Below are 57,671 nucleotides of genomic sequence, written 5' to 3' on the forward strand. Positions count from 1 at the left end.
AGACGCTGCTCATCCAATCGGGCAAGCCGGTAGGCGTCTTCCGCACGCATGAAGATGCGCCGCGGGTGTTGATCGCCAATTCCAATCTCGTGCCGGCCTTTGCCAATTGGGAGCACTTCAACAAGCTCGATCGGGCCGGGCTGATGATGTACGGCCAGATGACGGCCGGTTCGTGGATCTATATCGGCACGCAGGGCATCGTTCAGGGCACCTACGAGACCTTTGCCGAGATGGGCCGCCAGCATTACGGCGGCGACCTCTCCGGCCGCTGGATTCTGACCGGCGGGCTCGGCGGCATGGGCGGCGCGCAGCCGCTCGCCGCCACCATGGCAGGCGCCTCCATGCTGGCCGTCGAATGCCAGCAAAGCCGCATCGAGTTCCGCAAGCGCACCGGCTATGTCGACGAGATGACGCAGGATCTCGACGAGGCGCTCGCCATGATCGACCGTGCCTCCAAAGAGAAGAAGGCGATCTCCGTCGGGCTGCTCGGCAATGCCGCGGAAGTTTATCCCGAGCTCCTGCGCCGTGGCGTTCGCCCGGATGCCGTGACCGATCAGACCTCGGCGCATGATCCCCTGAACGGTTATCTGCCGGCGGGCTGGACGCTCGGCGAATGGGAAGAGCGACGCGAGAGCGATCCCGAGGGCGTCGAACAGGCGGCGAAGGAATCCATGCGGGCACAGGTGGAAGCCATGCTCGGCTGGTGGGATCAGGGCGTGCCGGTCGTCGATTACGGCAACAACATCCGCCAGCGCGCCAAGGAAGTTGGGCTTGAGCGCGCCTTCGACTTCCCGGGCTTCGTGCCGGCCTATATCCGCCCGCTCTTCTGCCGCGGCGTCGGGCCGTTCCGCTGGGCCGCACTTTCCGGCAATCCGGAGGACATCTTCAAGACCGACGCGAAGGTGAAGGAGCTCCTGCCGGACGACACGCATCTGCACAACTGGCTCGACATGGCGAAGGAGCGCATCCACTTCCAGGGCCTTCCGTCTCGCATCTGCTGGGTCGGCCTCGGCGACCGCGACCGGCTCGGCCTTGCCTTCAACGAAATGGTGGCGAAGGGCGAGCTCGAAGCGCCGGTCGTCATCGGCCGCGATCATCTGGATTCCGGCTCGGTCGCCTCGCCGAACCGCGAGACGGAATCGATGCGGGACGGCTCGGACGCCGTCTCCGACTGGCCGCTCCTCAATGCGCTTCTCAACTGTGCTTCTGGGGCGACCTGGGTGTCGATCCACCATGGCGGCGGGGTCGGCATGGGCTGGTCGCAGCATTCCGGCCAGGTGATCGTCTGCGACGGCAGCGAGGCTGCGGCGCGGCGGATTGCGCGGGTTCTGTGGAACGATCCGGCGACCGGCGTCATGCGCCATGCCGATGCGGGCTATGAGGAAGCGCTCGCATGCGCCCGCGAGAAGGGCCTGAAGCTGCCGGGGATTTTGGGAAGCTAGGCTCTCCGGTCACGAGATGTCGAGAAGGCGGGCCGCGGCCCGCCTTTTCTTTGCGTGCTGTTTTGTGGGCCCCAGCCGATTGTCATTCGACCCAGAGGCCGCGGCTCTTGTGCCAGCCTTCGAGCGATTCCTCGGGGTATGCGTCGAATGTCTGGTCGTTCGGGCCGATATCGGGCACCACCCAGTTCGCCTTCGAGCCGAGCATGAGATGCACGCGCTCCGGCGGGATCGGGAGCTCGCTGTCGATCGCCGAGGCGAAGGGATGGATGAGCTCCGGCCAGGTCGGATCGAAGAGCCAGAGCGCGGTGGCGCAATGGCGGCAGAAATTGCGTTCTCCCGTCGAGATTTCGCAATGTCCGCCGCGATCGATTTCGGCGCGGAAGACGGCGATCGCATCGCGGCCTTCCACCTTCAGCGTGGCGGCAATGCCGCCGAGATTGATGGCGTAACCGCCGCCGCCGGCCGTCTTGCGGCAGATGGAGCAATAGCAGAGCTGATAAGGCTGGGGCGTGTGGCTTTCGACGGAAAAGTGCACCGCGCCGCAGCGGCACGAGCCTTTCAGGGTCATTGGCATGGCTGTCTCCTCGTAAAGGGCCTTGTTTCACTCCGGCATCTAGGACGGCGCGGCGCCGTCGCGAGGGGAGGGCATGGCGCCGCCGCCTTTGAGCGCCCTGCGCCCCCGCCACGCCTCGTGCCTGCAGGCCCGGCCGCTGCGGCTTGATGCGTCGCGTTGGGGGCTCCGGTTCGGAAGCCGGCAAAGTCAATGATTTCGCGGCGTTTGGCGCCTTGCCTCCTTGCAAGTCTTGCCACAATCATTTCATAACGACGCGTTGCAGCACCCGGAGGACGGACCTCAGGCAACCTTTGCCGGTGACGCTTTGATTGTCCGAAACCTCTTTATTCCATTCAGGATGATGACATGTCGCTAGTCGCCAACACCGCGCCCCACCTACCTTATCTGCGTCGCTTCGCCCGCGCGTTGACGGGCGGCCAGAAGAGCGGAGACGCTTATGTGGTTTCCGTGCTGGAGGCGCTCGTCGAGGATCCCGATTCCTTCAATTCCGATAACGACCCGCGGGTTGAGCTCTTCAAGGCCTTCTGCCGCTACTGGAATTCGGTCGATATCAATCTGAAGGAAGACACGGTCGATCCGAGTGGCGACCCGTCCGTGCGGCGGCTGGAGGCGATCACGCCGCTGCCGCGCCAGGCGTTTCTGTTGATGTCTGTGGAAGATTTCTCCGCCGGAGAGACGGCCGAAATCCTCGGCAAGTCGGAAGAGGAAGTCTCCCGCCTCGTCGACCAGGCCGGCCGCGAAATCGCCGAACAGGTGGCGACCGACGTCCTCATCATCGAGGACGAGCCGCTGATCGCCATGGATATCGAGACACTTGTGAAGACGCTCGGCCACAGCGTGACCGGTGTCGCCCGCACGCATTCGGAGGCCATCAAGGCGGTGGAAGATCATCGCCCGGGGCTGGTCCTTGCCGATATTCAGCTCGCCGACGGCAGCTCCGGTCTCGATGCCGTCAACGAAATGCTGCAGTCGTTTTCCGTGCCTGTCGTTTTCATCACCGCCTATCCGGAGCGGCTTTTGACCGGCGAGCGGCCGGAGCCGGCCTTCCTCATCACCAAGCCGTTCCAGCCGGACACGGTGAAAGCGGTGATCAGCCAGGCTTTGTTCTTCGAGCGCCGCGCCGGCTAAGGCAGAGGCGGCCGGAGGGGGCTCAGAACCCCGTCCGGCGCGAGGGCGCGCGCGCTGCAGGCGGCCTTCGCAAAAAAAATCGCAGCCCGTCGTTTTTTTTCCGGAACCTTCCTTCGGGACCCTCGTTGTGGGTCCATAAGTAAGAGTTACGGAAACGGCGGGCGCGCCTCCTCTTCCCCCCTTTGCCCCAGCGTCCGCTGTTTCCGTCAACTTTCACAGCAGCAAAAAACCGGCCTCCGCAGGGAGGCCATTTTTTTTATTCCGTCTCGCACCGCTCGTGCCGCCTTGGCTTTTCAGTCTCCATCGGGAGAGGTGAGAGAAGGGCTTGCCCCTCGCGGCCGCTTTGCGGTCTGTTGTGGCGAATTATCACTGTCATGGAGGGGAACCCGTTGAGCCGCGTATCGTTGTGCCGAGGACTGACCTCCGGTATGACCTGTCTCATGTATTTTCGGTGTTTTGGGCCGTGACAGCTTCACCGCCGCGCGACAAGGAAGGACGCCCTCTCGGGGCGACGCACGTCGCCAAAGCGGCGCTATGGGAGCGGTGTGCCAAGCTCCTGCGCGGCTCGCAGATCTCATTGTTTTCTCAAGATGCGGAAGGCCATTTCAACTGGGTCTTCAATTCGCCTGCGGGCTTGAGCCCCTCAACGGTCCTTGGACGCACCGACGAGGAGGTGCTGCCGCTTGCCGCGGCCGAGCAGCTTGGAGCCGCCAAGGAAGCGGCGATCCAGGAGGGCGAGATGCAGCAGGTGGAGCTGTGTCTGCCTTACGGTGACGACCCGCGCTGGTACGACGTGATGCTGGTGCCCGAAGAAGACGAGGACGGCTCGCAGACCGCGATCATCGGCGCGGCGATCGACATCACCGAGCGCAAGATCCAGGAAGAGCATCTGCGCATCGTCATGCGCGAGCTGGCGCACCGCTCCAAAAACCTTCTCGCCGTCATTCAAGGTATCGCCCGGCAGACGGCGGAAAATGCCTCCTCGACAGAGCAATTCGTCAGCCGCTTCAACGGCCGCATCTTTTCCCTGTCGCGCGCACACGACGTGTTGACGGAGGCCGACTGGCGCGGGGCGCGCATCTTCGATCTCGTTCGCTCGCAGATCTCGCTTTATGCCGAACCGCGGCTGAGCCAGGTCGACATCACTGGGATCAACGGCTTTCTGCGCCCGAATGCGGCGCAATATCTCGGGCTCGCTTTGCATGAGCTCACCACCAATGCCATCAAATACGGTGCGCTCGGAACCGATGAGGGGCGCGTCGAAGTGGGCTTCGAGCGCGTGCCGGAAGATGCCGGCCGCTACCGTTTCACCTGGTGCGAGCGCAATGGGCCGCCGGTGAAGGAGCCGAAATCGAGAAGCTTCGGCGTCGTCATGCTGTGCAATGTCGTGCCGACGACGGTCGGCGGCGAGGCCGAGCTCGTCTTCGATGGCGACGGGCTATGCTACGAGCTGACGCTCGCAAAATCGCAGCTCATCCCCTGACCGATGAGATCGGGCCGGATCTCGGGCCGGTCCAGTTCGAAGGCAGACCCATCGTCGGCTCACGGCAGGCGCGGCGCTTCATCGGCCGGCGCGTCACGAGAGGCTTCCCGACACACGTGACATTGCGACATGGCTGCTCGCGCGACCGGCATTTGTGGGATCGCGAGCGACCCTATATGCAGGGTCGATAAGAAAACCCCAGGCGTTCAGGACGATTTCATGGACCAGACGGCGGCGTCCGCCATCGACCCAAAGCTTTTCCGCAATGTCATGTCGCGTTTTGCAAGCGGCGTCACCGTGGTTGCCGTCAAGACGGAGAGCGGTGTGCGGGCCATGACGGCGAACGCATTTCTGTCGGGTTCGCTCAACCCGCCGCTCACCGTCGTCTCCGTCGCCAAACGCGCGCACATGCATCCGGTGCTGTCAGAGGCCGAGGTCTATTCGATCAGCTTTCTCGCCCGCGAGCAGGAGGATCTGAGCAACCTTTTTGCGGGACGCAAGGTTGAGGGCGCGAAGGCGGAGTTTTTCGATTTTCATGGCGCGCCCGCGCTCGAGGGCGCTCTCGCCCATATCGCGCTGACGCCTCATGACGTGCACGAATGCGGCGACCATTCGCTCTTCCTCGGCGAGGTCCGCGGCATGCAGGCAAAGGGCGGCACGCCGCTTCTCTATTACGCCTCAGCCTATCACCACCTTGCGACCGAGCCGGAGAGCACGACGCACAAGGTGGCGAATTTCTGGTGAGAGCTGTTACGAGCGATCGTCTTCGTGGCGCTCCTCTAGGATAGTTCTGGCGATGGCGAGGTTGCGCTCGGCGGTTTCGATGAAGAAGGTCGTTCGCGCCTCTCGGAACACTTCGAGTGCTCTTTCATAGCAGCAAATCGCCTCCTCCAGCCTTGCTGTGCCACTCTCGCGCTCGCCGAGGGTTGAAAGCGCGATGCCGAGATTGTTTTGCGTCGTCGCCCAGTGGAGCGGGACGCGCTCGCGGGTGCGTTCTTGCAGTGCCGCGCAGTAGGCTTCCACCGCCTCCTCCAGCCTCGCTGTGTCGCTTTCGCGCTCGCCGAGGGTTGAAAGCGCGTTGCCGAGATTGTCTTGCGTCATCGCCCAGTCGAGCGGGACGCGCTCGCGGGTCAGTTCTTGCAGTGCGGCGCGGGAGGCTTTGATCGCCTCCTCCAGCCGCGCTGTGCCACTCTCGCGCTCGCCGAGGGCTCGAAGCGCGTTGCCGAGATTGTTTTGCGTCATCGCCCAGTCGAGCGGGACGCGCTCGCGGGTGCGTTCTTGCAGTGCGGCGCGGTAGGCTTTAACCGTCTCCTCCAGCCTCGCTGTGCCACTCTCGCGCTCGCCGAGGGCTTGAAGCGCGTTGGCGAGATTGTTTTGCGTCATCGCCCACTCGAGCGGGACGCGCTCGCGGGTGCGTTCTTGCAGTGCGGCGCGGTAGGCTCTGACCGCCTCCTCCAGCCTCGCTGTGTCGCTTTCGCGCCGGCCAAGCCTAGAAAGCGCGTTGCCGAGATTGTTTTGCGCCATCGCCCAGTCGAGCGGGACGCGCTCGCGGGTGCGTTCTTGCAGTGCGGCGCGGTAGGCTTTGATCGCCTTCTCCAGCCGCGCTGTGCCACTCTCGCGCTCGCCGAGGGCTTGAAGCGCGTTGCCGAGATTGTTTTGCGTCATCGCCCAGTCGAGCGGGACGCGCTCGCGGGTGCGTTCTTGCAGTGCCGTGCGGTAGGCTTTGACCGCCTCCTCCAGCCTCGCTGTGCCGCTCTCGCGCTCGCCGAGGGTTGAAAGCGCGTTGCCGAGATTGTTTTGCGTCGTCGCCCAGTGGAGCGGGACGCGCTCGCGGGTCAGTTCTTGCAGTGCCGCGCGGTAGGCTTTGATCGCCTTCTCCAGCCGCGCTGTGCCACTCTCGCGCTCGCCGAGGGCTTGAAGCGCGTTGCCGAGGGCTTGAAGCGCGTTGCCGAGATTGTTTTGCGTCATCGCCCAGTGGAGCGGGACGCGCTCGCGGGTGAGATCTTGCAGTGCCGTGCGGTAGGCTTTGACGGTCTCTTGCAGCCATATTTTTTCGTCAGCTTGCTCTCCGAGAACCAAAGCCCCAAAACCGTACGCGTGCCAGAGGCTGCCGCGCTGATCGGCACTCAAACGCTCAGGCATGTGCTCGCAAAACTTCCGCAGCTTGCCGGCGATGGGTCGAAGGATGTCGACCAGATAGGTCCCAGCTTCTTGTTTCGTCGCGGGCGCGACCTGTGCGAGTGTGAGCGCCACGAGCACGGCGTTGAAGTCCTCGCTGAAGTCGAGGGGAAGCTCCGCTGTCTGAAGTTCGTATGAGCGTGATGTCGGCTCAAGGCCGGCGTGGGCGCCGAGGAAGTTGAGCCGGAGGCGTTCGTCGGCTTTGGCGACCTCTCCGAAGATCAAGATCTCGCCTTGCTGCTTCTCCAGAAGCTCGCGTGCCTGCACTTCGAGCGCCGAGCGAGCTCCGAAATCCCATTCGGGTCCAGGGCCGATTTTGTGCACGTCGATGCCGCGGTACGGGGCGAGGGCCGCGGCAACGTGGGCCGTCTGGCTGCCGTCATTGTCGCGGGTCAGATCGGCGATGAGGATTTTGAAGTATTTGCTCTCTGCTGGAGGAAGCCCGTCCTTCTTAAGATGGCGAGCAAGGCGCCTCGGATGAGGAAGAAGCTCTTTCAACGTCTCGCGGAGATAGTCAGCGCCCAAACTGGTGATGCGGACAGCGCTGACTGCTCCCCATAAGATCTTATATTCCACAGTATCGCCCCTATCCAACTGCGGCGGTCGTGCAGACAGCCTGACTGGGTTGCATGAGGAGATCAAGCGCACTGCGCCGTGAGGTTGTATCCGCTGCGGCGCCTTTTCTCTTCTGCCGCCTTGCCCTTTGCGCCGCTTTCCTCCAATCGGAAGCCGGCATGAGCCCGAAGGAGATGTTGATGAGCGACTGGCCCGTCCACGGCAAGATTACCGGCCCCATCGTGATGATCGGCTTCGGCTCGATCGGACGCGGGACGCTGCCTCTGATCGAGCGGCATTTCGAGTTCGACAAGGACCGCTTCGTCGTCATCGACCCGGTCGACACGGACCGCAAGCTTCTCGACGAGCGCGGAATCACTTTCATCCAGAAGGCAGTGACGGCGGAAAACTATCGCGAGCTTCTGACGCCGCTTCTGACCAAGGGCGAGGGCCAGGGCTTTTGCGTCAACCTTTCGGTCGATACGTCTTCGCTCGACATCATGAAGCTCTGCCGCGAGATCGGCGTGCTTTATATCGACACCGTGGTGGAGCCCTGGCTGGGTTTCTATTTCGACCGCGGCATGGACCAGGCGCAACGGACCAACCATGCGCTGCGCCAGACGGTGCGCGACGAGAAGGCCCGCGCGCCGGGCGGTACGACGGCCGTCTCCTGCTGCGGTGCCAATCCTGGCATGGTGTCGTGGTTCGTGAAGCAGGCGCTCGTCGATCTCGCCGAGGCACTTCAGCTTTCCTATGAGGAGCCCTCGCAGGACGATCGCGCCGGCTGGGCCAAGTTGATGCGCGATGTCGGCGTCAAGGGCATCCATATCGCCGAGCGCGACACGCAGCGTGCCAAGCATCCGAAGCCGATGAACGTCTTCTGGAACACCTGGTCGGTCGAAGGCTTCATTTCGGAGGGTCTGCAACCCTCCGAGCTCGGCTGGGGCACGCATGAAAAATGGATGCCCGAGAATATGCGGGCGCAGCAGACGGGCTGCCAATCGGCCCGCTTCATGCTGCAGCCGGGCGCCAATACGCGCGTGCGCACCTGGTGCCCGACGCCGGGCGCGCAGTACGGCTTTCTCGTCACCCACAATGAATCGGTGTCGATCTCGGATTATTTTACGATCGGCGAGGGGCTCGAGCCGGAATACCGGCCGACGGTGCATTACGCCTATCACCCGGCGAACGATGCGGTTCTGTCGCTGCATGAAATGTTCGGTCAGGCCGGTAAGGCGCAGCCGAAACTCCACATTCTCGACGAGGACGAGATCGAGGACGGCATCGACGAGCTCGGCGTGCTGCTCTACGGCCACAAGAAGAACGCCTATTGGTACGGCTCGCGGCTTTCCATCGAGGAGACGCGCGATATCGCTCCCTATCAGAACGCGACCGGCCTGCAGGTGACCTCGGCCGTGCTCGCCGGCATGGTGTGGGCGCTGGAACATCCTGAAGCCGGCATCGTGGAAGCCGACGAGATGGATTTCCGCCGCTGCCTCGAGGTGCAGCTTCCCTATCTCGGGCCCGTCGAAGGCCATTACACCGACTGGACGCCGTTGACGGACCGGCCCGGGCTCTTCCCGGAAGACATCGACGACAGCGATCCCTGGCAGTTCCGCAACGTGCTCGTGCACGGATAAGCGGCACGCACTCTTCGGCAAGAAACAAGGCGGTCGCTCTGGCGGCCGCCTTTTTGTTTGGTCGGATGCGGCTGCTCGGGGCGCGGAAGCCTATTGCAGGAAGACGCGGACGGAGGCGGCTTTGCCGGTTCGGTCGAGTACCGTGACATCGGCAAAACCCGGACCGTCCGGCTCAAAGAAGAGCTCGCGACGAAAGGCGGTGCGGCCGACCGGGCGACCGTTGACGAACCAGGTGAAGGGCGGCGCGCCGTCGCGGAGTTTCACGGCGAGCGCTTCGCCATGGCCTTCTCCATGTTGGTCGGCGAGGCCGAGATCGATGCGGGCACCGTCGGGCGGGAAGGCGATTTCGGGGCCCGGCGTGCCCGGCTGCGAGGTGCGGGCGACATGGCGGAGCGGCGGCGGCAGATCCGCCGTCGCCACATCGAGAAGGTTCGGCGGGGCGGCGCGCAGGCGCTTTGTGGGCCCGAGGCGGGCGAAGGCCTCCAGCATGATCGGGGCGGCGGCCTCGATGCCGACGAGGCCCGGAACGGGGGTCGCATCGGCGCGGCCCGCCCAGACGCCGATGACGTGACTTCCGTCGAAGCCGACCGCCCAGGCATCGCGGTAGCCATAAGAGGTGCCGGTCTTGAAGGCGATGTTGTCGGCCTTGGCGCCGAGTGGCGTCGGCGCGCCGGCGAGGATGTCTGAGACCTGCCAGGCGGCGGCTTCGGAGAGGACACGGCCGAGCGGCTTGCCCGTCTCACCCTTTTCTTCCGTCAAGGACATGGCGCGCCCGCCGCGGGCGATCGCCGCCGACAAAGTGACGAGATCGCGCAGCGTGACGCCGAGCCCGCCAAGGCCGATGGCAAGGCCCGGCGGTGAGACGTCGGACAAAGCGGGGCGCACGCCGGCGCGGCGCATGCGGGCGAGAAGCCGCGCGGGGCCGACCTCTTCCAGAAGCGTGATCGCCGGCACGTTCAAGGACAATTGCAGGGCACGGCGCACGGTGACGGTGCCGCGATATTCGCCGTCGAAGCTCGACGGCGTGTAGCCGGAAAAGGCGCTCGGACGGTCGTCGATCAGGCTTTCGGGATGGGCGAGACCGAGTTCGAAGGAGAGGCCGTAGATCAAGGGCTTCAAGGTGGAGCCCGGCGAGCGCTCGCGCTCCGTCATGTCGATGAAGCCGGCGCGGGCAAAATCGAGCGGATCGGCGGAGCCGACAGAGGCCAAAATCTCGCCGGTGCGGTGATCGGCGACGAGGATGGCAACGCTGGTCTTCGGACCGAGCGTCTTCGCCGCCTTGTGTGCCAGAGCCTCCAAGCGCGCCTGCGTATCCGCATCGATCGAAAGCGTGATCACGGGCGGCGCGTCGGGTCGATGGGCGAGGCGGTTCGCGAGATGGGCCGCGAGCATCGGGAAGGGATGGCGCGTGTTCGGCGAGGCTTCGGTGCGCGCCTGGCGGGCGATTTCGGGGCGAAGGGCACCCGCCCTTGCTGCGCGGGCGAGCACACGGTCGCGCGCCTCTTTTGCCCGCTTCGGAAAACGATCCGGCCGACGGGCTTCCGGCGATTGCGGGATGGCGACGAGAAGGGCGGCCTCGGCCGGTGTCAGGCGGCGCGGCTCCTTGCCGAAATAGGCAAGTGACGCTGCACGTACGCCCTCGATATTGCCGCCATAGGGGGCAACAAGAAGATAGAGGTTGAGGATCTCGTCTTTCGACAGGCGCTCTTCGAGGGCGCGTGCCAGAAGGATCTGATGCGCCTTGCCGAGGAGACTGCGCGTGTCGTCGTCGCTAAGAAGCCGCGCCACCTGCATGGTGAGCGTCGAGCCGCCGGAGACGATGCGCCCGTGGCGCAGCATCTGCCAGAAGGCACGGCCCATCGCCGCCATATCGACGCCGTGATGGGCGAAGAAGCGCCTGTCCTCATAGGCGAGAAGGAGACGCGTGAAGAGCGGGTCGACGTCGTCTTTCGCCGCGTCCAGGCGCCAGATGCCGTTGGCCACCGGGAAGGGGCGCAGAAGCGTGCCGTTGCGGTCGACGACGAGCTGCGAGGTCGGCGGGTGAAGGTCGGGCAGAGGTGTGAGATTGACCGCGAGCCGCAGGCCCGCGGGCGCTGCGAGCGCGAGGACGCAGGCAAGCGCGAGGCCGATGCCGAGGCGGCGTCGTCCCCGGTGACGGCCGCGCATATGGGGGCCGTTCTCGCTCAGCGCAGCGGCCCCTCCACATGCACGCGTCCGGCCTCGGTGCGGGCGCGAAGCTCCGGCTCGTACATGTCTTCGATGGTGGCGGCCGGCTGCACGAAATCGCCCGGCGAGACGGCGCGAACCATGTAGGCGAGGCTGAAGCGGGTCTGGTCGTCGGGTTGGCGATCGAGGGCCGCCACGAAGCGGTCGGCGCGGAATTCCACATGCGCCGGCTCTGTCGAGAGATCGAGCCAGTCGAGAGTGCCGACATCGCCGGAACGCAGGATGTTCGGATTGTCGATTTCAAAACCCGCCGGCAGGGGATCATCGAGAATGAGATGGCCGGAGCCGGTCTGTTCTGCCGTGACGGTCAAAACGACGACGAGGCGGTCGCCCTGCGCCACATGGCTCGGATCGAGAGGATCGCCTTCGAGCGTGAAGGTTTCGCGCGCGATCAGATAGCCATTGCCGGAGGCGGGTTCCGGCGAGGCGGGCCTGCCGGTCGCGCTGATCGCCACATCGACGGGGGAGGCGGCGAGATTGGCGATCTGCGGTCCTCCGCCTTGCAGTGCGTCTTCCTCGATCACCGTCGACATTGGCCCGTCATAGCGTTCGCCCGCGACCTCGAGCTCCGGTCGCGCGGCACTCTGCATAAGGGCATGGGCGGCCATCAGCGACCAGGCGTCTTCCTGCGTGCTGGTGCGCTTTTCCTCGGCGCGCTGGTCGGCGACGAAATTGGCCAGAAGCGGCAGATCGACGGAATCGGCGCTCGTCTCGGAGGCGAGCGTCAGGATCGCCGCGCCGTCGCGGAGCTTGGAGCCGTAATCGGTGCGCCGCTCGTTGGATGATGCGTCCTGAAGTTCGGACACTGCGCGCCGGAAGACCGTCTGCGACAGGCTGCGATCGCCATAAAGGGCAAGGCCCGCGCCGATCTGCGCCTTGGCGAGCGGGGTGGCGAAATCACCGAGCTTCGTCTCGGCGTAATAGCGCAGGTCGCCGATCGCGGCGCGGCCGTTTTGCGCGAGTACATAAAGCGCATAGGCGATGTCCTCGCCGCCATCGGAGAAGTCGGAGGCATAGGCGATGCGGTTCTTCAGATTGTCGAGCGCGATCGTGAAGGCCGTGTCGGGAACCTCGTGGCCGGCGCGGCGGGCGCGGGTCAGGAAGTCGCTCACATAGGCATCGAGCCAGAGATCGTCGGCACCCGGCCCCCAAAGGCCGAAGCCGCCGCCGGCGCTTTGATAGGCGAGGACCGATTCGATCGCCTTATCGATGCGCTTGTCGGTTTCCGCATCGCTGCCGAGGCCGGCGGCGACGGCAACATCGTTCAGATAGACGAGCGGCAGAGCGCGGCTCGTCAGCTGTTCGGCGCAGCCATAGGGGTAGCGATCGAGTTTTCTCAAGATCTGCGGCACGTCGATGCGGCCGGCACCGGAGGCGGAGATGCGCACCTTTCCCGAACCCGGGACGAGCCCGTCGAGAAGGTCGGACGAGAGATCGACCGACCCGCCCGGCGCGAGCGTGACGAAAGAGGTGCGGACGACTTCCGGCGTCGCATCGCGAACGGTGAGCGCCAGATCTTTTTCCAGAACATCGCCCGACGGTGTTGTGAGGCGGACGGAAAGGGTCGCGTCGCCTTCCTTGCCGGCCGTCACCGGCAAGAGGAGCTGGCTGCGGGCGCCATCGGCGAGGTCCGTCTCGACGGGCGAGCCTGCAACGTCCACGATGTCGTCGTCGCTGCTTGCGACCTCGACCGAGACGGGCCCGGCTGGGCCTTCCACATGGGTGAGATCGAGCGCGAGGCGGGACTGGTCGCCCGGCGCCATGAATTGCGGCAGGGCTGTCGAGACCACCACCGGGTCGCGGACAAGGACGTCTTCTTCGGCATGGCCGACGCCCGTTTCGCTCCAGGCGAGCGCCATCAGGCGCACGGTGCCGTTGAAATCGCCGATCGGCACGGAGACCGTCACTTTGCCGTCCGGCCCGGCTTTCACGATGCCTGAATGCCAGGCGACGAGGTTCTCGGTCGGTGCGGGGCCCTCGAAGCGGGCAAGCGCCGCATCGCCACCGGTGCGGACACGGCCCGGCGCGCCCTGGAAACGGTCGATCAGGGACGAATAGATGTCGCGGATTTCAACGCCAAGGCGCCGCTGGCCGAGATAATAGCTTTCCGGATCCGGTGTTTCGAAGCCCGTCAGGTTGAGGATGCCGAGATCGACGGCGGCGAGCGTCACATAGGCTTCTTCGCCCTCGGCGAGATCGGCGATCTCCACGCTCGCCTCGAAAGCCTGGCGGGGCTTTGCGCTTTCCGGCGCGTCGATGGTGAGGGCGAGCCGCTGTTCGGGGTTTTCCACTCCTGCCCAGGAAAGGCCGAGGGCGCGCGCCGGCATGCGCTTCGCTTCGAGATCCATCGGGCGGTAGAGCGCGGCCGTCACATAGGCGCCCGCACCCCAGTCTTCCGTCACGGGAAGTTCGATTTCGGTTGAGCCTTCCGACACCTCGACGGATTTCGTCGCCACGATGCGGTCGTCGATCACCATCACCTGGGCGATGCCGGCAAAGCGCGGCTCCAGATGCACCGTCGCGGTGTCGCCGATCCGGTAGCGTTCCTTGTCGAGCGAGAGCTTCAGGAATTCCGGCGTCTCAAGCGTCTTTGGCGCGGAGTACCAGCCGGCCTCGAAGGTCATGCTGGCGGGGAGGAAGGAGCCGTCCGCCTTAGCGACTTCAAGCTCGTATTTGCCCCATTCGACATCGACCGCAATCTTGGCCGGGTCCTCGGCGGAGACGGAGACATCGCCGCTTGCCACGCGCTGGCGGGTTTCGATCGTCTCGTAGTTCCAGCGTCCGTCGGAACGGTACCATTGGTAATTCGTGTCGATCTTGGAGAGCGTCCAGGTGAGGCCGTCAGCGGCGATCCGCGATCCGTCCTCAGACAAGGCGATGACGCTGAAATCCGCTGTCGAGTTCTCGCCGACCTCGTCCTCGAAGGCCGGCTTGATGCCGAGCCTGGGCGTGTTGCCGGCCAAAGGCAGAGTGAGGCTGCGCTCGACCGGGCGGCCGCTCGTATCGATGACACGGACATTCACCGTCGCCTTGAGGGGATGCGAAGAGACAGCCGCCTCCGGGAGCTGTGGCCGGAAGGCGAGATGGCCGTTCTCGTCGGTTGCAAGGCCCGACTGGGGCACGGTCTGCGTGTCGAAGGTCTCGTCGGAGAGGCCGAAGCGGTAGCCCGCCCAGCCGTCAAGCTCGTCGCCGGTGGAGACGATGGTTTCCGCCTCCACGTCGAGATCCGCGGCCGGTGCGCCATAGAGGAAGCGGGCATCGGCGGTGATCTCGGGCGGGTTCGCCGGCTCAAACTGCGTCGCTTCGGTCGTGAGCGTGAAGTCGAGGCGTTCCGGCTGGAAATCCTCGACCAGGAAGGTCGTCTCGGCGATCGCCGGCTTCTTCGGATCTGTGTGTATGGAGACACGCCACTGGCCGCGCATGGCATTGTCGGAGAGCGCGATCTCGGCGAGCGCGCCACCCAGCCCCTCATCCTTGAGAAGCTCCTGGCGGTCTTCCTTGCCGTCCGGGCGGGTGATCTTTGCCGTCAGCGGCAGATCGGTGAGCGCCGTTGAGCGGGAATCGCGGGCGAGCGCCGTCAGATAGACGGTCTCGCCGACGCGGTAGATGCCGCGCTCCGTCGTCAGGAAGACGTCGACGGGGCCAGGCGCCGCACGCCCTTCGACGCCGCGATCGGTGAGGTCGAAGGAAGGTTTTGTGAGATCGAGGAAATTGTAGTCGCCGTCTTTCGTCTCGGCGGCGAGAAGCGCCGGCGCCATGCCGCCGGTGCCGCGGATGAGGCCGGGGGCGAAATTCGCCTTGCCGTCGGCATCCGTGTCGGCTTCGCCCAGAACCTCATTGCCGGTGGCGATGAGGCGGAGATGCACGCCTTCGACGGGCTCAGCACTCGCCAGCGAGCGCAGGCTGATATTGAGCCCGTCATTGCCGGCGAAGGTCGCTAGCCCGAGATCGCTCGCCAGGAACCATTGTGTCGCCTTCGCGCCCCAATCCTGGGCGTCGTTTTCCGCGCTCGCGACGAGGACGTAGATTCCGGGCTCAAGGTCATCGACGAGTTCGCCGATCGGAATGGCGCTCACCACCTCGCGGTTGAGGCGGCTTTCCACCTCCACGCTGCCTTCCCAGACCTTGCGGCCTCTCTCGTTTTCGATCTCGTCCGCCTGCCATTGCGAGAGCTGGTCGAGGAAATTGCCGTTGCGCAAGGTATCGGCGATGCCGCGATCGGCGATCCAGTAGAGCGCAGCCTTGACGGTCGAGGTGTTGACCGTGGTGACGGGCAGGGAGGCGCTGCCGCCGGCCGGCACGACATAGGCGTTGCCGGAAAAGCGCACGGCTGGCGACCGATCGCGGACATAGATGTCGAGGCTCGCCGATTTCAGAAGTTCTTCGCCGTCGGCGGACGGCAGGCCGGCGCGCGCGGTGATGCGGTAGCGACGGCCATGTTCGACGCCGGTGATGCAGATCTGCTGGCCTTCCGCCTCGACGGCGAGATTGTCGGCGTTTTCGACCGAGACGAAATCGCTCAGATCGGAGCGGGTCGCCGGCAGCTGGTCGGAGAAATTGAGGCAGATGCGCGGGTCGGCGGCGTCGGAATCAACCTGGTGATTGACGATGCGGAAGCCGTGTTCGGCCACGGCGCTTTCATAGGCGCTTTGCACGTCCGGCAGTTCTTCGAGTGCGAGGCTCGCGCGATAGGCCTTGATCGCCGGCTTCCACTCGTCGCGCTCGCCGAGCGAGCGGGCAAGCAGCGCAAGCGCTGTGGCACGGTCGCGCGCGCCGCGGGCGTGGAGGTAGGCGTTGACGGCCGCGGCCGTGCGCTCTTCGGTGAGGCGCTGGCGCGTCTGCCAGTCGTCGGAGGTTGCCTCGGCGCTGACAGCGGCAAGCCGCAGCCACAGATCGACGCGATCCGGCGCGATCTTGAGCGCGCTTTTGAGTTTCGTCGCGGCGAAGAGATAATTGCCGTTCGCGGCAGCATCGTCGGCCATGGCGAGCGCGGCATCGAGCGAGGGCGCGCTGTCGGCCCGTGCCAGATCGCCGGAGAGGCGGCGTGCCTCGTCGATGACGCGCGAGGGCAGGAAGGAGAGCTCAGCCGTGCGCTCCTCGGCAAGCGACAAGGTCGGCAGATCGGAGGTGACGATGCGGCCGGAGATGGCGGCCTTGACGGCACGCAGATCGCCGACATTCTCCTTCAGGAAGCACCATTTGGCGTTGGTGTTGTAGGTGAAGGCGGCGCACCTGCCATCGACGACGCAGGCGCGTTTGCAGCCTTCGAGCTCGACATCCTTGAGGACCTCGTAATCGCCGCCGAAATAATCGGCGCCTTCCGTGGTCAGAAGCCGGCGCTCCTGCGCCTGGGCGCTCGCAGGGTCTGGCAGGAGGGTGAGACAGACGACGGCAAAGGCGGCGAGGGCCGCCGGAAATCCGCGAAACAGCGCAAACACCGCACGCTCCCCAACACTTTTATTGCGTCAGGCGAGCATAAGGTCCGCCTTCAAGGCGGTAAAGCGGCTCCTGGCGAAAGCGGGCGCCTGGCCGGCTCTCAGCGTGCCGCCGTGCGATGCGGCAACTGGGTCCAGTAGGCGCGATCCATGGCGGCGATGCTGCCCTCCAGCCGGTCGATCACCTTTGCGAGAGAATAATCGACGGCCTCCAGATAATCGGCCCAGTCGCGGAAATGGCGCAGCTCCGCTTTGCCGTCGCTGATGCCTTTGAGGGCGATCGTCGGAAGGTCGAAGGCGTGGCCGGCGCGCATCACCGCAAAACCTTCCATGTCGACCATATCCGCATCGATGAGATCATAGGCGGCGCCGGAGACGATGTTGGAGCCCGTCGACAGCCTTGCGGCGGCGACGTCGCCGATCTGCTGCGGGATCGCAATTTCGGCCGGGAGATCGAGGAAGGGCGTGCGGCCTTTCTCGAAGCCGAGAGGCGAGGCATCCATATCGCGGAAGCTGATATGGCTCGCCTGGTAGACCATGCCCTGTTCGAGTGCGCGCGCGCCGGCACTGCCGATGGAGACGAGGAGATCCGGTCGTTCTCCGGGCTTCATCCGGGCGAGAAAGGCCGTGGTGGCGACGGCGGCTTCCACCGGCCCGACACCGGTGATCAATGGGTGAATGCGCGCCCGCAGTTCGCTGCGATATTCCTGCTCGGTCGCCATGATGAAGAGAAGGCCGAAGCCCCCGACCATTTCGATTCTCGGCTCTGACACTTTCGAACCCCGCCTCTCAGCCTTTCCGCCAGTTTGACAGAATGGAAAATTCCTTAGATCACACGGCAACAACACCATGCTCCGGACGTTGGCAAGCGACCGGAGAGCGAGAACAGGGGGATGCGTCATGAGTGACCGTGTCGAGGCCGGGGGGCTGAAGGTTGCCCGCCCGCTCTATGAATTCATCAACAACGAGGCTCTGGCCGGCACAGGCATCGAGCCGGAGACATTCTGGAATTCCTTCGCGGCGATCGTGCGCGATCTCACTCCGAAGAACCGCGCGCTCCTGGCAGAGCGCGAGCGGCTGCAGGCCCGCATCGACGATTGGCATCGCCAGCGTCGCGGCAAGGGCACCTCGCCGGCGGAATATACCGCTTTCCTGCGCGAACTCGGCTATCTGCAGCCGGAACGGGGTGAGGTGGCCGTCGAGACCGACAACGTCGATCGCGAAATCACCACCATCGCGGGCCCGCAGCTCGTCGTCCCGGTGATGAATGCCCGCTATGCGCTCAACGCCGCCAATGCGCGCTGGGGTTCGCTCTACGACGCGCTCTACGGCACCGACGTGATCTCCGAAGACGACGGGGCGGAGATCGGCAGCGGCTATAATCCGAAGCGCGGCGAGAAGGTGATCGCCTATGCCCGCGGCTTCCTCGACGAATGCTTCCCGCTCGACGGCGACAGCTGGCGCAATGCGACGGGCCTGACCGTGCAGGACCAGGCGCTGGCCGTCTGGGTGGATGAGGGCCGCTCCGTTCGCCTCAAGGCGCCGGAGCAGTTCGCGGGTTTCCGGGGTGAGGCGGGCGCGCCCTCGGCTCTGCTTCTGGCGAACCACCATCTGCATGCGGAAATCGTCATCAATCGCGATCATCCGATCGGCGGGACCGACAAAGCGGGGATTGCCGATGTGATTCTCGAATCGGCCGTCACCACCATCCAGGATTGCGAAGATTCGGTCGCCGCGGTCGACGGCGAAGACAAGACGCTCGTCTATCGCAACTGGCTCGGCCTGATGAAGGGCGATCTCACCGCCTCCTTCCAAAAGGGCGGGGAGACGAAGACCCGCGCGCTCAACGAGGATCGGCATTACACCGCGCCCGACGGGTCGGAACTCGTGCTGCCCGGTCGTTCCTTGATGCTCGTGCGCAATTCCGGGCATCTGATGACGACGCCCGCGGTGCTCGACGCGAACGGCGACGAGGTCTTCGAAGGCATGCTCGACGCCATGTGCACGAGCCTGATCGCGCTGCACGACATCGGGCCGAACGGCAAGCGTGGCAACAGCCGCACGGGTTCGGTCTATATCGTCAAGCCGAAGATGCACGGACCCTTCGAGGTCGCCTTCTCCAACCTGCTCTTCGAGCGGGTGGAGGATGCGCTCGGGCTGCCGCGCAACACCTTGAAGATGGGCATCATGGACGAGGAGCGGCGCACGACCGTCAACCTCAAGGAATGCATCCGCGCCGCCAAGAACCGCGTCGTCTTCATCAATACGGGCTTCCTCGACCGCACCGGCGACGAGATCCATACCTCGATGGAAGCCGGCCCGATGATCCGCAAGGGCGACATGAAGGGCTCTGCCTGGATCCGCGCCTATGAGGATTGGAACGTCGATGTCGGCCTTGCTTGCGGGCTTCGAGGCCGCGCGCAGATCGGCAAGGGCATGTGGGCGATGCCGGACAAGATGGCGGCGATGCTGGAGCAGAAGATCGGGCACCCGCAAGCCGGTGCCGATACCGCCTGGGTGCCGTCGCCGACGGCGGCGACGCTGCATGCGATCCATTATCACAAGGTCGACGTGCTCGAACGCCAGGCGGAATTGAAGAACCGCGAGAAGGCGAGCCTCGACGACATCCTCACCATCCCGGTGGCGGAAACGCCGAACTGGACGGACGAAGAGATCCAGGAAGAGCTCGACAACAACGCGCAGGGTATCTTGGGCTATGTCGTGCGCTGGATCGACCAGGGTGTCGGCTGCTCGAAAGTGCCGGACATCAACGATGTCGGGCTGATGGAAGACCGCGCCACCTTGCGCATCTCGTCTCAGCATATGGCGAACTGGCTTCACCACGGTGTCGTCAGCGAAGCGCAGATCGTGGAAACGTTGGAGCGCATGGCGAAGGTCGTCGACCGCCAGAACGAGGGCGATCCCAGCTACCGGCCGATGGCGCCGAATTACGACGACAGCGTCGCCTTCCAGGCGGCCAAGGATCTGGTGCTCAAGGGCCGCGTGCAGCCCTCCGGTTACACCGAGCCCATCCTTTATCGTCGGCGCATCGAGGCGAAAGCGAAACAGAGCTGAGCGCACCGTGGCAGATTGATGAATGAGGAAACGGCAGGTCGGAGGACCTGCCGTTTTCATTTCGGGCGCTCTGCCGGTCGATGGGCGAGGCAACCGGAGGGCAAGCCATGTGTTCGCTCCCTGTCTGAGGAAAAGCCAGGAGGAGCGGAATGGACGAACTGAGCGCAGCCCTGAACGGCATGTTCGAGACCACGACGACACCTGTCGCGGTCATCGCTGCCCGTCTCATTCTGGCGGCGTTCCTCGGGGCGGTCCTGGGTCTTGAACGCGAATGGCAGGAAAAGCCGGCCGGCCTGCGCACCCATATGGTGACGGCGCTTGCCGCGGCGACCTTTGCGGTGCTGACGCTGGAGATCGTCGCGCTTTTCGAAGGTGCCGGCGACACTGTGCGTTCAGACCCGATCCGGCTCATCGATTCCATCACGGCGGGCGTCGCCTTTCTTGCCGCCGGGGTGATTTTGCATTCGCGCGGCCGGGTCGAAGGGCTGACGACGGGCGCGGGCATGTGGCTCTCGGGGGCGATCGGCGCCGCGGCCGGCCTCGGTTACGGCATCATCGCCATGCTTGGGGCCGGGATCGGGCTTTTCATCATCCTGGCGCTCAGGATCGTCTCCGCAAAAGTGCCGGGCGATGAGGGTGATGGCGACAGCCGTGCCGGCGGGGAAGAAAAAAGGGAGGCCTGAGCCTCCCTTTCATTGTCATGCGCGCAATGTGATGTGAGCCCGGCTCACATCTCCTTCATCTTGTCGGTGACCTTGGTCGTGTAGGCGCCCTCCGGCTCCTTGGTAATGACCGGGTCGGAACCGCCTTCGAGCAACGTCTTCACGGTGCGGTCGTAATCTTCGACATTGAGGGTGCCGTCGGAGCCTTCCGTCAGCTTGTTGATTTCGCGCATCATGCGCTTCTGGTGCTTTTCGGTCTGGGCGCCGGTGTCGTCGTTGTCGAGCACGATCTCGGCCGCTTCGTCCGGGTGCTCGCGGGCATAGTCCCAGCCCTTCATGGAGGCCTTCACGAAGCGCGCCATCTTGTCGATGAATTCGGGATCCTGCAGATCCTCTTCCATGACGTAGAGGCCGTCTTCGAGCGTCGCGACGCCCTGGTCCTCATACTTGAAGACGACGAGCTCGTCCTCGGGAATGCCGGCGTCGATCACCTGCCAGTATTCGTTATAGGTCATCGTGGAGATGCAATCGGCCTGCTTCTGGATCAGCGGGTCGACGTTGAAGCCCTGCTTGATGACGGTGACGCCGTCCTCGCCGCCGGTCGTCGGAATGCCGAGATGGCTCATCCACGACAGGAATGGATATTCGTTGCCGAAGAACCAGACACCGAGCGTCTTGCTCTTGAAATCTTCCGGCTTGGTGATGCCGGTCTCTTTGAGGCAGGTAAGCTCCATGCCGGATTTCGCAAAGGGTTGGGCGATGTTGACGAGGGGGACGCCGCGCTCGCGGGCCGCAAGGGCTGCCGGCATCCAGTCGACGATGACGTCGGCGCCGCCGCCGGCGATCACCTGTTCCGGCGCGATGTCGGGGCCGCCCGGCTTGATTTCGACATCAAGGCCGGCCTCGTCGTAAAAGCCCTTGTCCTGGGCCACGTAATAGCCGCCGAACTGGGCTTGCGTCACCCATTTGAGCTGCAGGACGACATTGTCGTCCGCGGCGGCGGGACCGGCCGCTGCGGCGGTCATGCCGGCGGCCACTCCGAGAGCTGCCAATACTCGCTTCATACCATTCTCCCTCTCTTTTTGGGGCCGCCGCCCTAATGGCGATAGGACGGATGCCAGAATGTCAGCGCCCGCTCGATCATGGCGACGAGGCCGTAAAAGAGCGATCCGGCGATCGCCGCGACGGTGATCTCCGCCCAGACCATGTCGATGTTCATGCGCCCGACTTCGGTCGAAATGCGGAAACCCATGCCGACGATCGGCGTGCCAAAAAACTCTGCAACAATCGCGCCAATGAGGGCGAGGGTGGAGTTGATCTTGAGGGCGTTGAAGATGAAGGGCAGCGCCGCGGGCAGGCGCAGCTTGATGAGCGACTGGGTGTGGGTCGCCGCATAGGTGCGCATGAGGTCGCGCTCCATGGCGCCGGCGGCATTGAGGCCCGAAACCGTGTTCACCAGCATCGGAAAGAAGGTCATGACGACGACGACGGCCGCCTTCGACGGCCAGTCGAAGCCGAACCACATCACCATGATCGGGGCGATGCCGACGATCGGAAGCGCCGAGACGAGGTTGCCGACGGGCAGGAGCCCCCGCTTCAGGAAGGGCACGCGGTCGACGAGAAGGGCAAGGAGAAAGCCCGCGCCGCAGCCCATCGCATAGCCGGCAATGACTGCCTTCAAAAAGGTCTGCCTGAAATCGGCCCAGAGCGTGGGAAGCGAGGAGGCAAAGGTGACGGCAATGGCGCTCGGCGGCGGCAGGAGCACCGGCGGTACGCCGAAGCCGCGCACCAGGCATTCCCACAAGATCAGGAGCCACAATCCGAAGACGACGGGTACGGCGAGCGAGAAGGCGCGGCGGAGAGGCGTCGGCCGCCCCTCCGTCAGGCGCGCGAGATCACGCATCACCTGGACGGTGAGAAGCGCGCTCGCCGTCAATGCCGCCCAATAACCGAGGCCCGCCCGCCCTTCGACGGTCGACAGAAGCGCCAAGAGAAGGCCGAAGGCGGCGGTTGCGATGACGCAGTTGAGGAGAAGGCGGAGGCCTACGATGCGCGGCCAGCCCGTCGTCGGGACGACGAGGAGAAGGGCGGCCAGCAGGAGCGAGGAACCGGCGACGCGCGAACCTCCCTCGGCAACCGGCAGCGGCAGTGCGACAATCGCCATGATCGCCGCGAGGAGCGTGAGAAGAAATGCGCCCCGGCTCTGCGGCCGCTCGGCGGTGACGTGCGCCGCGCTCACGCCTTCACCCCCATGCGGCGCAACACCATACGGTCGGCCAAGCCGACGATGGTGACGAGGATCGCCGCCATGAATGCTGCCACCAACAGGGCCGACCAGATCTGGACCGTCTGGCCGTAATAGGAGCCGGAGAGGAGGCGGGCGCCTAGCCCGGCGCGGGCGCCGGTCGGCATCTCGCCGACGATCGCACCGACCAGCGAAATGGCGATCGCCACTTTGAGGCTCGCAAACAGGAAGGGCATCGCGGCCGGCAGGCGCAGCTTCCACATCGTCTGGGCCGGGCTTGCCGAATAGGTGCGCATGAGATCGAGCAGCATCGGGTCGGGGGATCTCAGCCCCTTCACCATGCCGACGGCGACCGGGAAGAAGGCGAGATAGGCGGAGACGGTGCCTTTCGCCCAGATCGGCGCCACGTTGAGCGAGCCGAGGACGACGACGATCATCGGCGCGATCGCCAGGATCGGGATCGTCTGCGAGGTGATGATCCAGGGCATAAGGCTCTTGTCGAGCGTGCGCGAGGAGACGATGCCGATCGCCAGCACGATGCCGAGAAGCGTGCCGATGCCGAAGCCGGTGAGCGTGGAGGCAAGCGTTACCCAGCCGTGATAGACGAGGCTGCGCTTCGAGGTCGGCTTCACCTCGACGGTCGTCTTCCAGATCTCTGCGGCGACCTGGTGCGGGGCAGGCAGGACCGGGCGCTCCTGGGCGTAGGTGGCGGCGGCGAAATCGATGAAACTCCGCTCGATGCCGGCGCGACGGTCACGGTCGATCTGCTGCGGGGCGTTGAGATAGATCGCGCCCGCATACCAGATGAGAATGAGGGCGGCGACGACAACGAGGACCGGGCCCGTCTGGCCAGCGAAGATGCGCTGAACCCACACCCGCGGCGCATAGCCGACCCCGCCGCCAGGCTCCGCAATTTCACTCATAGGCGGGGCTCTCCGATTGGGCTTTCGGGCGGACAAGCGGCCGCCTTCAGGTCTTCGTTCGACCCCCACCCCTGTCCCCTCCCCACAAGGGGGAGGGGGACGCCAGTTGCGTCGCCGCCGCCCTGCTGTTTCAGGCCGGCTTGTGAGCGCAAAAACGCCCTGGTCGGATCGATCTCAAGGTCGCTCTCCGACATCTCAGTCCTCATAGGAATGGCCGGCGCGGAGGCCTTCGCGGACGCGGTGGGCGATTGCCAGGAATTCCGGCGTCTCGCGGATGTCGAGGCCGCGGTCGCGGGGCAGGCCGCAATCGATGACGTCGTAGATGCGGCCCGGACGCGGCGACATGACGACGATCTTCGAGGACAGAAACACCGCTTCGGGGATCGAATGGGTGACGAAGACGATGGTCTTGTTGGTCTTGGCCCAGAGCTGCAAGAGCTGTTCGTTGAGGTGATCGCGGACGATCTCGTCGAGCGCGCCAAAAGGCTCGTCCATCAGGAGAAGATCCGGTTCCACGGCAAGAGCGCGGGCGATGGAGGCACGCTGCTGCATGCCGCCGGAAAGCTGCCAGGGAAATTTGCGCTCAAACCCCGCCAGGTTGACGAGATCGAGGTTCTTTTTGACCCGCTTCTGCTGTTCCGCCTTCGGCAGACCCATGATTTCGAGCGGCAAAGCGACGTTTTTGGCGATGGTGCGCCAGGGATAAAGCGCCGCCGCCTGAAAGACATAGCCGTAGGAGCGCTCGCGCCGCGCCGCATCGGGCGAGACGCCGTTGACGGTGATCTCACCCGACGTCGGCTGTTCGAGATCGGCGATGACGCGCAGCAAGGTGGTCTTGCCGCAACCGGACGGGCCGATCAGCGAGACGAACTCGCCGCGATGGATCGCAAGATCGATGTCGGCAAGCGCCTGGACGGGGCCGTCGGCCGTCTGAAAGGTCAAGGACAGGCCGGAGGTGGCGATGACGGCACCGGTGGGTGCCGGTTTGGGTGGTGCGGCGTTCGCGGCCGGTGAGGCCGCGGTTTCAGCTTCGACCATGGGCCTCTAGGCTCCCGAATGCGTTGATGGGATGAAAGAGGCGTTGCGCATGTGGCTCCTCAAACACCTGCCGGAATGCCCGCGCGCTCCACGCGGCGCGGCGCCGTGAGCTCCTTCCACGTCGACAGAGCTTTCGCAACCGGCGGATTGGCCGGACGCTCCACGAAGCGGCCGTCGCCGGTGCCCGCCTTCACCTCGCCCTCCTCATAGGCGACGCGACCGCGCGACAGGGTCATCCGCGGCAGGCCATGCACGGGCATGCCTTCGAAGACCGTGTAATCGATCGCCGATTTCTGGCTTGCTGCCGTGATCGTCTTCGTCGCTTCGGGGTCCCAGATGATGATGTCGGCATCGGCGCCTTCGACGATCGCGCCCTTCCGCGGATAGATGTTGAGGATCTTGGCGATGTTGGTGGAGGTGGCGGCGACGAATTCGTTCATCGTCAGGCGCCCCGTCCGGACGCCATAGGTCCACAGGAGCGGCAGACGTTCCTCGATGCCGCCGGTGCCGTTCGGGATCTTGGTGAAGTCTTCGAGGCCCATGCGCTTCTGGTCCGTCGTGAAGGCGCAATGGTCGGTGGCGACGACCTGGAGAGAACCCGCGGCAAGCCCCGCCCAGAGCGAGTTCTGATGGTCCTTGCTGCGGAAGGGGGGCGACATCACCCGGCGCGCGGCATAGTCCCAATCGTCGTTCAGATACTCCGTCTCGTCGAGGAGGAGATGCTGGATGAGCGGCTCGCCGAAGACGCGCATGCCCTTCTGGCGCGCCCGGCGGATCGCCTCATGCGTCTGCTCGCAGGAGACATGCACGATATAAAGCGGCACGCCCGCCTGGTCGGCGATCATGATGGCGCGGTTGGCGGCCTCACCCTCGACTTCCGGCGGGCGCGAAAAGCCGTGCGCTTCCGGGCCGTTGTTGCCTTCGGCGAGAAGCTTCTGCTGCAGGAAGGCGACGACATCGCCGTTTTCGGCATGGACGAGCGGCATAGCCCCGATCTCCGCGCAGCGGGAGAAGGAGGCGAACATCTCGTCGTCATTCACCATCAAGGAGCCCTTATAGGCCATGAAATGCTTGAAGGTGTTGATGCCTTGCTCGACGACCTTCGGCATCTCGTCGAAGACCTGCTTGTCCCACCAGGTGATGGCCATGTGGAAGGAATAGTCGGTGCGCGCTTTTCCAGCCTTCTGGTACCATTGCTGGAGCGCATCGATGAGGCCCTGGTTCGGCGCCGGCAGGCAGAAATCGACCGTCATCGTGGTGCCGCCGGCGAGCGCCGCGGCGGTGCCGGAATCGAAATCGTCGGTGGAATGCGTGCCCATGAAGGGCATTTCCATATGGGTGTGCGGGTCGATGCCGCCCGGCATCACGTAGCAGCCGGTCGCATCGATCACATGATCGGCGTCGTGATTGAGGTCCGGCCCGACCGCCACGATCTTGTCGTGCTGGATGAAGACGTCGGCCTTGTAGGTGCGGTCAGCGGTGACGACCGTTCCACCCTTGATGATCTTGGTCATGGCGCTCTTGCTCCCCTAAACTCTTTTCCGGACTTGCACTCCGAAGACCCCCACCCTCATTCCCTCCCCAGGGGGAGGGATGACCACTCTGCCCCGCCCAGCTTCTGCAATCGAGGCTTTGTCTGTGGCTGGGGCTCGCCCTCGAGATCTGCGCTTCGCGCGGAACGGGGGATTTCTCTTCTCACGCAATCCCCAGCTCCCGCAGGATTTCCTCCACGCATCCGTCGAAGGCTTCGTCGATCTCGGCGGTCGAAAAGCGCAAGATGCGATATCCTTGAGTTTTCAGCCACGCATCTCTTGTGCGATCTCTCGCAGCGGTTCTGCTGGTGGCCATCCACTTCGATGACGAGCTTCTCGGAGTGAACGGCAAAATCGGAGATATACGGCCCTATCGGTGCCTGCCTTCGCACGTGAACCCCATGGAGCCGGCGAAGCTCGCGCAGCTCGTTCCATAGCTTCCTCTCGCCGAGCGTCATGTCGCGCCGGAATGCGCGCGCCAGGCCGATCGTCCGAGATCCGATCGTGGAGGGTGTCATCGGCATGACCCGACAAGCATGGCATATCCCCCTCCCCCCTGTGGGGAGGGGATAGGGGTGGGGGTCGAAGGAGACCGTACCGAACATCTCATCCGATCCTCCCTGAGCCCGAACGCTTCGGCAGTGAGTGCCGCTCAGCTCACAATCTCCGCTGTTTCGAGTACTGCGTGGAAGAGGACATTGGCGCCGGCCTCGGCCCATTCCTTGGAGATGTCTTCGTCTTCATTGTGCGACAGGCCGTCGACGCAGGGGCACATGACCATGGTGGCGGGGGCGACCTTCGCCGCCCAGCAGGCGTCGTGGCCGGCGCCCGACACGATGTCCATGTGGGCGTAACCGAGCGTTTCGGCGGCCTTGCGCACGGTGGCGACGAGCTCGGGCGTGAAGGTGACCGGATCGAAATGGCCAACCGCCTCCACCTCGCAGCCGACGCCGATCTCGGAACAGATATCGGCCGCCTCCTTCTCGATGCGGGCGCGCATGCCGTCGAGCTTCTCCTGATCGACGGTGCGGATATCGACGGTGAAGACGACCTTGCCGGGCAGGACGTTGCGGGAGTTCGGCTGGAACGTCACCTGGCCGACACCGCCGACGGCGTTCGGCTGGGCGTCCATCGCCACCTTCTGCACCATCTCAAAGATGCGGGCCATGGCGAGACCGGCATTGACGCGCATCGCCATCGGCGTCGAGCCGGTATGGGCTTCCTTGCCGGTCAGCGTGAATTCCAGCCACCACAGGCCCTGGCAATGGGTGACGACGCCGATCTCCTTGTTCTCGGCTTCGAGGATCGGACCCTGCTCGATGTGAAGCTCGTAATAGGCGTGCATCTTGCGCGCGCCGACTGTCTCGTCGCCCTTCCAGCCGATGCGGGCGAGTTCCTCGCCGAAGGTTTTGCCTTCGAGATCCTTGCGGCCATAGGCGTAATCGAGCGTGTGAACGCCGGCGAAGACGCCGGAGGCGAGCATCGCCGGGGCAAAGCGCGCACCTTCCTCGTTCGTCCAGTTGACGACGACGATCGGGTGCTTCGTCTTGATGTTGAGGTCGTTGAGCGAACGCACGGCTTCCAGCGCGCCGAGCACGCCCAGAACGCCGTCATAGCGGCCGCCGGTCGGTTGGGTGTCGAGATGCGATCCGACATAGACGGGCAGGGCATCCGGGTCGGTGCCTTCGCGACGGGCGAACATCGTCCCCATCTCGTCGATCCCCATCGAAAGGCCGGCCTCGTCGCACCATTTCTTGAACAGGCGACGCCCCTCGGCGTCGTCATCGGTCAAGGTCTGGCGGTTGTTGCCCCCGCGCAGGCCCGGTCCGATCTCGGCCATTTCGTGGATGGAGTTCCACAGCCGGTCGGCATTGATCCGCAGATTGGAGTCCACAGCATTCCCCCCTGTGGTTTCTGCCATGCGGGGCAGAAAACTTGACTAAATGGTCAAATCTCACGCTAGGTGTGGCCCAATTAACGGTCAAGGCGAAAAGCTGGACTGACTGCCTAGCAAGTAGGCAACTGTCCGGGCGGGGCGAAGATGCTGGATGATGCCATCTCCAACGTGAAGAGAACGCGCATTCAGACCGTCAATCGCGAAGCCATTCTGCAGGCAGCGCTTTCCGTCTTTTCCGCCTATGGTTATCGCGGAGCCACGCTCGACGAGATCGCCGAAAAGGCGGGGATGTCGAAGCCCAACCTTCTTTATTACTTTCCACGCAAGAAGAGCCTTTACGTCGCGGTCCTCGAAGAGACGCTGGCGCAATGGCTCGCCCCGCTCGCCACGATGAAGGCCGATGGCGATCCGGCCGACGAGCTGTCGCGCTATATCGATGCCAAGATCGCCATGTCGCGCGACAATCCGGCGGCGTCGCGGCTTTTTGCGAGCGAGATCCTGCAAGGCGGCGGTGCCATCACCGAATTCCTGCATGGGCCGTTGAAGGCGATCGTCGATGAGAAATCCCGCATCATTGCCGATTGGGTCGCGGCCGGCCGCCTCCGGCCGGTCGATCCCCGCCATCTCATTTTCATGATCTGGGCGACGACCCAGCATTATGCCGATTTCGATGTCCAGGTGCGCGCCGTTCTCGCCTCCGACGATGAGACGCGCTTCGACGTGGCGTCCGAGACCGCCAGACGCGTCATTCTCGAGGGCCTTCTGCCTCGCTGATCGGGCCTCGCTGATCGAGTTGGGCTGACCGGCGTACGCCTCACCTCCGCCTCCTTGTCGTCGTCAGAAAGCCGGCTCGCGCAAATATGACTGCGCCAATCGAACGGGTTCCGGCCCGCGCCGTTGATCCCGCAACGAGGGAGGATATCGTGCGCAATCATCTCAAGATTCTGGCCGCCGCTGCCGTTGTCGGCCTCGGGCTGCAAAGCGTGCGGGCGCTCGCTGCCGAGGCGGATCTGTGGAGTGCGATCGAAAGCCGGCCGGAGCTTTCTTCACTGGCCGCCGCTGTCGAGAAGGCCGGCCTCAAAGAAACGCTGCAGGGCGATGAGCCGCTCACCCTGCTCGCGCCTGACAATGTCGCCTTCGAGCAATTGCCGAGCGAGCTTGAAGAGATGCTGAAGAAGCCGGACAGCAAGGAGACGCTCGCCGCTCTCTTGCGCCACCATATCGTGGAGGCGGCGCTGCCGACGAAATCCTTCGCTGGCGAGACGGAGGTCGAAACGCTCGATGGTTCCAAACTGACCGTGACCTCGATCGGCGATCAGCTGATGGTCGGAGAGGCGCGCATCCGCAAGGCGGATATCGCGGCGAGCAACGGCCTGATCGACGTCATCGACAAAGTGCTCGTGCCGGAGGGCTTGATCGTGCCGGCAAGCGGCGCGGAATAGGAGATTTTTTTCTTCGAACCCAAAAATGACCTGATGTGCTGCGCGGCCCTTATGATCGTCTAAAGCAAAACCCTAGATCATCGACCTGTCGTTTCTGTCTTGATCGTGCCTTTGTCTTGTCGGGGTGAGCGCTATTTGACCACGTTGAGGACTGCAAAACTCACGCTCACGAGGTCAATTTGGCTGAAGCCTATATCAACCGCATCGCAACGGCGGTTCCGAAAAACGACGTGCATCGGTACTTTCTCGGCTTCGCCGCTGCGCAGTTGAAGGACCATCCGCGTGAGCGGGCTGTCTTCTCACGGATGGCGGACAAGGGCGGGATCGAGCACCGTTATTCCTGTGTCGCCCCGGCGGAGGATCCGGAAGGGATCAAGGTCGATGCGGATGGCATTTTCCTGCGCGGAGCCTTTCCTGGGACGGCACAGCGTATGGACATCTACGAACGCTGCGCACCAGAGCTTGCGGCTGGCGCAGTTGACGAGCTCCTTGCCGGCGGAGAGCGCGAGCATGTCACCCACTTGATCGTGACGAGCTGTACGGGCTTTTCCGCCCCCGGCATCGATCTTGAAATCGTGGCGCGCTGCGGTCTGTCTCAATCGGTCGAGCGCACGCTCGTCGGCTTCATGGGGTGTTATGCGGCGCTCAATGCGCTGAAACTCGCTCGCCATATCGTGCGCTCGGAGCCGCAGGCGCGGGTCCTGGTCGTCAATATCGAGCTCTGTACCCTGCACCTCAAAGACACCGTCGACATGGAGGCGCTTCTCTCTTTCTGTCTCTGGGGCGACGGCTGTGCCGCCTCGCTCGTCTCCGCCGATCCGGCGGGGCTTCGGCTCGACAGCTTCCGGACGCTCCTTGCCGCCGATAGCCGCGAATTGATGACCTGGAATGTCCGCGACGACGGCTTCGACATGGTGCTTTCGGGGCGCGTGCCTGCCGTCATTCATGAATTGCTCGGGCGGCGTCAGGGCGAGGTCTTGGGAAACAGCATGGTCGACGAGATCGACCTGTGGGCCGTGCATCCGGGCGGCCGTTCCGTGCTCGACGCCGTGCAGCGGGCGCTCGCTCTGGACGCGCATGCTCTCGAGCGCTCGCGGGCGGTTTTGCGCGACAATGGCAACATGTCGTCGGCGACCGTCATGTTCGTGCTGGAAAAGATGCTGGCGACGGCGAAGGCCGGCGAGCGGGGCTGCGGCATGGCCTTCGGCCCGGGACTGACGGCGGAGACGATGCGGTTTGAAGCCGTGGGAGGGGTGCAATGAACGGTCGCTGCAATGAGCGGAGCGGTACAGTGAAGGTGCGGGCGTGGTGAGCGGTCTCGCCCTTAGGCAGATCGAACCGGAAATCCTCGACCAGCTTCCGGAGACGGACCCGCGGGCGGTTGCCTCGCGGCGCGACCTGAAGCGGGTCAATGCGATCATGGCGCAGGCCCGGATCACCGCGAGCCTGTTGCGGGCGAACCTCGTAAAGCCGCCGCGGCGCATCCTGGAGATCGGCGCCGGCGATGGGACGTTCATGCTGAAAGTCGCCGAAAGGCTCGCGCCCGATTGGCGGGATATCGAACTCGTTCTCGTCGACCGACTGCATCTCGTGAGCGATACGAGCTTTGCCGCCTTCGGCGCGCTCGGCTGGAAGGTGCGGACCGTCCAGGCCGATGTCTTCGCCTATGTGGATGAAAATGCGGACCAGTGCTTCGACGCGGTCACGGCGAACCTCTTCCTGCACCATTTCAACGACGGCGAGCTTTGCCGTCTGTTTGCCGGCCTTTCCCAGATCGCGCCGGTCTTTGTCGCGACGGAGCCGCTCCGCGGTTCGCTGCCTCTCCTCTCGGCGGGGATGCTTTGGGCGATCGGGGCGAACGACGTCACGCGCCATGATGCGGCGGTGAGTGTGCGGGCAGGTTTTGCAGGTGAGGAGCTTTCGGCGCTGTGGCCGCAAGAGCCTCCCTTCGAGCTTCAGGAGAGGCGACGCGGCCTCTTCACCCAGACCTTCGTGGCGCGACGGGGCGAGGCTCCTGGCGCATGAGCTTCGATGCACTCATCCTCGGCGGCGGACCGGCCGGCTCCACTGCGGCGATTGCGCTATCGCGCCGGGGCTGGAAGGTGGCGCTTATCGAAAAGGCGGAATTCCCGCGCCGAAAAGTCTGCGGCGAGTTCGTCTCCGCCACCAGCCTAGCCGTCATCGAGGCGGTCGGCCTCGGTGAGGAATGGAAAGCGAGAGCCGGGCCGGAGGTGCGGCGGGTCGCGCTCTTCTCAGGCGAGCGCGTCGTGACGGCGAGAATGCCGGCGGCCCATGGGGCCGGGTTCGGCCGCGCGCTCGGCCGTGACGTGCTCGATGATCTTCTGGTGCAGGAGGCGGTGCGGGCGGGGGCAACGCTCTTCCAGCCTTTTTGTGCCACCGAGGTGACCCCGAATGGCGACAGGCAGGCGGTGACGATCGCCTCGCGGAAAGAGGATATGACCTTGTCCGCCCCGATCGTCATCGCCGCACACGGCTCCTGGGAGCCGGGCCGGCTGCCGAGCCAGCTTGAAAAGACGAACCGGCCTTCGGATCTCCTCGGCTTCAAGGCGCATTTTTCTGCGGCGCGGCTCGACGCGGATCTGATGCCGCTTCTCGTCTTTCCGGGGGGCTATGGGGGGATGGTCTGGGCGGATCGTGGCCGGCTTTCGCTGTCGCTCTGCATCCGCCGGGACGCGTTCGCCGAGCTGCGGCAGGAGGCTGGCGGCGGCTCGGCCTCGGAGGCGGTGCACCGGCATCTCCTCGCGTCCTGCCGCGGCGTGCGCGAGGCGATCGGCGAGGCGCAACTTCAAGGTCGATGGCTTGCGGCCGGGCCGATCCGGCCCGGCATGCGCGTCCGCTACCGGGACGACATTTTCCGCATCGGCAATGTCGCGGGGGAATCGCATCCGGTAATCGCGGAGGGGATTTCGATGGCGATGCAATCGGCCTGGCTTCTCGCCGAGGAGCTTGAGGCGATCGATCCGGCGAAACGCGACGAACGCGACGCAGCCGGCCGCCGCTATTCCCGCCGCTGGCGCGAGCAGTTCGGCGCACGCATCCTCGCCGCGTCCGCCATCGCCGGGTTCGCAGTTCGACCAGTGGGCGCGCGACTGATGGGGGGTGCGATCGAAGCGCTGCCCGCCCTCCTCACGCTCGGCGCGCGGCTTTCCGGGAAGACGAAGCCTCTCGGGATTTCTGCATTCGAGACCGCGTGAGCGCTACTCCGCCGCGTCCGGGACGATCTTCTCGATGTCGGCGTCGGGCTTCGCCATCGGGTTGTTCGGATGGCGCGTCCAGTTGCCGTATCCGGCCGGGATCGGCTTTTTCGTGCGGGGATCGTAATCGGCGATCTGCTCCATGGTGATGCAGTTCTCGACCGGGCAGACATTGACGCAGAGATTGCAGCCGACGCATTCGGCGTCGATCACCTCGAAGTGGCGCTTGCCGTCGACCATGTGGGTGATCGCCTGATGCGAGGTGTCCTCGCAGGCGATGTGGCAACGCCCGCATTTGATGCAGAGCTCCTGGTCGATGCGCGCCTTGGTCACGTAATTGAGGTTGAGATACTGCCAGTCGGTGACGTTGGGCACGGCACGGCCGATGAAGTCGTCGAGGGTCTCAAAACCCTTCTCGGCCATCCAGCGCTCCAGCCCTTCCACCATCTCGCGGACGATCTTGAAGCCGTAGGTCATCGCCGCGGTGCAGACCTGCACGTTGCCGGCGCCCAGCGCCATGAACTCGGCCGCATCCTTCCACGTCGTGATGCCGCCGATACCGGAGATCGGCAGGTTGCGGGTTTCCGGGTCGCGGGCGATCTCGGCCACCATGTTGAGGGCGATCGGCTTCACCGCCGGGCCGCAATAGCCGCCATGCGAGCCCTTGCCGTCAATGGTCGGTTCCGGCGCGAAGAGGTCGAGATCGACCCCGGTGATGGAGGAGATGGTGTTGATCAGGGAGACCGCGTCGGCGCCACCCTTCTGCGCCGCCCTCGCCGGGTAGCGGATGTCGGTGATGTTCGGCGTCAGCTTGACGATGACGGGCATGCGGGTGTTCGCCTTGCACCAGCGGGCGACCATCTCGATGTATTCCGGCACCTGGCCGACGGCTGAGCCCATGCCGCGCTCCGACATGCCATGCGGGCAGCCGAAATTGAGCTCGATCCCGTCGGCGCCGGTTTCTTCGACGCGGCGCAGGATGTTGACCCAGTTACTCTCCTCGCAGGGGACCATGAGGGAGACGACGACGGCGCGATCCGGCCAGTCGCGCTTGACCTGCTTGATTTCCCGCAGGTTCACTTCGAGCGGCCGGTCGGTGATCAGTTCGATGTTGTTGAGGCCCAGAAGCCGCCGGTCGGGCCCGTGGATGGCGCCGTAGCGCGGGCCGTTGACGTTGACGATCGGCGGATCCTCGCCGAGCGTCTTCCACACCACGCCGCCCCAGCCTTCGCGGAAGGCGCGGACCACGTTGTACTCCTTGTCCGTCGGCGGCGCGGAGGCGAGCCAGAACGGGTTCGGCGATTTGATCCCGAGGAAGTTCGAAGCGAGACTGACCATGAGAAGAACCTCTCAGGCTTGGGAGTTTCGGCGAGACGAGATAAATTCGAGGCGGCCGCACCAGAGCGGGAGGGTGTGTTCAGTATGGCGGACGAGCGGAGATATACTGTCCTTCTCCTGCCGCAGCCGAAGGGTGGATACACCGTCCTCGGGCGGTGAGGGGGGCTGCCTTTCCCCATTCAGCTCTTCCTGCGACCGGCTGAGACGCCGCCCCCTCGCCGACCTCGCGCCGTTGGCGCGCGGCCACCTCTCCCCACGGGGGAGAGGAGTGGAGCCTGTTGCGACTGATAGTGCCCCGATCCGAGGGGTGAAGCTGTTTGAGAGGCTCGGCATGACGCTTACCCCATCAATGCGCGGTGGATGCTCTCGGCAGCGACCTTGCCGTCTTCGACGGCGGCGACGGTGAGATCTTCGCCGCCGAGGACGCAGTCGCCGCCGGCCCAGACGCCGGCGACGGAGGTGCGGCGTTCCTCGTCGACCTGAATGCGGCCGCCATCGAGCGTGATGGCTTCGGCCGCGCCGTCGAGCGAAGCAGGCAGAAAGGTTTGTCCGATCGCCTTGAACACCATGTCGGCGGCGAGCACGAAGGTCTCGCCCGTCCCGGCAAGCCTGCCGGCCTCTTCGCGGGTTCGCTCCAGCTCGATGCCGGCCACGTGACCGTTCTCGGCGAGGAGGCGCTTCGGCTTGGCCCAATGGCGGATGGTGACACCCTTCGTCTGGGCGAGCTCCTGTTCGAAGCCGGAGGCCTTCATCGCGTCCGGACCGCGTCGGTAGACGATGGTGACCTCGTCGGCGCCGAGGAGTTTTGACTGAACGGCTGCGTCGACCGCCGTCATGCCGCCGCCGATGACGACGACGCGGCGGCCGATCGGCAGCGTCGCGAGGTCGGCGGTCTGGCGCAGATCGGAGATCCAGGTGATGGCGTCGGCGGAGCCCGATGCGTCCTCGCCGTCGGGGCCGAGCGCGTTGACGCCTGCAAGGCCGAGGCCGAGGAAGACGGCATCGTATTCGGCCTTCAAACCATCGAGGTTGAGCTCACGCCCGAGCGCCTTGCCGGTTTCGATGGTGATGCCGCCGATCTCCAGAAGAAATTTGACTTCCTTCTGGGCGAACCCGTCTGGCGTCTTGTAGGCGGCGATGCCGTATTCGTTGAGGCCGCCCGGTTTCTCGCGCGCCTCGAAGATCGTGACGTCGTGACCGCGCATGGCGAGCCGATGGGCGCAGGAGAGGCCGGCCGGGCCCGCGCCGACGATGGCGATGCGCTTGCCGGTTGGCGCGGCGCGCACAAAGGGGTGCTCGCCTGCCGCCATCATCGCATCGGTCGCAAAGCGCTGCAGGAAGCCGATCTTCACCGGCTTGTCCTCGGCGAGATTTCGGACGCAGGCCTCTTCGCAGAGCGTCTCGACCGGGCAGACCCGGGCGCACATGCCACCTAGAATGTTCTGCTCGAAAATCGTTTCCGCGGCGCCTTTCGGATTATGCGCTTGGATCTGACGGATGAAGAGTGGGATATCGATCGAGGTCGGACAGGCCTCGGTGCAGGGCGCGTCGAAACAAAAGTAGCAACGGTCCGCTTCCACCAATGCCTCGTGTGGGGAAAGCGGCGGGTGCAGGTCAGAAAAATTCTTCAGATAATCTTCAACATTTAGACGCGCGGCACAAATGTCCGCTTCGCCGGCTGGTGTTGTTGCCGGCAGGCCTGACAAGATCTGGTTCACGGCGTCTTTCTCCCGTGAATATTGCTGTTCCCACGGGAAGAATGCGCATTTTCGACCAAACGGTCAAATTTTTCATTTGCGCAAGACTTTGGAGCGCCTGAAAAGCAGGCGCGAGCGCTTTTTGTTCAATGGGTTGCGGGAGGGCGGACGCGCTCGCCGCACCCCGGCTCAGCGGGGCGGTCGGCGATCTCCCGGCGAGATGCGGTGGCTGCGCGGGCCTACCGCATGACGTCGCGCACCGCCGGATAGAGCGCACGCCAGCGCTCGTAGCTGTCGCGGTAGGCTTCGCTCAGGGCCGGAACCGGATCGATGGTATCGGCGAGCGGCGGATGCGTGAGGATCTCGGCGGGATCGCCGCCCTCTGCGGCCAGGAGGCCGAGACGAGCGGCCCCGAAGGCGGCGCCGTAATCGCCTTCTTCGGGAATGCCGATCGGGGTGTTGAGGGCGCTCGCCATGATCGTCAGCCAGGTCTTGGAGCGCGAGCCGCCCCCGACCGCGAGATAGCGCGGAATGGTGGTGCCGGCGGCGGCAAGGGCTGCCTGACAATCGGCAAGCGCGAAGGCGACGCCTTCCAACACCGCCTGAGTGAGGGTGGCGCGGTCGCTTTCCTGCGCCAGACCGATGAAGACGCCGCGTGCCGCCGCATCGTTGTGGGGTGTGCGCTCACCGGAAAGATAAGGCAGGAAAAGGACGGGCGCCGGGTAATCCGGGGTGTTGCCGAGATGGCCGATCAGATCGGGCACCGGCTCCTTGAGAAGCCGGCTCAGCCATTCGAGCGAGCCCGCAGCCGACAGGATGACGCCCATCTGGTGCCAGGTGTTCGGCAGGGCGTGGCAGAACGCGTGAACGGCGCTTTCCACATTGGGCGCGAAAGCCTCCGTTGCGGCGAAGACGACGCCCGAGGTGCCGAGCGAGACGAAGGCGGCGCCCGGATGGGTGACACCCACGCCGCAGGCGGCCGCGGCATTGTCGCCACCGCCGGCGGCGACGACCACTTCACCGTTCATGCCCCAAAGGCGGGCCAGCGCCGGGCGCAGCGTGCCGGTTGCCTGCGAGCCCTCGTAGAGCTTCGGCATCTGGCTTTCGTCCATGTCGGTCGCCGCCAGGAGCTCCGGCGACCAGCAGCGCTTGCCGACATCGAGCCAGGAGGTGCCGGAGGCGTCCGACATGTCGGTCGCCGCATCGGCCGTCAGATAAAGGCGCACGAAATCCTTGGGCAGGAGCACCTTGGCGGTCGCAGCGAAATTTTCCGGCTCATGCGTCTTCACCCAGGCGAGTTTCGGCGCGGTGAAGCCTGGAAAGACGAGATTGCCGGTGATTTCATGAAAGCGCGGATCGGCGTCGAGCCGGCGGGCTTCCTCTGCCGAGCGTCCGTCGTTCCACAGGATGGAGGGGCGGATCGGCGCGCCGTCCTTGGCGACGAGCGTGGCGCCATGCATCTGGCCGGAGAGGCCGATCCCCTTGACGGCGGCGACTTCTGCGGGGCGTTCACGCTTCAAGGCGTCCATGGCAGCCCCGAGTGCGGCAATCCAGGCGTTCGGATCCTGCTCCGACCATCCGGGTTGCGGGCGCATCACCTCGAGCGGTGCGGTCGCGGAAGCGAGAACGTCCTGTGCCGCCGTCATCAGAATGACCTTGATGGACGACGTGCCGATATCGATGCCGAGATACACGGAAAAACCCCTTGCTGCCTTGCTCACCTCTTAGCCGCGCAAGGGGCCGAGGTCGAGATCGGCATGCCCAGGATGGTGAGCGGTCAGCTCTGCCGGCCGGCCCTCAAGGGCTCAACTCGTCAGCGTCAGGAAGATGAAATCGCTTTCGTCCAAGGCGCTGACGGCGATGCCGTTCAAGGTCAACACATCGCCGCCGCCGAGATCGATCGTGGCATTGCCGGCGCCGTCCTGGGCGATTGCGAGCTCTGAGAAACTGCTGAAGCCGTTTTCGGAGACGTTGATCCGGTCAATGCCGTTCTCGAAGCCGAAGACGGTATCGTCGCCGTTGTTTGCGACGCTGGCATAGATGTCGGCGGCGCCATCCGAGGTCCCGAGATAGATCTGATCGTCACCCGTTCCCCCGAAGAGGAGGTCGGCTCCGTTGCTGCCATAGAGCGTGTCGTTGCCGGCCGCGCCATAAAGCGTGTCGTTGCCCTCTCCGCCCTGGAGCGCGTCGTTGCCGGAGGCACCGCCCAATTCGTCGTTGCCGGTGCTGCCGTTCAAAGTGTCGTTGCCGGCCCCGGCGTAAAGAGCGTCGTTTCCAGCTTCGCCGTTGAGATCGTCGGCGGACGCATCGCCGCCGCCGAAGAGAAGATCGGCGCCGTCGCCACCATAGCTGTGATCGGTCCCGCCACCGCCGCCGAGCGCGTCGTTGCCGCTGCCGCCGTAGATCGTGTCGACCCCGTCGCCGCCATAGACCGTATCATTGCCGCTGCCGGCATCGAGATAATCGGCGAAGTTGCCCTGGCCGCCGAAGATGAGGTCGGCGCCGTCCGCGCCGCGAAGATTGTCCGCCCCGGCACCACCGAACATGGTGTCGGCGCCGGCGCCGCCGGAAAAATTGTCGGCCTCGGCGGTTCCAACGAGATAATTGTCGCCGCTGTCGGGCCCGTAGAGCGTCTGCAGCTCGGTGATGTTCGCCGCGTTCAGCGTGATGACGCCCATCGAAAAGGGATACATGATCGACGTTGGATCATCGTCGTGGTCGAGACCGATCGCGTGGCCGATCTCGTGGGCGAGCACCGAGAGGTGATCTTGATCCGTATCGGCCTCGTCGAGGGTGATCTCGGCCCGCGTAATGGTCGTGCCGATCATATAGGTCACGCAATTGCCGAGCGTGCCACCATAGCCGTCGATCGGCCCCTCGTCGATCTGGATATCCGCCGACGTGAAATTGGTGGCGCTGACGAAATCGGGCTCCATCCACGGATCCCAGATCGCGAAGGCATCGGCGATGTTGAAGCCATAATAGGGCGCCGTCGACGCGAAGGTTATGATCTCCTGGTCGAAGGTCGTTCCGTAATTGGCCATCGTTGTATCCTTTGAGGTCGCTCTCAGCTCGTTACACGAGATTCGTAATATTCTCCTGAGAGGACGAAACGATTGCGGCTAAAAACTGAAGCAAATGTTGCCGGAGCGTTCTGGCTTACCGCGCCTGTCTTGCGGGAAGCTTCCGGCCGCGGTTCGGGGCGTGGCAGCCGGGGCGGAACCGAGAGCGGAGCCGATCAGCTGCGCCCGAAGCGCTCTTGCAGGCGGTCGCGAACGGCCCGTGCCTGCCGGCGGAGAAGCCAGCGCCCGTGCTCGGTCGAGCGGGCAAGCCGCGCCCGCGTGGCAGACGGGGTGACCTCCAGAACGGCGGCTTCATAAGGTTCCGAATGATGCCAGTAATGCGCGAGAAGTCTCGCATCCGCGGTGTTGGAAACGGGATCGATCCGGGCGATGGTCGGATCCGACAGCCATAGCCGGGTGTTGCGCAGAAGAAGCTGGACGCCAGGAGAAAAGCGCGAAAAGCTCTCGTCGAAGGCGATTTTCCAGGGGACGAGGAGCGAGCCGGAGACAAGCGTGATCGACGAAGCGGCAAGCTTGCCGCCGACCGTCATACGCTCGATTCTTGCAGCATCGCTGGCGCCGAGCGCGAGGATCGCATCTTCGGCGAAGCGCCTGCCGACATGGGTGAGGATCGCGGTGCCGCGACGTCCCTTCCAGCCGGCAGCTTCAAGCGTGAGGAAATCATCGAGCGCCGGCCGAAGTGCGGCGCCGGTCGCCGTCGAAAACTCCACCGGTCCCACCTCCTCCAGGCGGCGGCGAAGGCGACCCATATCCTTGTGGCGCCTCGGCGAAATCTCCCTTTCGAAGTCCTGAAGGGCATCGAGCTCGGCGGTGAGGATGGCGCGCTCTTCGCGGAAGATCGTGTGAACCCGACCATCGGCCGCACGGCGCATGCTGATCCAGGTGTCGCAGAGGGCGGGGATGTCGCTCACCATCAAGAGCTCGATGCCGGCGTCTGCGAGCTTGGCAAAGAGAGCACTGGCGACGGCGTGTCCGCGCGCGCGATCGAGCAGAGGCACGCCGAGGGGGCCGTAATTGTGGCTCCAAATCTGGGCCATACGCAGCGCGCCGCGGCGAAGGGGAGCGCAGAGGATCGGTGCAAAGAAGACGAGCCGGGTGCCGGCATAGAAAAGGGCGAGCTCGACCTCTCCGTCGCCGAAGGCCTTGATGGCGGGGCCGAGGAAGGCCGGCAGATAAAAGGGATTGGCGTCGAGGCTCTCGCTCGCCAGCCTTTCGATCTCGTTGGCATGGACGCTCAAGGCTTCCGGCTTCTCGATGAGAAGACGGAATGTGGGCTCGGTGGCAGGGCCCGGGGTTTTCACCCAGCCGGCGTCGCTCGTCAGAGGCATCATCTCCATTATACAATGGTAGCAGAGGCTGAGCGGCGCGGCGGGAATTAGGTAAAATTATCCCTAACGAGGCCGTTCAACTTCGCGCAGTGCGCGGCGGGGTCGGATCGCGCCTCAGCCCGAGAAGCCGCCGTCCTCCAGAAACCGTCGCTCCGCCGGGCTCGTGTGCCGGTGAAGGACGGCATTCCTGTGGGGAAATCGGGCGAAACGGCGGATGATCTCCCGATGCTCCAAGGCAAAGGAAAGCGTGCCTGCCTTGTCGAGCCGATGGCTGAGCGCGACGCAGCGGTCCTGTTCGGCGAGGCTTTCGGAATGCATGAAGGGCATGACGAAGAACTTCGCGACATCCGCCGGCACGTGGTTCTCGTAGCCTTTGGACAGAGCTTCCTTGGCAAGCCGAAGCGCCTCCGGGTCGGTGGCGAAAGCCTCCGGCCGCTTGCGGTAGAGATTGCGGGAGAATTGATCGAGAAGGAGGATGAGCGCGAGAGCGCCGTCCGGCGTCTCGGCCCAGTCCTCGAGGGCGCCCTTCGATGCCGCTTCATGCAGGGCCCCGAAGCGCTCGCCGATCTCGCGATCGAAGGCATCGCTCTTCTTGAACCATTTCTCCGGGCCCGCCTCGCGCCAGAAGGCGATCACGTCCTGCGGACCCGGGTTGGTCGGTGCCATCTCTTGCCTCAAAGCCGCAGATCGCCGCTCTCGACCTCTTCATAGAGACCGGTATCGAGCGGCACATAGGTCTGCTTTTCCGGGTGCAGCATATAGAGCGGGTCGGCGATCCGGTTCGGGTCGAAGCCCTCGCGCACGAGGTCGACCTTGCGCTGTTTGAAGGTGCCGGTCATTTCCATCGATTGCTGCAGCCGCAGGAAGATCGGTCGCGCATAACGCGGCAGATGCCGTTCCACATGGGCATAGAAGCCGCTCATATCGAAGGCCTCTTCGACGACGAGCGAGGCCATGCCGGCGCGCCCATCGGTGTTGGGTACGGCGACGCCGAAAACATTGGCATCCTTGACGCCCGGATAGACGGTGATCGCCTCCGCCACTTCGGAAGTGGCGACGTTCTCGCCCTTCCAGCGGAAGGTGTCGCCGATGCGATCGATGAAATAGAAATAGCCCATTTCATCCTTCTTCATCAGATCGCCGGTGCGAAACCACATATCGCCCTTCTCGAAGACGTCCTTGAGGATCTTCTTCTCTGTCGCCTTGGGATCGGCGTAGCCTTCGAAACGCTGGCTCGGGCGGCTCGGATCATCGATGATTTGCGAGATCACCTCGCCGACTTCTCCCGGCGCGCATTTCATGCAGAAGCCGTCGGGACCGCGTTTCGGCTCTTCGGAGGAATAGTCGAACCGCACGATTTCGGTGACGAAGCGTCTCTCCGCCCATTTCGGAATGCGGCCGACCGAGCCGACCTTGCCGTCGAAATTGAAGAAGACGGCGTTGCCTTCCGTCGCCGCATACCATTCCAGGATTTTCGGGATGGCGAAGCGGTTCTTGAAGTCTTCCCAGATGTCGGGGCGCAGGCCGTTGCCGCAGGCAAGCCGAAGCTTGTGCTGGCGCTCCTTGGGATGCGTCGGGCTGTTGAGGAGATAGCGACAGAGCTCACCGATATACTGGAAGATCGTGCACTCATAATCGACGACGTCGTCCCAGAACTGACTTGCCGAGAACTTTTCGCGGATGACGACGCTCGCGCCCGCCGTCAATGCCGCGCCGGAGGCCAGCACGCTGCCGGTCGTGTGATAGAGCGGCAGACACACATAGATGCGGTCTTCCGGCTTCATATCCATGGCGCCGTTGAAGCCGAGCGAGATGGCGAGCACGCGGTAATGGTTGATGTTGGCGGCCTTGGGCATGCCGGTCGTGCCGCTCGTATAGATGAAGAGGCAGCGGTCCGACGTGGTCAGCTTAGGTCTTTCGGAGGCTTCGAGCGGATCGCGGCTGAACGTGTCGAGCGCTTCGTCGAGCCGTTTCCACGCGTCCACGCCGCTGCCATAGGCCCAGTATTCCGCCTTCGTCTGGAGAAACGGATCGGCGGAGTGAAAGCCGTCGGCGATCGCCGTGTCGACGATGATGTGCTTCGGCTCCACGATGTTCACGCAATTGGCGAGGACTGGCCCGCGCAGATTGGTGTTGAGGCAGGCGGTGACGCCGCCGGCGCGCGCGATGCCGAGCCAGGCGGCCATGTATTCCGGCTTGTTCGGCATCATCAGGGCGACGCAATCACCCTTTTTGACGCCGTTGGCGATGGCCCAGCGGGCATATTGGTTGGCGCGTTCGTTGTATTCGCGGTAGCTCATGCGCTCGTTCTCGGCGATCATCGCCGGCCGGTCGCCATGCTCTCTTGCGATGTCCTCGATCAGATCGGGAAAAGTGCGGTTGCGGTTCTTTGCCGCCGAGCTGACTTTGCGAAGTGCACGCAGGGCGCCGCGTACATAGGCGAGTTCGCTCTTGATTCTTTCGATAAAGCCCATCGTCTCCCCCGCCGCTTCAGGCAGAAGAGCCTGCGGCATTCTTGCTGTTTCTGGCATCTCTTCCCATACCAGGGACGGAAATTGAAGAGGTCAAGCCTGCAAGGAGGCCGATGTTGGCCATTCATTCAGCGGACGAAGAAGACAACTGCCACGTCATCGACGTGCGCGGGCTGAAATGCCCGCTGCCCGTCTTGAAAACCGCCAAGGAGATCGCGTCTCTGCCGCCGGGCATACGTGTCGTGGTTCTCGCCACCGACCCGATGGCGGCGATCGACATTCCGCATTTGTGCAATGAACGCGGTCACCGGTTTTTGGGGCGCCGCGATGACGAAGGCGTCAGCCGCTACGAGATCGAAACCGGCGGCTGAGGGTCCGTGCCGAGAGACCTCCGGCGGGGCTCGCCTTCGAGCTTACCGGTCCGGCCGCGGGCGCGGCATCAGGGCAGGGGCGGCGAGGAGCAGGACGGGATCGACGGGCGCTGCCTTGCTCGCCTCTTCGCTCGGCGCAAACGCCGTCGCGAGCTGCGGCCGGGGTGGTATGGCGATCGTCGGGCGCGGGCGCGGCATGACGCCGAGCTGCGCGCTCAAAATCTCCTGCGCAAGGTCGTCCACGCCCGGGCCTTCGACGCCGCCGGTTGCGACGACGATCGGCGTCACGGGGCCTTTGCGCTGGCCGATATGAGAGGGTTTGAAGCCGTCTCCCTCGTCGACCATGATGAGGCCGCCCTTCATGGGCTTGTAGATCGGGTTCGACTTGGAGGCGACCTGCTTGCCCTTCTGCGGGCTGCACACCTGATCGCGCATGTCATAGGCCTCGGTGTAGCGGGAGCCGGAATTGATGCGGGTGATGTCGGGGCCGCCCGAGAAAAGCCCTCCGCCGCGATTGAAGCCTGCATCGAGAAGACGGGCTGCGCGTTCGGCGCGGTCGATGGCATTGTCGGCGCCGAGAACGACCGCGATCAATTCGCGCCGTCCGCGCTGGGCCGTTGCGACCAGGTTCCAGCCGGAATCGCAGATATAGCCGGTCTTCATTCCCGTGGCGCCGCGGTAGCGGCCGATCAGAAGATTTGTGTTGCGCTTCACCGCGCCGCCGACCTTGATCGCGGGGACGTTGAAATAGTGCCGGTAGCGCGGGAATTCGTCGAAGATTGCGCGCGTCAGGATGGCGAGATCGCGCGCGCAGGTGACCTGGTGCGGATTGTAGAGGCCGTGCGGGTTTATGAATTGCGTGCGCGTCATGCCGAGGCGCTTCGCCTCGAGGTTCATGCGCAGAAGAAAATTGTCATAGCCGTCGCCGACGGATTCCGCGATCGCCATCGCCATGTCGTTGGACGAGCGCGCCAGCATGACCTTGAGCGCGTTGTCCACCGTCAGAACCGAACCCGGTTTGAAGAAACGCGCCGCATAGGGCTGGTTGTACGCATGCTGTGACATCACCACCGGTGATTTCAGCGTGATCTCGCCAACCTCGAGAGCCCGGAAGACGACGAAGGCCGTCATCAGCTTGGTCGTGGATGCCGGATACCAGGGGCGGAGCGCATCATGCTCCTCAAGGACGTCCCCGCTCTTCGCATCGACCAGGAGATAAGGTCCCACGACGTCGCCAGCGCCAGCCGTTTCGTTGGCGGAGGCGGCAAGGGGAGCTGTCACAAGAAGCAGGAGAGCGAGCAGAAGGCGCGCCCCCGAAAGCATGCGAAGCGGAGGTGTCAAGGTTTCGGCCCCATGGTTGTCTGGGTCATCCTTACGCGACCGCCGCTGCGTAACACAATTCGGCTCACTTTCACAAACGCGCCTTGCTTGAGTTTCCGTGAGCACTCGCGCGGGCTTTGCTTTCCGACCGATAGCCCATAAGCTCAGTCTTCCAAAAGAATAAGACTGCAATGGTGGGAGGAACAGAATGCTATTCCAGCGCAAAGTTTTACGCTCCTTTGTCATGGCCGTGGCCAGCCTTGGTCTCGTTGGCGCTATTGCCTGGCCTTCTTCGGGGCGGGCTCAGGAAGAACAGAATTACCTGCTGGCGACAGCTTCAACAGGCGGCACTTATTATCCGGTGGGTGTTGCTCTTGCCACGCTCATCAAGGTCAAGCTGCAGCCCAGTGAAAAGATCGGCATGTCGGCGATCAACTCTGCGGGCTCGGCCGAGAACATCAAGCTGATGCGTGACAACGAGGTCCAGTTCGCCATCCTGCAAGGCCTTTATGGCGCTTATGCGAAGAAGGGCTCCGGCCCGTTGGAAAATGAGGGGCCGCAGGAGAATCTCCGCTCCGTCACCATGCTGTGGCCGAATGTGGAACATTTCGTCCTGAAATCCGACCTTGCCGACACAGGCACCATCGCTGACGTTGAAAAGGCCAAGGGCAAGTCGATCAATCTCGGCGCGCAGAATTCCGGCACGCTCGGCTCCAACCGCACCATCCTCGGCAATCTCGGCTACAATATCGATGAGGATTTCAACCTCGTCTATTCCGGCTACGGCCCAGCGGCCGAAGCCCTGCAGAACGGACAGGTCGTGCTGATCTCGACGCCAGCCGGCCCGCCGGTCGGCGCCATCAGCCAGGCCTTTGCCAATATGGGCAACGAGATCACCGTCCTCGATTTCACCGATGAGGAGATGAAAGAGGCAAATGGCGATTTCGAGGAATTGTGGACGCGCTTCACGATCCTGGCCGGGACCTATCCGGGCCAGGAGAAGGAGATCAACACGATCGCGCAGCCGAACTTCCTCGCCGTGCGCGCCGATGTGCCGGAAGAGACCATCTACAAGATGACGAAGACGATCTACGAGAATCTGCCCTTCCTGCAGGGCATCCATCCGGCGACGAAAAACATGAAGCTCGAAGCGGCGATCGCCGGACTGCCGCTGCCACTGCATCCGGGCGCAGCGCGCTATTACGAAGAGCAGGGGATTGCGATCCCGGACCGTCTCAAGGTCGCGGCCGAATAAAAGGCGCGTGCGAGACGCCGCTTCAGGCCTGGTCACGGGCCGCGTGCGCTTGCATGCGGTCCGCTCGGCCGCGACGGCGTCTTTCTATCTCCGCAAAAATTCTCCAGCTGCAGGGATCGGACGATGAGCGAGGCGCAAAACGCGTCTGAGCAGGCTGCGCCTCAGAAGGATGTCGACGGCGAAGTCGAAACCCATGTCAGGAGCCTCGCCTCCTGGCCGGCGCGGGCTTTCGCCGCCTGCGGCATCGCCATCTCGCTCTTCCATATCTGGGCGAATATCGACGGGCGCGTGTCGACCTTGTGGCTCGTCGGCATTCATTTCGCCGGTTTCGCTTTTCTCGCCTGCCTGCGCTACCCGCTCAAAGCCGGACGCTTCGTGGCGCCACTCTGGCTCGATGCTGTCACCGGAGCCGTCATCGCGGGTGCGACGCTCTTCATCATCGGCTCGGAGACGGCGATCTATGCGCAGGGCGTGCGTCTTTCGCCCGAGCATTGGGTGGCCGCGATCCTCGTCATTGTCGGCGCGATCGAGCTGACGCGGCGCACGACGGGGCCGATCATCCCGGTCTTGATCATCCTGGCGCTCTCCTATGTGTCGTTTCTCGGTGCCTACGCGCCGGGCGTCTTCCGGTTCGCCGGCCTTTCCTATGAGACGGTTCTCTTCCGATCGATCTTTGCCGATGAGGGCATGTTCGGCACGATCGGGCGGATCTCGGCGAGTTTCGTCTTCATGTTCATTCTCTTCGGCGCATTTCTGGTGCGCTCGGGCGCCGGCGATTTCATCATCGATCTTGCCCGCGCGCTCGCCGGCCGCCTCGTCGGAGGCCCCGGCTTCGTGGCCGTCTTTGCGTCGGGACTGACCGGCACGATCTCCGGCTCGGCCGTCGCCAATACGGTGTCGACCGGCGTCATCACCATTCCGCTCATGAAGAAATCGGGCTTTCCGCCGCGCTTCGCCGCCGGCGTGGAAGCAGCCGCCTCGACCGGTGGGCAGCTGATGCCGCCGATCATGGGGGCGGGTGCCTTCGTCATGGCGTCGAATACGCAGATCCCCTATCTCGACATCGTCGCCGTCGCGACGCTGCCGGCGATCGCCTATTTCCTCACCGTCGCCTTCTTCGTCCGGATCGAGGCGAAGAAGCACCATATCGTCGGCGTCGACGACGAAAGCCGCAGTGCCTGGGAGGTCTTGAAGGCGGGCGGCCCGGCCTTCCTCGTCCCCGTCGCAACCCTGATCGGGCTTCTGATCTACGGCTTCACCCCGGTCTATGCCGCCGGCTGGGCGATCCTTTCCGTCGTTGCCGCCTCCTGGCTCACCAAGAACCGCATGGGTCCGAAGGCGATCCTGGAGGCCCTGGCGCTCGGCGCCCAGAACATGATCATGACGGCGGTGCTTCTCATTGCCGTCGGCCTCATCGTCAACGTCATCGCCATGACCGGCATCGGCAACACCTTCTCGCTGATGATCGCCGATTGGGCGGGCGGCAATCTCCTGATCGCGCTCCTCTTGATCGCGCTCGCCTCACTGGTGCTCGGGATGGGACTGCCGGTGACGGCCGCGTATATCGTGCTCGCGACGCTCTCCGCGCCCGCCCTTCAGGGCATGATCGAGAACGGCTATCTCGTCGATCTTTTGACTGCGGGCAATTTGCCGGAGGCGGCACGCGGGCCCTTCCTGCTCGCCGATCCGGAGGCGATGACGAAGCTTGCCGCACCGATGAGCCGGGAGGCGGCGAACGCCTTCATCGCGGCGGCACCCGCCGAGGTCCTGCGCCTCGTGCATGGCCAGGCGCTCGATCCGGCGCTGATCACGGCAGCACTTCTTTCGGCCCATATGATCATCTTCTGGCTGTCGCAGGATTCCAACGTGACGCCGCCGGTCTGCCTCACCGCCTTTGCAGCTGCGGCGATCGCCCGCACGCCGCATATGGCGACCGGAATGACGGCGTGGAAACTCGCCAAGGGGCTCTACATCGTGCCGATCCTCTTCGCCTATACGCCGTTTCTGCACGGCAGCGTGCCGGAGGTGCTTCTCGTCTTTGCGCAGGCGGTGATCGGCTCTTATGCCGTCGGTGCGGCTTTCGAGGGCTATATGGAGGCGCCGCTCGTCTGGCCGCTCAGACTTCTTGCCGGCGTTGCGGGCGTGGTCGTGCTGTGGCCGGGCCTGCCGGTTGCGACGGCGATCGGGGCCGCGATGACCTTCGCGCTGCTCCTGTGGACGATCCGGCTCGACCGTCGTGGCCGAGCGGCAGAAGCGGTTGCCTGAGCGCCAACCCGAAGCCTGGAAATCTCTCCGTGCTTGCCAGGTGCGGCACAGGCGCTAGCATCGGTTCTTTCACGAGAGAGCCGCGTCATGCCCGTCATAAACTCCCTTGCCGAAGCCGCCGACGAGATCACGCAATGGCGGCGCGATTTTCACCGCAACCCGGAGCTCCTCTACGACGTGCCGCGGACGGCGAAGGTGGTGGCGGACAGACTGCGCGCTTTCGGCTGTGACGAGGTGGTGGAGGGCATCGGGCGAAGCGGTGTCGTCGGCATCATCCGTGGCCGAGGAGACGGCGATCGCGGCATCGGCCTTCGTGCCGACATGGACGCGCTGCCGATCGAGGAGGAAAGCGGCAAGCCGTGGCGCTCCGAAACGCCCGGGAAGATGCATGCCTGCGGTCATGACGGCCATATGGCGATGCTGCTCGGCGCGGCGCGCTATCTCGCCGAAACGCGCAATTTCTCCGGGCGCGCGGTGATCGTCTTTCAGCCGGCCGAGGAGGGCGGTGCGGGTGCGCGCGCCATGATCGAAGACGGGTTGATGGAGCGTTTCGCCATCAGCGAGGTCTACGGCCTGCACAATATGCCGGGCATTCCCGTCGGCCAGTTCGGCATCCGTCCGGGCCCGCTGATGGCGGCGACCGACAATTTCATCATCCAGATCGAGGGCAAGGGATCGCATGCCGCCAAGCCGCATGCGGGCGTCGATCCCGTTCTCGTCGGCTCGCAGATCGTCAATGCGCTGCAATCGGTCGCCTCGCGCAATGTCGATCCCCTGAAGAGTGCCGTCGTCTCCGTGACGACCTTTCACGCTGGCGACACGTTCAACGTCATCCCGCAGCGCGGGACCTTGAAAGGCACGGTGCGCACGCTCGATCCGGCCATACGCGATCTGGTCGAGCGGCGCATGAACGAGATTGTGCCGACGATCGGGCAGGCTTTCGGGGCGCGCGCCCGCCTCGATTACCAGCGGCATTACCCGGTGACGGTCAATCACGAAGAGCAGACGCACAAGGCGGCGGCCGTCGCGCGCGAAATCGCCGGGGAGGGGGCGGTGACCGAAGACACGCCGCCGCTGATGGCCGGGGAGGATTTCTCCTATATGCTGGAAGCAAGACCGGGTGCTTTCATCTTTCTCGGCAACGGCGATTCCGCCGGCCTTCACCACCCCGCCTATGATTTCAACGACAGCGCAGCACCTTACGGCGCAAGCTATCTTGCACGCCTTGTCGAAAGGGCGATGCCGGCATGACGCTCGGAACGCTGGGATCGCCTGAGCGTTGACCGGCCACTGCACCCCCGCAACACCTTTAAGTCGATATATTCCGTGACCCAGAGCTTCTCATTTGAAACGACATGGGGCGCATTCATGCGCCCGGAAGGCGGCGCCCGTTTCCGCTTGTGGGCTCCCGCTCAGAACGCGCTGACGCTGCGCCTCGCCGGCCAGGATCTGGCGATGAACAAGGCCGATCGCGGCTGGTTCGAACTCACCGTGCCGGAGGCCGAGGCGGGGCAGGATTATCAATTCGTGCTGGAAGACGGTTTTGCCGTTCCCGATCCGGCCGCAAGAGCCCAGGTGGGCGACGTGCATGGGCCGAGCCGGCTCGTCGATCCGAAGGACTATCGCTGGCAGAGCGCGGGCTGGCGCGGGCGCCCCGTCGAAGAACTCGTCACGTACGAACTGCATGTCGGCACGTTCAGTCCTTCGGGCACCTTTGCGGGGGTCGAGGAACGGCTCGATTATCTTGAGGATCTGGGCGTCACCGCCATCGAGCTTCTGCCGGTCGCGCAGTTTTCCGGCGATCGCGGCTGGGGCTATGACGGCGTTTTGCTTTATGCGCCGCATGGCGCCTATGGCGGCCCGGAGGGGCTGAAAGCGCTCGTCGATGCCGCCCATCAGCGCGGGCTGATGGTCATTCTCGACGTGGTCTACAATCATTTCGGCCCGGACGGGAATTACCTCCACATGTACGCCCCGCCCTTCTTCGATCCGGAGCGGCACACGCCGTGGGGGGCGGGCATCCATTACGATGATGCGGCCGTGCGCTCCTTCTTCATCGACAACGCGCTCTACTGGCTGGAGGAATTCCGGCTCGACGGCATGCGCTTCGATGCGATCGACCAGATCAAGGGGCCGGGGGCGGATACGCTCCTGCCCGAACTTTCCTCCCGTATTCGCGAAAAATGGCCCGACCGTCATATCCATCTGACGACGGAGGATGAGCGCAACATCGTCTCGCTGCACGAGCGCGATGACGACGGTGCCCCGCGCTATTTCACGGCGGAGTGGAACGACGATTTCCATCACGCCGCGCATTGTGCGGCGACGGCCGAACATGAGGGCTATTACAAGGATTATGCCGACGATCCGATCGGCCATCTGATGCGGATTCTGAGCGAAGGCTTTGCCTATCAGGGTGAGGTATCAGAGCATTGGGGCGGGGCGCGCGGCGTTGCGAGCGCCGGCCAGCCGCCGACGGCCTTTGTGGCTTTCCTGCAGAACCACGATCAGGTCGGCAACCGCGCCGACGGTGAACGGCTCGCCGTTCTCGCCGACGAAGAGATGCTCAGGCTTCTGACGGCCATCCATCTTCTGCAGCCGCAATTGCCGCTCCTCTTCATGGGAGAGGAATATGCCGAAACGCAGCCCTTCCTCTTCTTCACCGATTTCCATGGCGAGCTTGCCGATCTCGTGCGCGAGGGACGGCGACGCGAGTTCACCGCCTGGGAGAGCTTTCGCGATCCCGCACGCCGGGCGGCGATCGCCGATCCGAACGACGTGAAGACCTTCGAGCGCTCCTGCCTCGATTGGTCGGGCGCGGCCAGAGGCGAAGGGCATGAACATCTCGCCTTCACGCGCGAGCTCTTGCATCTGCGCCACCGCGAGATCGTGCCGCGCCTTGCCGGCATGCGCGCCATGAACGGGGAGAGCGAGCGTCTCGGCGACCATGGCTTTCGGGTCACCTGGACGATGGGCGACGGGGCGCGGATGACGCTTCTCGCCAATCTCGGCGATACGCCCGTCTCCACCGACAGCTTCAAGCCGTCGGCTCCGATCTTTGTCTCCGGCCCGGGGGTCGATGCGGAGATCGCCGACGGGCTCGTGCCGGCGCTCGCCGTCGCCTTCTTCATGGAGGCGTCACATGCGTGAGGCAGGTCCGCCGCTCGAGGCGGTGCCGACGGCCACCTATCGCTTGCAGTTTCGCGAGGGGATGGATTTCGACACGGCCGCCGGGCTTGCGCCCTATCTGAAGCGGCTCGGCGTCAGCCACCTCTATGCCTCGCCGATCTTCACGGCGGTGCCGGGTTCGACCCACGGCTACGATGTGGCCGATTTCGCCGAACTCGATCCGGCGCTCGGAGGCGCGGAGGGATTTGCCCGCCTCGCTGACGCTCTCAAGGCAAATGGCCTCAGGCTTCTCCTCGACATCGTGCCCAACCATATGGGCGCGTCGACGGCCAATCCCTATTGGGCGGACGTGCTCGAATGGGGGGAGGAGAGCCAGTATGCCGGCTATTTCGACATCGATTGGTCGGCGGCGAAACTTCTCATTCCGGCGCTCGGCGCGCCCTACGGCAAGGTTCTCGAAGACGGGGAATTCGGGCTGCGTTTCGACAAGGACGAAGGCCGCTTCCGCTTCACCTATTATGATATCGCGCTGCCATTGGCGCCCAATACCTATGGCCGGATTCTGGGCGAGATCGACGAGCCCGATTTTCAGGAGCTTTCGCTGACCTTCGCCACGGGTTCGGCGGATGGGGCGGGGCTTCTCCAGGAGCGGCTTGCGACGCTTGCCGAAGATCCCGAGGCGCTTGCCAAGATCGAAGGAGCGGTCGGCGAGATCTCGGCAGATCGAGAGGCGCTGCACGAACTCCACGAAGTGCAGAACTGGCGGCTTGCCCATTGGCGGATGGCGCGGGAGACTTTGACCTATCGCCGCTTCTTCGAGATCACCGATCTCGTCGGCGTGCAGGTCGATCGCCTGTCCGTCTTCGAGGCGACGCATGCCCTGGTGAAGGAGCTTGCGGCGAGGGGCGATGTGGCGGGCCTCAGGATCGATCATATCGACGGGCTTGCCGATCCGAAGGCTTATCTCGCGCAGCTCGCGGAAATCGAGAACGCGCCCTATGTCGTCGTCGAGAAGATCCTCGGCCCCGATGAAAGGCTGCCGGAAACCTGGCGCACGGCGGGAACGACCGGCTACGAATTCGCCCATGCCTTGACGGCGCTGCAGGTCGATACGGAGGGGCTTTCCCGCCTCGACGGGGCGTGGCGCGAAGAGACGGGCGAAACGCGACCGTTTTCGGAGATCGTGCGCGAAACCAAGCGGCGTATTCTCACCTACAATCTTGCCGGCGAGCTCGCCTATCTCGCCGAACGTGCCCGCGAAATCGGCGAGAACGATCCGCTGACGCGCGATTACGGTCCGGATTCGCTGCGCCGTGCGTTGATTGAGGTCGCGACATCCTTCCCCGTCTACCGTAGCTATGTCGATCTGTCCGGTGCATCAGAGCAGGACCGCAAGCTTCTGCGCAAAGCGGGCGAGGAGGCGAAGCTCTCGCCCTTTGTGGAGGATCCGGGCGTTGTCGACTTCCTGGTCGGTCTTCTGCTTCTGGAAAATCTCTCCGATCACGAGACGGTCGCAAGCGCGCTCTATCTTGCCCGCCGCTTCCAGCAGACGACCGGGCCGATGATGGCGAAAGCGCTGGAAGACACGGTTTTCTATCGCTTCAATCGGCTGATCGCGCTCAACGAGGTGGGCGGCGAGCCCGAGCCTGGACCGCAGGCGAGCTTCCACCCGGCAATGCAGGAGCGGCTCGCGACGCAGCCGCACGCTCTTTCCACGACGGCGACGCATGACACCAAGCGGGGCGAGGATGCGCGTGCCCGCATCGCCACGATCAGCGAAATGGCGGAGGAATGGGCCGAAGCGGTGAAGCGCTGGAACGCGACCCTCCTGCCGCTGGTGGCGGAGCTCGACGACGGGCCGGCACCCGAGCCGAACGTCGTCTGGCTGTTTCATCAGGCGCTTCTCGGCGGCTGGCCGCTCGAATTGCAGGCGGACGATCATGAAGGTCTCGCCGATCTCGTCGAGCGACTGGAAGCCTTCATGCTCAAAGCCGTGCGCGAGGCGAAGGAGCGGACGAGCTGGACCGCCGCCAATACGGCCTATGAGGAGAAGCTCTCCAACTTCGTGCGTTCGGCGCTCTCCAACGATTTCGCCGCCTATCGCCAGGACTTTCTCAAGGTGAGCACGCCGCTGTTTGCGGCCGGTGCGGTCAATTCGCTGGTGCAGACGGTGATCAAGTTGACGGCGCCGGGCGTGCCGGACGTCTATCAGGGGACGGAGCTGTGGGATCTGTCCTTCGTCGATCCCGACAATCGCCGGCCGGTCGATTTCGACAGGCGTCGGGCGCTTCTTGGGGAAGTCGGAGAGATGACGTTCGCGCAGACGCTTCCGCGCTGGCACGAGGCCGTGCCGAAGGCGTGGCTCGTGCAGCGCCTGCTGCGTCTGCGTGGCGAGCACCGCAAACTCTTTCTCGAGGGCGGCTATGAACCGCTTTCCGTCGAAGGACCGATGGCGGCGCAGATCACCGCCTATGCGCGCCAGGTGGAGGGCGAAGCCCTCGTCGTGATCGTGCCGCGGCTGCCGCTTTCGTTGCTTGAGGGGGAAGATGGGCTGACCTTGCGCGCCGATGCCTTTGCCGACACGTTTGTGTCGCTTCCCGGCGGGTTCGCCCGGTTCTCCGATCTCGTCGGGGGTGCCGATGTCGAGGGCGATCGCATTGCGGCTTCAGAGCTCTTTCGTCGCGCTCCGCTGGCACTCTTGTTCGCCTCGGCGTCCTAGGAATTTGTCCGCGGGCCCGGTTTAGTGCCTAAACCTCCGGCATGGATGACGAAATTTTTGGAACCTTGGCATGGGTGCCGGTGTTGTGAGAACGGTTTACCGCACCCAGATCAAGGAGAGGATGGACGCATGAAAATTAAAGCCATTGCCATTGCTGCTGTTGCTGCCCTCAGCATCACCGCCTGCACGCAGACGGATAAGAACGCAGCGACCGGCGCAGCGATTGGCGGTGTCGGCGGCGCAGCGATCGGCGGGCTTGCGACAAAATCGGTCGGAGGCGCCGTGGTCGGTGGTGCGATCGGTGCCGCTTCTGGCGCCATCATCGGCTCGGTGGCGAGCCGTCCCGGCTATTGCTACTACCGCGACCGCTATGGCCGCCGCTACACCGCGGAGTGCCCGTCGGGTTACTGATCGCGCACAGCTGAGTTGAAAGAGAGGCCTCCGGCGTAAGCCGGGGGCCTCTTCATTTGCGTCGCCGAAAACCGGCCGGTAAGAAAGTGCGTTCCTGCAGAGAGAGGGTGGCCTTGCGGAAAGTTTCTAAGCTCCTCGTTGCCAATCGTTCCGAAATTGCAATCCGTGTGTTTCGCGCGGCCAACGAGCTGGGGCTGAAGACGGTTGCCGTCTTCGCCGAAGAAGACAAGCTCGCCCTGCATCGCTTCAAGGCCGACGAGGCCTATCTGATCGGCTCCGGCTCGCACCTGCCCGGCCAGATGGGTCCGATCGAGGCGTATCTGTCGATCGACGAGATCCTGCGCGTCGCCAAGGCGAGCGGTGCGGACGCCATTCATCCGGGCTACGGCTTTCTGTCGGAAAGCCCGGAATTTGCCGAGGCCTGCCGCGAGGCCGGCATCACCTTCATCGGGCCCTCGCCGGAAACGATGCGCCGGCTCGGCAACAAGGTTGCCGCGCGCAATCTCGCGGTCGAGGCGGGTGTGCCTGTGATGCCGGCGAGCGAGCCTCTGCCGGACGACGAAAACCGGTGGAAAGACGTCGCAGGCGAGATCGGCTACCCGGTCATGCTCAAGGCCTCCTGGGGCGGCGGCGGGCGCGGCATGCGCGTCATCTCCAACGAGAAAGAACTCGTGGAGACGGTGCGGCAGGCGAAGCGCGAGGCCAAGGCCGCCTTCGGCAAGGACGAGGTGTATCTCGAAAAGCTCGTCGAGCATGCGCGCCATGTCGAGGTTCAGGTCCTCGGTGACCGGCACGGCAACCAGGTGCATCTTTTCGAGCGTGACTGTTCCGTGCAGCGGCGCCACCAAAAGGTCGTAGAGCGCGCGCCGGCGCCTTATCTGAGTGCGGAAAAGCGGGAGGAATTGTGCGGCTATGCGCTGAAGCTCGCAAAGGCCGCCGATTATGTCTGCGCCGGAACCGTTGAGTTCCTGCAGGATTCCACGACGGGCGAATTTCACTTCATCGAGGTCAATCCGCGCGTCCAGGTGGAGCACACCGTCACCGAAGAGGTGACGGGCATCGACATCGTCAAAGCGCAGATCCGGCTGATCGAAGGCGAGAAGATCGGCGATCCCGCGTCGGGCGTGCCGCCGCAGGAGAAGATCTTCCTCAACGGCAACGCCCTGCAATGCCGTATCACGACGGAAGATCCGGAAGAGAACTTCATCCCGGATTACGGTCGCATAACCGCCTATCGCGGTGCCACCGGCTTCGGCATTCGCCTCGACGGCGGCACGGCCTATTCCGGCGCCGTCATCACCCGCTTTTACGATCCGCTTCTGGAGAAGGTGACGGCCTGGGCGCCGACACCGGAGGAGGCGTTGAAGCGGATGCACCGGGCGCTGCGCGAATTCCGCATCCGCGGCGTGGCGACCAATCTCACCTTCCTGGAAAACATCATCACGCACCCTTCCTTCCAGGATAACAGCTACACGACGCGCTTCATCGACGAGACGCCGGAGCTCTTCGATACGGTGCGGCGCCGCGACCGCGGCACCAAGCTTTTGAATTATATCGCCGATGTTTCCGTGAACGGGCATCCGGAGACGCGCAACAGGCCACGACCGCCGGCCGATGTGCCGGCGCCCGTGCCGCCGCTGTTTGGCGCGAAGGCGATGCCAGAGGATTTCCTCGGCACACGCCAGCTTCTCGACCGCGACGGGCCGGAGGGGTTGGCACGCTGGGTGCGTGCACAGAAGCGGACGCTCGTCACCGACACGACCATGCGCGACGGGCATCAGTCACTGCTCGCCACCCGTATGCGCACGCACGACATCGCGGCGATCGCACCGGCCTATCAGGCGGCGCTGCCGGAGCTCTTCTCGCTCGAATGCTGGGGCGGGGCGACCTTCGACGTCGCCATGCGCTTTTTGACGGAAGATCCGTGGGAGCGGCTGAAGCGCATCCGCGCCGGGGCACCGGGCATCTTGATGCAGATGCTGCTTCGAGGCTCCAACGGCGTCGGCTACACCAATTATCCCGATAACGTCGTCCGCTTCTTCGTCGCCAAGGCGGCGGAGGCGGGTGTCGACGTGTTCCGCGTCTTCGACTGCCTCAACTGGGTCGAAAACATGCGGGTATCGATGGATGCCGTCATCGAGAGCGGCAAGATCTGCGAAGGCACGATCTGCTACACCGGCGATATCTTCGATCCGGACCGCGCCAAATACGACCTCGCCTATTACGTCGATCTCGCCGCGCAGCTGGAGAAGGCCGGCGCGCATATGATCGCCGTCAAGGACATGGCGGGCGTCCTGCGTCCTGCCGCGGCGAAGGTGCTCTTCAAGGCGCTGCGTGAGGCGACGGATCTGCCGCTGCATTTCCACACGCATGACACGTCGGGCATTTCGGCCGCCTCGGTGCTCGCTGCGGTCGAGGAAGGCGTCGATATCGTCGATGCAGCGATGGATTCCGTTGCGGGCCTCACCTCGCAGCCGGCGCTCGGCTCGATCGTGGAAGCGCTCGCTTCGGGCGAGCGCGCGACGGGCCTCACGCGTGATGCGATCCGCAAGATCGCCTTTTACTGGGAGGCGGTGCGCTATCAGTACGCGGCCTTCGAAAGCGACCTCAAGGCGCCGGCCTCGGAGGTCTATCTCCACGAAATGCCGGGCGGACAGTTCACCAATCTCAAGGAGCAGGCGCGTGGTCTCGGGCTTGAATCGCGCTGGCACAGCGTTGCGCACACCTATCACGACGTGAATTTGATGTTCGGCGACATCGTCAAGGTGACGCCGTCTTCAAAGGTCGTCGGCGACATGGCGCTGATGATGGTGAGCCAGGATCTCTCCGTCGACGACGTGCTCGATCCGAACCGCGAGATCGCGTTCCCGGATTCCGTCGTCAAAATGATGCGCGGCGAACTGGGGCAGCCGCCGGGAGGCTGGCCGGAAGCGATTCAGAAGAAGGTTCTGAAGAACGACGAGCCGATCACCGTGCGGCCCGGCTCTCTGATGGAGCCGGCGGATCTGGAGGCGGAGCGTGCAAAGGCCGTGGAGGCGGCCGATCACGAGATCTCCGACGAGGAGCTCGCCTCCTATCTCATGTATCCGAAGGTCTTCACCGACTTTGCGCGGGCGCAGGAGGATTACGGGCCGACGGAGGTTCTGCCGACGCCCGTTTATTTCTACGGGCTCGAAGCCGGCGACGAGGTGATGGTCGAGATCGAGCGCGGCAAGACGCTCGTGGTTCGCTGTCAGGTGGTCGGCGAGCCCGACGAAGAGGGACAGGTGCGCGTCTTCTTCGAGCTCAACGGCCAGCCGCGCTTCGTGCGTGTGCCGGACCGCGCCCATGGCGCGGGAGATGCGGCGCGGCGTCCGAAGGCGGAAGCGGGCAATGCCGATCAGGTCGGGGCGCCGATGCCAGGCGTCATCTCGCAGATTGCGGTCAAGGCCGGCGAGAAGGTGACGGCGGGCGACGTCCTTCTGTCGATCGAAGCGATGAAGATGGAGACGGCGATCCATGCCGACCGCGACGGCACGATCGAAGCGCTCACCGTCAAGGCCGGCGATGCCGTCGACGCCAAGGATCTTCTGATCAGCTACGAGGCGGCCGAAT

39 protein-coding genes and 1 pseudogene (2 of these 40 only partly in view) are annotated in these 57,671 nt (G+C 64.4%); 20 read left to right on the forward strand and 20 right to left on the reverse strand.

What is annotated here, in order from left to right; all coding sequences use genetic code 11:
* Positions 1 to 1,442: the 3' portion of a urocanate hydratase gene (gene hutU, locus J2R99_RS08160; protein ID WP_307153932.1), read on the forward strand. The gene continues 229 nt to the left of window position 1, outside the view; 1,442 of the gene's 1,671 nt are visible here — the last part of the coding sequence; the start codon falls outside the window, past its left edge; the stop codon is at positions 1,440 to 1,442.
* 82 nt (positions 1,443 to 1,524) lie between these two features.
* Here hutU and J2R99_RS08165 read toward each other — a convergent pair whose 3' ends face one another.
* Positions 1,525 to 2,016, reverse strand: coding sequence for a GFA family protein (locus J2R99_RS08165; protein WP_307153933.1), 492 nt, complete (start codon positions 2,014 to 2,016; stop codon positions 1,525 to 1,527).
* A 345-nt stretch (positions 2,017 to 2,361) separates the two neighbouring features.
* Between J2R99_RS08165 and J2R99_RS08170 the strand changes: the two genes are divergently transcribed.
* The 3 genes from J2R99_RS08170 (at position 2,362) to J2R99_RS08180 (ending at position 5,371) form a co-directional block, all read left to right on the forward strand.
* Positions 2,362 to 3,144 (forward strand): response regulator, encoded by a 783-nt coding sequence (locus J2R99_RS08170; RefSeq protein ID WP_307153934.1) that lies wholly within the window; start codon positions 2,362 to 2,364, stop codon positions 3,142 to 3,144.
* A 463-nt stretch (positions 3,145 to 3,607) separates the two neighbouring features.
* A complete protein-coding gene (locus tag J2R99_RS08175; protein WP_307153935.1) occupies positions 3,608 to 4,627 on the forward strand; it encodes a sensor histidine kinase in 1,020 nt (339 codons plus the stop codon).
* 219 nt (positions 4,628 to 4,846) lie between these two features.
* Complete coding sequence (locus J2R99_RS08180; RefSeq protein WP_307153936.1) at positions 4,847 to 5,371, forward strand: flavin reductase family protein; 525 nt, start codon at positions 4,847 to 4,849, stop codon at positions 5,369 to 5,371.
* A 6-nt stretch (positions 5,372 to 5,377) separates the two neighbouring features.
* Here J2R99_RS08180 and J2R99_RS08185 read toward each other — a convergent pair whose 3' ends face one another.
* Positions 5,378 to 7,381: a tetratricopeptide repeat protein gene (locus J2R99_RS08185; RefSeq protein WP_307153937.1), complete on the reverse strand. Its 2,004-nt coding sequence runs from the start codon at positions 7,379 to 7,381 to the stop codon at positions 5,378 to 5,380.
* Positions 7,382 to 7,554: 173 nt separating this feature from the next.
* Between J2R99_RS08185 and J2R99_RS08190 the strand changes: the two genes are divergently transcribed.
* Positions 7,555 to 9,000, forward strand: coding sequence for a homospermidine synthase (locus tag J2R99_RS08190; RefSeq protein WP_307154181.1), 1,446 nt, complete (start codon positions 7,555 to 7,557; stop codon positions 8,998 to 9,000).
* A gap of 90 nt (positions 9,001 to 9,090) precedes the next feature.
* Here the strand turns inward: J2R99_RS08190 and pbpC are convergent, their stop codons facing one another.
* The 3 genes from pbpC to J2R99_RS08205 all read right to left on the reverse strand — a co-directional run bounded on the left by pbpC (position 9,091) and on the right by J2R99_RS08205 (position 17,413).
* Positions 9,091 to 11,166 carry a penicillin-binding protein 1C gene (pbpC, locus tag J2R99_RS08195; RefSeq protein WP_307153938.1) on the reverse strand — a complete coding sequence of 692 codons (2,076 nt, stop codon included), beginning with the start codon at positions 11,164 to 11,166 and terminating at the stop codon, positions 9,091 to 9,093.
* 17 nt (positions 11,167 to 11,183) lie between these two features.
* Positions 11,184 to 16,664: an alpha-2-macroglobulin family protein gene (locus J2R99_RS08200; RefSeq protein ID WP_307153939.1), complete on the reverse strand. Its 5,481-nt coding sequence runs from the start codon at positions 16,662 to 16,664 to the stop codon at positions 11,184 to 11,186.
* Positions 16,665 to 16,762: 98 nt separating this feature from the next.
* Entirely contained in the window at positions 16,763 to 17,413 is a 651-nt protein-coding gene (locus tag J2R99_RS08205; RefSeq protein WP_307154182.1) for a 5'-methylthioadenosine/S-adenosylhomocysteine nucleosidase, read from the reverse strand.
* Positions 17,414 to 17,561: 148 nt separating this feature from the next.
* On the opposite strand from J2R99_RS08205, the gene J2R99_RS08210 reads away from it, so the two are divergent.
* Together J2R99_RS08210 and J2R99_RS08215 are read left to right on the forward strand one after the other, a co-directional pair.
* A complete protein-coding gene (locus J2R99_RS08210; protein WP_307153940.1) occupies positions 17,562 to 19,736 on the forward strand; it encodes a malate synthase G in 2,175 nt (724 codons plus the stop codon).
* A gap of 149 nt (positions 19,737 to 19,885) precedes the next feature.
* A complete protein-coding gene (locus tag J2R99_RS08215; RefSeq protein ID WP_307153941.1) occupies positions 19,886 to 20,419 on the forward strand; it encodes an MgtC/SapB family protein in 534 nt (177 codons plus the stop codon).
* Between the two features lie 44 nt (positions 20,420 to 20,463).
* On the opposite strand, the gene J2R99_RS08220 is transcribed toward J2R99_RS08215, so the two are convergent.
* From J2R99_RS08220 to J2R99_RS08255, 7 genes and pseudogenes are all read right to left on the reverse strand, one after another.
* Entirely contained in the window at positions 20,464 to 21,462 is a 999-nt protein-coding gene (locus J2R99_RS08220) for an ABC transporter substrate-binding protein (RefSeq protein WP_307153942.1), read from the reverse strand.
* A gap of 32 nt (positions 21,463 to 21,494) precedes the next feature.
* Positions 21,495 to 22,637, reverse strand: coding sequence for an ABC transporter permease (locus J2R99_RS08225; RefSeq protein ID WP_370872301.1), 1,143 nt, complete (start codon positions 22,635 to 22,637; stop codon positions 21,495 to 21,497).
* Complete coding sequence (locus J2R99_RS08230) at positions 22,634 to 23,566, reverse strand: ABC transporter permease (RefSeq protein WP_307153943.1); 933 nt, start codon at positions 23,564 to 23,566, stop codon at positions 22,634 to 22,636. The genes J2R99_RS08225 and J2R99_RS08230 overlap by 4 nt, the downstream gene beginning before the upstream one ends.
* A 195-nt stretch (positions 23,567 to 23,761) precedes the next feature.
* Positions 23,762 to 24,604, reverse strand: a complete 843-nt coding sequence (locus tag J2R99_RS08235; protein WP_307153944.1) for an ABC transporter ATP-binding protein — start codon at positions 24,602 to 24,604, stop codon at positions 23,762 to 23,764.
* Between the two features lie 59 nt (positions 24,605 to 24,663).
* Positions 24,664 to 26,118, reverse strand: a complete 1,455-nt coding sequence (gene hydA, locus J2R99_RS08240; protein WP_307153945.1) for a dihydropyrimidinase — start codon at positions 26,116 to 26,118, stop codon at positions 24,664 to 24,666.
* Positions 26,119 to 26,299: 181 nt separating this feature from the next.
* Positions 26,300 to 26,855: pseudogene (locus J2R99_RS08250) on the reverse strand (endonuclease domain-containing protein).
* Positions 26,789 to 28,057 carry a Zn-dependent hydrolase gene (locus J2R99_RS08255; protein WP_370872302.1) on the reverse strand — a complete coding sequence of 423 codons (1,269 nt, stop codon included), beginning with the start codon at positions 28,055 to 28,057 and terminating at the stop codon, positions 26,789 to 26,791. Before J2R99_RS08255 ends, J2R99_RS08250 begins: the two are co-directional and overlap by 67 nt.
* Before the next feature lie 120 nt (positions 28,058 to 28,177).
* On the opposite strand from J2R99_RS08255, the gene rutR reads away from it, so the two are divergent.
* From rutR to J2R99_RS08280, 5 genes are all read left to right on the forward strand, one after another.
* On the forward strand, positions 28,178 to 28,807 hold the full coding sequence (rutR, locus tag J2R99_RS08260; protein ID WP_307153947.1) for an HTH-type transcriptional regulator RutR: 630 nt from the start codon (positions 28,178 to 28,180) through the stop codon (positions 28,805 to 28,807).
* A 149-nt stretch (positions 28,808 to 28,956) separates the two neighbouring features.
* Positions 28,957 to 29,475, forward strand: a complete 519-nt coding sequence (locus tag J2R99_RS08265) for a fasciclin domain-containing protein (RefSeq protein WP_307153948.1) — start codon at positions 28,957 to 28,959, stop codon at positions 29,473 to 29,475.
* Positions 29,476 to 29,654: 179 nt separating this feature from the next.
* Complete coding sequence (locus tag J2R99_RS08270; RefSeq protein ID WP_307153949.1) at positions 29,655 to 30,737, forward strand: type III polyketide synthase; 1,083 nt, start codon at positions 29,655 to 29,657, stop codon at positions 30,735 to 30,737.
* A gap of 46 nt (positions 30,738 to 30,783) precedes the next feature.
* Positions 30,784 to 31,500 (forward strand): methyltransferase domain-containing protein, encoded by a 717-nt coding sequence (locus tag J2R99_RS08275; protein ID WP_307153950.1) that lies wholly within the window; start codon positions 30,784 to 30,786, stop codon positions 31,498 to 31,500.
* A complete protein-coding gene (locus J2R99_RS08280) occupies positions 31,497 to 32,690 on the forward strand; it encodes an NAD(P)/FAD-dependent oxidoreductase (protein WP_307153951.1) in 1,194 nt (397 codons plus the stop codon). Before J2R99_RS08275 ends, J2R99_RS08280 begins: the two co-directional genes overlap by 4 nt.
* 3 nt (positions 32,691 to 32,693) lie before the next feature.
* Here J2R99_RS08280 and preA read toward each other — a convergent pair whose 3' ends face one another.
* From preA to J2R99_RS08315, 7 genes are all read right to left on the reverse strand, one after another.
* Entirely contained in the window at positions 32,694 to 34,028 is a 1,335-nt protein-coding gene (preA, locus tag J2R99_RS08285; protein ID WP_307153952.1) for an NAD-dependent dihydropyrimidine dehydrogenase subunit PreA, read from the reverse strand.
* Between the two features lie 338 nt (positions 34,029 to 34,366).
* Entirely contained in the window at positions 34,367 to 35,746 is a 1,380-nt protein-coding gene (locus tag J2R99_RS08290) for an NAD(P)-dependent oxidoreductase (protein ID WP_370872304.1), read from the reverse strand.
* Positions 35,747 to 35,964: 218 nt separating this feature from the next.
* Positions 35,965 to 37,419, reverse strand: coding sequence for a xylulokinase (gene xylB, locus J2R99_RS08295; protein ID WP_307154186.1), 1,455 nt, complete (start codon positions 37,417 to 37,419; stop codon positions 35,965 to 35,967).
* A gap of 111 nt (positions 37,420 to 37,530) precedes the next feature.
* Positions 37,531 to 38,769: a matrixin family metalloprotease gene (locus J2R99_RS08300; protein WP_307153953.1), complete on the reverse strand. Its 1,239-nt coding sequence runs from the start codon at positions 38,767 to 38,769 to the stop codon at positions 37,531 to 37,533.
* A 194-nt stretch (positions 38,770 to 38,963) separates the two neighbouring features.
* The gene (locus J2R99_RS08305; RefSeq protein WP_307153954.1) at positions 38,964 to 40,145 is read right to left on the reverse strand and encodes a GNAT family N-acetyltransferase; all 1,182 of its coding nucleotides are present in this window, start codon (positions 40,143 to 40,145) and stop codon (positions 38,964 to 38,966) included.
* Between the two features lie 105 nt (positions 40,146 to 40,250).
* Positions 40,251 to 40,802 (reverse strand): DUF924 family protein, encoded by a 552-nt coding sequence (locus J2R99_RS08310; protein ID WP_307153955.1) that lies wholly within the window; start codon positions 40,800 to 40,802, stop codon positions 40,251 to 40,253.
* Positions 40,803 to 40,810: 8 nt separating this feature from the next.
* Positions 40,811 to 42,649 carry a long-chain-acyl-CoA synthetase gene (locus tag J2R99_RS08315; RefSeq protein ID WP_307153956.1) on the reverse strand — a complete coding sequence of 613 codons (1,839 nt, stop codon included), beginning with the start codon at positions 42,647 to 42,649 and terminating at the stop codon, positions 40,811 to 40,813.
* A gap of 71 nt (positions 42,650 to 42,720) precedes the next feature.
* On the opposite strand from J2R99_RS08315, the gene J2R99_RS08320 reads away from it, so the two are divergent.
* The gene (locus J2R99_RS08320; RefSeq protein WP_307153957.1) at positions 42,721 to 42,978 is read left to right on the forward strand and encodes a sulfurtransferase TusA family protein; all 258 of its coding nucleotides are present in this window, start codon (positions 42,721 to 42,723) and stop codon (positions 42,976 to 42,978) included.
* Between the two features lie 42 nt (positions 42,979 to 43,020).
* Here J2R99_RS08320 and J2R99_RS08325 read toward each other — a convergent pair whose 3' ends face one another.
* Positions 43,021 to 44,319, reverse strand: a complete 1,299-nt coding sequence (locus J2R99_RS08325; protein ID WP_307153958.1) for a D-alanyl-D-alanine carboxypeptidase family protein — start codon at positions 44,317 to 44,319, stop codon at positions 43,021 to 43,023.
* Between the two features lie 187 nt (positions 44,320 to 44,506).
* Here J2R99_RS08325 and J2R99_RS08330 point away from each other — a divergent pair, with 187 nt between their 5' ends.
* From J2R99_RS08330 to pyc, 7 genes are all read left to right on the forward strand, one after another.
* Positions 44,507 to 45,553: a TAXI family TRAP transporter solute-binding subunit gene (locus J2R99_RS08330; RefSeq protein WP_307153959.1), complete on the forward strand. Its 1,047-nt coding sequence runs from the start codon at positions 44,507 to 44,509 to the stop codon at positions 45,551 to 45,553.
* A 123-nt stretch (positions 45,554 to 45,676) separates the two neighbouring features.
* Positions 45,677 to 47,818 (forward strand): TRAP transporter permease, encoded by a 2,142-nt coding sequence (locus tag J2R99_RS08335; protein ID WP_307153960.1) that lies wholly within the window; start codon positions 45,677 to 45,679, stop codon positions 47,816 to 47,818.
* Positions 47,819 to 47,905: 87 nt separating this feature from the next.
* Positions 47,906 to 49,069 (forward strand): M20 aminoacylase family protein, encoded by a 1,164-nt coding sequence (locus J2R99_RS08340; RefSeq protein ID WP_307153961.1) that lies wholly within the window; start codon positions 47,906 to 47,908, stop codon positions 49,067 to 49,069.
* Between the two features lie 117 nt (positions 49,070 to 49,186).
* Positions 49,187 to 50,968: a malto-oligosyltrehalose trehalohydrolase gene (gene treZ, locus J2R99_RS08345; RefSeq protein ID WP_307153962.1), complete on the forward strand. Its 1,782-nt coding sequence runs from the start codon at positions 49,187 to 49,189 to the stop codon at positions 50,966 to 50,968.
* Entirely contained in the window at positions 50,961 to 53,666 is a 2,706-nt protein-coding gene (gene treY / locus J2R99_RS08350) for a malto-oligosyltrehalose synthase (protein ID WP_307153963.1), read from the forward strand. The genes treZ and treY overlap by 8 nt, the downstream gene beginning before the upstream one ends.
* Positions 53,667 to 53,801: 135 nt before the next feature.
* Complete coding sequence (locus J2R99_RS08355; protein ID WP_370872334.1) at positions 53,802 to 54,077, forward strand: YMGG-like glycine zipper-containing protein; 276 nt, start codon at positions 53,802 to 53,804, stop codon at positions 54,075 to 54,077.
* 113 nt (positions 54,078 to 54,190) lie between these two features.
* On the forward strand, positions 54,191 to 57,671 hold the 5' portion of the coding sequence (gene pyc / locus J2R99_RS08360) for a pyruvate carboxylase (protein ID WP_370872306.1). It continues 2 nt past the right edge of the window; the window shows 3,481 of its 3,483 coding nt (coding positions 1-3,481); it begins with the start codon at positions 54,191 to 54,193; only part of the stop codon is in view: it crosses the right edge, with 1 base visible at position 57,671.

The organism is Rhodopseudomonas julia, assembly GCF_030813515.1.
GTDB classification, from domain to species: domain Bacteria; phylum Pseudomonadota; class Alphaproteobacteria; order Rhizobiales; family Afifellaceae; genus Afifella; species Afifella julia.

Coding starts and splice junctions, on each gene's coding strand:
- J2R99_RS08210 (WP_307153940.1), top strand. CDS start 17,562: ATGAGTGACCGTGTCGAGGCCGGGGGGCTGAAGGTTGCCCGCCCGCTC.
- J2R99_RS08300 (WP_307153953.1), bottom strand. CDS start 38,769: ATGGCCAATTACGGAACGACCTTCGACCAGGAGATCATAACCTTCGCG.
- J2R99_RS08330 (WP_307153959.1), top strand. CDS start 44,507: ATGCTATTCCAGCGCAAAGTTTTACGCTCCTTTGTCATGGCCGTGGCC.
- J2R99_RS08215 (WP_307153941.1), top strand. CDS start 19,886: ATGGACGAACTGAGCGCAGCCCTGAACGGCATGTTCGAGACCACGACG.
- J2R99_RS08340 (WP_307153961.1), top strand. CDS start 47,906: ATGCCCGTCATAAACTCCCTTGCCGAAGCCGCCGACGAGATCACGCAA.
- rutR (WP_307153947.1), top strand. CDS start 28,178: ATGCTGGATGATGCCATCTCCAACGTGAAGAGAACGCGCATTCAGACC.
- J2R99_RS08180 (WP_307153936.1), top strand. CDS start 4,847: ATGGACCAGACGGCGGCGTCCGCCATCGACCCAAAGCTTTTCCGCAAT.
- J2R99_RS08335 (WP_307153960.1), top strand. CDS start 45,677: ATGAGCGAGGCGCAAAACGCGTCTGAGCAGGCTGCGCCTCAGAAGGAT.
- J2R99_RS08320 (WP_307153957.1), top strand. CDS start 42,721: ATGTTGGCCATTCATTCAGCGGACGAAGAAGACAACTGCCACGTCATC.
- J2R99_RS08230 (WP_307153943.1), bottom strand. CDS start 23,566: ATGAGTGAAATTGCGGAGCCTGGCGGCGGGGTCGGCTATGCGCCGCGG.
- J2R99_RS08190 (WP_307154181.1), top strand. CDS start 7,555: ATGTTGATGAGCGACTGGCCCGTCCACGGCAAGATTACCGGCCCCATC.
- J2R99_RS08280 (WP_307153951.1), top strand. CDS start 31,497: ATGAGCTTCGATGCACTCATCCTCGGCGGCGGACCGGCCGGCTCCACT.
- pbpC (WP_307153938.1), bottom strand. CDS start 11,166: ATGCGCGGCCGTCACCGGGGACGACGCCGCCTCGGCATCGGCCTCGCG.
- hydA (WP_307153945.1), bottom strand. CDS start 26,118: ATGACCAAGATCATCAAGGGTGGAACGGTCGTCACCGCTGACCGCACC.
- treZ (WP_307153962.1), top strand. CDS start 49,187: ATGCGCCCGGAAGGCGGCGCCCGTTTCCGCTTGTGGGCTCCCGCTCAG.
- J2R99_RS08305 (WP_307153954.1), bottom strand. CDS start 40,145: ATGGAGATGATGCCTCTGACGAGCGACGCCGGCTGGGTGAAAACCCCG.
- J2R99_RS08220 (WP_307153942.1), bottom strand. CDS start 21,462: ATGAAGCGAGTATTGGCAGCTCTCGGAGTGGCCGCCGGCATGACCGCC.
- J2R99_RS08310 (WP_307153955.1), bottom strand. CDS start 40,802: ATGGCACCGACCAACCCGGGTCCGCAGGACGTGATCGCCTTCTGGCGC.
- J2R99_RS08255 (WP_370872302.1), bottom strand. CDS start 28,057: ATGGCAGAAACCACAGGGGGGAATGCTGTGGACTCCAATCTGCGGATC.
- preA (WP_307153952.1), bottom strand. CDS start 34,028: ATGGTCAGTCTCGCTTCGAACTTCCTCGGGATCAAATCGCCGAACCCG.
- J2R99_RS08315 (WP_307153956.1), bottom strand. CDS start 42,649: ATGCCGCAGGCTCTTCTGCCTGAAGCGGCGGGGGAGACGATGGGCTTT.
- J2R99_RS08235 (WP_307153944.1), bottom strand. CDS start 24,604: ATGGTCGAAGCTGAAACCGCGGCCTCACCGGCCGCGAACGCCGCACCA.
- J2R99_RS08165 (WP_307153933.1), bottom strand. CDS start 2,016: ATGCCAATGACCCTGAAAGGCTCGTGCCGCTGCGGCGCGGTGCACTTT.
- treY (WP_307153963.1), top strand. CDS start 50,961: ATGCGTGAGGCAGGTCCGCCGCTCGAGGCGGTGCCGACGGCCACCTAT.
- J2R99_RS08170 (WP_307153934.1), top strand. CDS start 2,362: ATGTCGCTAGTCGCCAACACCGCGCCCCACCTACCTTATCTGCGTCGC.
- J2R99_RS08205 (WP_307154182.1), bottom strand. CDS start 17,413: ATGGTCGGGGGCTTCGGCCTTCTCTTCATCATGGCGACCGAGCAGGAA.